The following is a 57,671-nucleotide window of genomic DNA, read 5'->3' on the forward strand; positions in this document are numbered from 1 at the left end:
CGCGCTCGAGCAGCGACTCGCTCTCCTCGAGCAACGCGCCAAGCAAGACGACGGTACTCGAGACGCCGTCGGGAATGGCTTCGCCGTCGACGTCCGTTTCGCCGGGTCGTTCGGGTCCGACGATCCGTCGAATCACGGGCGCGATCGGATGGGACAGCGGGAGAGCGTCGAGGATCGTCGCTCCGTCGCTACTGACCGTGTAGTCGTCGATCGCGGTCTGGCCCGGATCCGGGTCCTGCTGGGCGGCGAGCTGGTTGACGATCAGCGTGTCTCTCGGCGTCGGGCCGACAGTCGACTCGAGGGCGGTCGAAACGGCGCGTGCGGCGGCGATGTTGGCCTGCGGAAACTCGATTTCCGTTCCCGTCTCGGAATCGCGTCGGGTTGTCATCGAGAAGATACAGCCATCAATCGGATAAAAACCCTACGTCCGGCGTACTATTTATCCCATCACAATACATTTATGTGGGTACAGAGTGGTGTTCCGAATAGATGGCAACAACGCAATCGACGCAGCAGGCCGACCCACAGCGATCGGCACTCACCGGGTTCATCGAGCGCTTCGGCACCGAACGGTTCCTCGTCGCGTATTTCGTACTGATCTCGCTTTTCATTTACGCACCGGTTATCTCGCTGCTCGTGTTCTCGTTCAACACCGGCGGCGTCACGCCCCCCTACCAGGGCTTTACGCTCGAGTGGTACGCCAACCTGTTCGCCAACGAGTCGATGATCGAGTCGATCGTTCGATCGGTGCAGTTGGCACTGGTCGTGACGGTGATCACGACGGTCCTTGGGACCGCGGCCGCCCTGGCTTATCGCTACGAGTTCTGGGGCCGGAAGCTGTTTCTCTACCTGATCATCCTGGGCATCATCACGCCGGGGATCGCCTACAGCGTCGGCGCGGACCTCTTTCTCACCAACCTCCTCGGCCTCGAGCGGAGCGTCTGGTTGGCCCTGCCGGTCCACGTCGTCTGGACGCTCCCGTTCGCGGTGATCGTGTTACTCGCCGGGTTCCCGCCGAACCTCGCGGAGAACGAACAGTCCGCGCGGGTGCTGGGAGCCGACCGGCTCACGACGTTCCGCGAGATAATCCTGCCACAGATCACGCCGACCGTGCTCGGTGCGGCGGTGTTCGCCTTCACGCTGTCCTACAACGAGGCCGAACGTGGACTGCTCCTCATCGGCCGCGATCGGACGATGCCGATCGAGGTGTTCAGCATCGCGTCCGCAGAGCGCGTGACCCCCCAACTGTTCGCGCTCGGGACGCTGACGACCGTCTTCTCGACCGTGTTGCTGGCGGTCGCGGGCGTACTCGTCATCTACGGCTCCCGGCGGTCCTGACTCTCTCAAGCCGCGAAACCGGACAAGAGTTTGCTCTTTGGTGCCCGTTTATCCACTTCCGTGCCATACTCAGAGACATTTCTGTCACGATTAGGAGTGCCAGATTACGTTCGTATAGAAACGCTTTTGCCGGTCGCCTCCGAGGAAACGGGCGTAATGACTTCGACAGTATGCCTGACGTACGACTTCGACGCGGTATCGACCTGGCTCTGGTCCTACGACTCGTGGGATATGCCGACTCGCCACTCGCGAGGGGTGTACGGGGCCGAGGTCGGTGCGCCGCGGCTCCTCGACTTACACGACGAGTACGACGTACCCGCGACCTGGTTCGTGCCGGGCCACACCATCGATAGCTTCCCGGAGATCAGCGGCGAGATCTGGGACCGAGGGTACGATATCCAACACCACGGGTGGAGCCACACCGGGCCCGCGACCTACGAGACGAAAGAAGACGAGAAGGCGGACATCGAACGCGCGATCGAGTCGATGGTCGATCTCACCGGCCGGAAACCGACCGGCTACCGCTCCCCCGCGTGGGACTACTCGGAGAACACGCTCGACATCCTCGAGGAGGTCGGGATCGAGTGGGACTCGAGCAAGATGGCGTCGGACTTCGAGCCCCACTGGGTGTACGGCGACTGGAGCGCGCCCGAAGACGGCGCGTACGATCGGGGCGAGCCGACCGACATCGTCGAGCTCCCCGTCTCGTGGCAGCGCGACGACTGGCCGGCGCTGACGTTCACCTGGTCGCGTCCCCACCGGATGGGCTACGTCAGCGAGGACTCGCTGTTCCAGCGCTACTACGACCAGTTCGACTGGATGCACGAACACGTCGACGACGGCGTCTTCATCCTCACGCTCCACCCGCAGGTGATCGGTCAGGGCCACCGGCTCTCCCGGCTCGAGGAGCTCATCCAGCACATGCTGAGCAAGGACGACGTCGAGTTCAAGGAGATGGACGCGGTCGCGTCGGAGTTCCGCGAGTCGAACTGACCGCGATCAGAGGCGCTCGAGTAGCTCCCGTTTTTTCGACGCGAACTCCTCGTCGGTGAGCGCGCCGCGATCGCGGAGGTCGGCGAGTCGCTCGAGGGTCTCCAGCGGATCGGCCGCGGCGTCCTCGCCGGACGTCGCCGGCTCGCTCGAGGGCTCGTCGCCGGCCGCGATCCGCTCCCGAACGTGTGCGAGCGCGTCGGTACACGCCGCCTCGGAACTCTTCCCGACATCGACGTAGTACCGGTTCGAGCCGCGGACGACCAGCCGTCGGTTCCCGGCCGCAGTCTCGAGCGCGGCGTTAGTCAGGCTCGCGTAGGGGATCGACAGGAACTCGTGGTCGACCCCCTCCGGCCGCTGGACGACGACGATCAGCCCCTCGTCGGTGACCAGCGTCAGGAGGTCGACACCGGGGCTCACGACCTTTCGCGTCCGGGAGTCTTCCCGGGCGTCTCGGTCATCGGTATCGGTCTCGTAGTCGACGATTCGGCCCCTGAGAACGTGTCGGACGGCCGCGTCGCCCTCGAGGCGTTCGCCGATCGCGCCGTCGATATCGATCGTCCCGCGCGTCTCGTCGGCCGTTCGGGCCAGTAGCGACTCGAGGGGCGACGCCTCGCCGTCCGAACTGTCGTCGGTCGACATACCGACCCGTACGGGCCACCCCCATATCAACGCATTGCCGACCGCCGCCGTCGCCGTCGCGCGGGTCGACGGGATCTGACGGGCCGACCGTTCGGCCTCGAGGCGGTGACGGAGGGTCGGAGCAACGGGCCGGTCGGCGAACCGCTACTCGGCTTTGTACTCCGCGAACACGTCGATTACCTCCTCGACGTTGTCGTCGAGCGAGTAGAGTACGGGCTCGGTACAGCCCGTCTCGCAGTACGTCCCGACGCGCTCGACGCAGTCCTCCGGCGTGCCGGCGGCGACGATGTTCGTCACGACGTCGTCGGACACCAGCTCGCTCGCCTCCTCGATCGCCTCGGCGTCGGCCGGCCAGCCGCCGAGCCGCTCGGAGACCGCCTCGCCGAGGTCCTCGTCGATCCCGCAGGCCTTCCGGATGTGGGGCTGTTGGCCGATGTATTGGGTCGCGAGGTTGCGCGCGTTGTCGATCGCGACGTCAGCGTCCTCGTTCATCGAGACCGCGATGAGCTGTGGGCGGTCGATGTCGTCGAGCGACCCGCCCCGTCGCTCGGCCCCTTCCTCAAGCTTCGCCATCGCCTTCTCGTTGTGCTCCGGCGGGATGAGGTAGTTCATCATCACGCCGTCGACGATCCCCTCCCCGACGAGTTCGCCGCTCATCTCGTTCATCGTCAACCCCGTCGCGCCGATGAGGATCGGCACGGACCGGGCCTCGGCGTCCGACCGCACGAGGTCGAGTTCGATGTCCTCCACCGAGAGGGTCTGGCCCTCGTACGTGACGTTCTCGAGGTCGAGGAGCTTCCGGGTGACCGTACAGTACTCCCACATTCGACGGAGCGGCTGCTCCCGGTCGATACCGACCTTGCTGGCGAGCGGGTCCCACCACGCGCCGACGCCGAGCTTCGCTCGGCCGCCGGAGAGTTCGTCGAGCGTCGAGAACGTCTGGGCCATCAGCGCGACGTTCCGGGTGTAACAGTTCGTCACACCGGTGGCCAGATCGACCTCGTCGGTGACTTGCGTGTACGCGCCCAGAACCGACATGGCGTCCCGGACGAGCCGAGACTCACCCTGCCAGACCGAGTCGAACCCCGCGTCTTCGGCGTATTTCGCGTACCGGACTTCGTCGTTGATGTCCGGTCGCTCCCAGTTCCAGATCCCGAGTCGATCGAAAGTCGTCGTTGTCATAGTCGTATAGTCCTCCGGATTCGTGAACGGATGGAACAATATCCATCCGTTCGGCGAATCTTTGTGAAGCAAATTCTTGTTCCGGTGGTGATAAAAGCGTTTTCATTACAGCGATATCGGCCGACGGAGCAGCGGTGCGGGGCCGAAACCGATGCCGTGAAGGTATCGTTGTATTATATCAGAGCTATCGAAACATTCGTTTGTGTCAGTGGCCGAAGATAGGTTATACGGAAAGATTTTTGTAGAGTAATTCGAAATAGACGGACGTAAATGAAACTGCTTGGAGTAGACATCGGTGGGACGTTCACGGATGTCTACTTTGTCGACAACGAAACGGGCGAGCAGCGGATTCATAAGGTGAGCACGACGCCGGACGATCCGTCCGAGGGCGCGCTGACCGGTATCCGGGAGCTCTGTGCGATGACCGACACGGACCCCGGTGAGATCGACTACGTGCTCCACGGGACGACGATCGCGACGAACACCGTCCTCGAGTACGACGGCGTCGAGACGGGGATGATCACGACCGAAAACTACCGCGACATCACCCACATCGGACGCCACCAGCGGCCGCAGAACTACTCGATCCAGCAGTCCGTGCCGTGGCAGGACCGCCCGCTCGTGGAACGGCGATACAAGAAGACAGTCCCCGAGCGGATCGCGGCGGACGGCAGCGTCGAGCGGGAACTCGAGGAATCGGCCGTGGCCGACGCGGCGGCCGAGTTCCGGGAGGCGGGTGTCGACTCGATCGCGATCGCGTTCCTCTTCTCGTATCTCAACGACGCCCACGAGCGGCGGGCCAAGGAGATCGTCGAGGAGGTCCACCCGGACGCGTACGTCACTACGTCGAACGAGGTGTACCCCCAGTTCCGCGAGTTCGAGCGGTTCACGACGACCGCCATGAACGCGTTCGTCGGCCCGCCGGTGATCGAGTACGCGGCCCGGTTCGAGCGACAGCTCGCCGACCTCGGCGTCGACGCGGACCTCCACGTCATGCAGTCAAACGGCGGCATCGCGACCGAGGAGATGGTCAGACAGACGCCGGTGTCGCTGCTCCTGTCGGGCCCGGCAGCGGGGATCCTCGGCGCGAAGTGGCGCAGCGACGCGACGGTCCCCGACGACGAAGCGACCGACGTCATCACGCTGGACATGGGCGGGACCAGCGCCGACATCGGCATCGTCGCCGACGACGAGATCGTCGAAGCCAACGTCCGCGAAACCGAGATCGGGGGGTATCCGGTGATGATACCGATGATCGACATCGAGACGATCGGGGCCGGCGGCGGCAGCGTGGCCTACGTCGATCCGGGCGGCGCGTTCCGCGTCGGCCCCGAGTCCGCGGGCGCCGTTCCGGGCCCCGTCGCCTACGACCGGGGCGGCGAGGAGCCAACTGTGACCGACGCGCACGTCACCCTCGGGCGGATCAGAGACGAGTTCTTCCTCGGTGGCGAGCTGGGCCTCGAGACGGCGGCCCCACGAGAGGCGATCGAATCGGCGCTCGCGGACCCGCTCGGGATCGACCCGATCGAAGCGAGCCTTGGCGTCCTGGAGATCGTCAACACCAACATGGCGAACGCGATCCGCTCCAAGACGGTCCAGAAGGGACGCGATCCCGGACAGTTCACGCTCGTCGCGTTCGGCGGCGCGGGACCGCTGCACGCGGCGAGCATCGCGCGCGAACTCGACATTCCGCGGACGCTCGTCCCGTCGAACCCGGGCGTCCTGTCCGCGGTCGGCCTCTCGACGACCGACCTGCAGTACGACCGAATCACGACCGAGTTCTCGCTGCTCGAGGCGGTCGACCGCGACGCGCTCCGCGAGGAATACGCGGGGCTGACGGCCGCGGTCACCGACCAGCTCCGGGACGCGGACGTCGACGGCGATCGCATCGAGGTGGAGCTGTCGGCCGACTGTCGGTACGAGGGGCAGGGTTACGAGCTGAGCGTGCCGATCGGGACGGACGAGTCGGTCCCCGACCTCGAGGCGATCCGCGAGACGTTCGACGCGATGCACGAGGCCGAGTTCGGGCACAACTTCCCGGACAACGCCGTCGAACTCGTCAACCTTCGGGCGACCGCCCGCGGGCGGCTCCCCTCCTCGGAGCGGGTGCCGATCGGCGATCCCGACGCCGCGATCGACGACCTGGCCGTTGACACCCGAGACGTCTACTTCGGCGGCGACGGGGAGCCGACCGCGTACGCGACCCCCTTCGTCGAACGGCGTGCGCTCGGCGCGGGCCAGGAGCTGGCCGGACCGGCGATCATCGCCGAGACCGATTCGACGATCCTCGTCCCGCCCGACTTCACCGCTCGCGTCCTCGAGTACGGCGATATCGAACTACGAAACGACGCGGTACACCAGTGAGACCGATGTCCGACACAGACCGATCCGACCGATCCGTAACCGCACAGACCGCACCGCGCCTCGACGTCGACGACCCCCGGGAGGCGATCGACCCGATCACGCAGCGCGTGATCGCGGGGAGCCTCGAGAACATCTGCGACGAGATGGGCCACAAGCTCACCCGGACGAGCTACTCGAGTATCATCCGCGAGTCCGAGGACTTCGGCTGTGCCCTCCTCGACGAGCAGGGGCGACAGCTCTGTGAGACCGACAGCACGCCGCTCCAGATGGGACCGATACCGGCGTACGTTGGCGGGGTCATCGACCTCTTCGAGGACCGGGGCGAGGTATTCGAGCCCGGGGACGTGATCTTGCACAACGATCCGTACTACGGCGCGAGCCACGCTCCCGACTTCGGCGTCATCGTGCCGGTCTTCGACGACGGCGACCTGATGGGGTTCGCGGTGACGACGGCCCACCACCTGGACGTCGGTGCCGACAAGCCGGGGACCTGCATCATCGAGACGATCGACGCCTACAGCGAATCGATCCGGCTGGACGCGCTGAAGATCGTCGAAGGCGGCGAGCGAAACGAGACCGCCTGGCAGCTGATCGCCGACAACATCCGCGTCCCCGACATGGTGATGGGCGACATCGAGGCCCAGATCTCCGCGGCCCGCGCCGGCGCGCGCCGGCTGGAAGGGCTCTTCGCGGAACACGGGCGCGACACCGTCACGCTGGCCGGCCAGGCGATGATGGACTACTCCGAGGGGCGGCTCCGCGACGAGATCGCGGCGCTGCCCGACGGCACCTACTCCGCCGAGGGGTACATCGACGGCTATCTCGACTCATCGGATCCCGCCGAAAAGGACGTCTTCCTCGCCGTCGACCTCGAGATAGACGGCTCGGAGATACGCGTCGACCTGTCGCGGTGTGACGCCCAGCTCGATAACCGTCCGATCAATATGCCCCTCGAGGGGACCGTCGTCCCCGCGATCTTGCTCGTGATCCGCTCGACGTTGCTCGACACGGAATCCCACGAGTTCGTGCCACAGAACGACGGGATTACCCGTCCGGTCTCGGTCGACGCCCCCGAGGGGACGATCGCGAACCCGCGGTTCCCCGCGCCGACGATCGCCCGGTTCTGTCCGGGGAACCGACTCGCCGACCTGACCCTGAAGGCGCTCGCCGAGGTCGTCCCCGAGAGGACCTGTGCCGGCGTCGGCAATATCAAGATCAGCACCTTCAGCGGTGTCACGGACGACGAGTACTGGGTGTACATGGACATCTCCTCGGGGAGCTACGGCGCTCGGCCGACCGCCGACGGGCTCGACGCGGTGGACACGCTGTACGCCAACACTCGGAACAACCCCATCGAGGACATCGAGAGCCACTACCCGCTGCGGATCAGCCGCTACGAGCTCCGCGAGGACGGCGACGGGGCCGGCGAACACCGGGGCGGGATCGGGCCGGTCCGGGAGATAGAGTTTACCGACGATGGCCGCGTCTCGATCGAAGGCGACGGCACCACGTATCCTCCGTGGGGCGTCGGGGGCGGCCGCGACGGCTCGACGGGAGCCGTCACCCTCGACGCCGGGACCGACGGCGAGCGTTCGCTGGGCTCGAAGCTCGAGAACCGGTCGATGGACGCGGGCCAGCGGATCCGCCTCACCGGGCCCTGTGGCGGCGGCTGGGGCGATCCCGTCGACAGGGATCCCGCGGACGTCTGGGACGACGTCCGCGACGGGCTTCTCAGTCCCGACCGGGCCGAGCGCGTCTACGGCGTCGTCCTGGATTCGGACGGGACCGTCGACCGCGAGGCCACGACCGCCCGGCGCGAACGGCTGCGAAACGGTGACGGCGATGGCTGAGCTGGACGGCGGGGCCCGAGAGACGCACGGCATTCGAGACGAAAACGCGAACGAGAGACGATTCCCGTGACCATCCGAATCAAAGCGATCAATCCGAACACGACCGAAGCGATGACTGACAACATCGAGCGGGTCGGCGACGAGCACACGAGCGATGACACCGAGTTCGTCGCCGTGTCGCCCGACAGCGGCCCGATCAGTATCGAGTCCTACTACGACGATTACCTGGCCGTCCCCGGCGTCCTCGAGGAGATCAGGCGCGACGCCGACGAGTTCGACGCGTTCGTCAACGCCTGCTGGGGCGATCCCGGGATCGACGCGTGTCGGGAAGTGACCGATGCCCCGGTCGTCGGCATCGCCGAGAGTTCGATGTACGTCGCGAACATGCTCGGCGCGACGTTCTCGGTCGCGACGATCATCCCGCGGGCCCGCGACTTCATCGAGCGACGGGTGGAGACGACCGGCCTCGAGTCGCAGTGTGCCTCGGTCCGGTGTACCGATCTGACCGTCGTCGAGACGGAGGAAACCCGGGACGCGGCCGTCGACGCGCTGCTCGAGGCGAGCGAGCGCGCGATCGAGGAGGACGGCGCCGAAGTGATCTGTCTCGGCTGTGCCGGGATGGGCGGGCTCGACGGGGAACTCGAGGAGGCCCTTCCCGTTCCAGTCATCGACAGCGTGGCCGCGGCGGCCGTCCTCGCCGAGGGGGTCGTCCGCCTGGGGAAGACGACGAGCGACGTGCTGACCTACGGCTCCCCCGAGCCGAAAGCGATCGCAGGCTATCCGGATATCTTCCGAATCGGATCGACCGAGCCGTCCGCGGACGAATAGCTCCCGGGTCCACCGAGCGGCCTCGAGCGGGCGCTCCGGGATCGGGGCCCCGTTTCTGGCTCTCACAGCTCTTCGCCTTCGAGACGAGACGCCGATAGCCGCCCATTGGGAGGCGATCGCCTCGGTACTCACGTGTATTTCTTACTATTATATGGGTGTAAACCACAGATGCCGAAAATATATCGGTTGACTAGTTCGTCCTTATATCACGCTATATACTGACCGAGTGGCGCTTGCCGCCGGAATCGACTGCCGAACCCCGGCGGTCGCTGGCTCTCGAACCGGCCGGTCGGGAACGGGACAGCCGGGGAATATATTTATACCAGCGACATAATTGGCTACGTATGTCGCCCGAGACGGTAGACACTATCATAGCCGACGGAACAGTCGTGACGCCGACGGGAACGATCGACGCGGCGGTCGCGATCGACGGCGAGACGATCGCCGCCGTCGGCGCGGAGGAGTCGCTACCCGTCGCCGACCAGCGGATCGACGCGAGCGACAGGCTCGTGATGCCGGGCGTGATCGATCCCCACGTCCACGTCGGAGAGGATCCGTTCACGATCGACACGTACCAGACGGCAAGCGAGGCCGCCGCGCTCGGCGGGACGACGACGTTCGTCAACTTCGCCTGGGAAGGCTGGGACGGCGAGACGAGCATCTACGAACCCGAGACGACGCTCGTCGAAGGGATTCGAGCCCAGAAAGAAGCGGCCGCCGACGCCCTCGTCGACCACAGCTCCCACGGCGTGCTCGCCACCGAACGGGATGCGACGATCGAGCAACTCGAGCCGGCCCTCGAAGAGGGCGTGACATCGTTCAAGCTGTTTACCGCGTACGAACACGGCGTCTCCTACGGGTTCATGAATCAAGCGCTGCGGCGGATCGCCGAGCTAGACGCCGTCGGGATCTTCCACACGGAAGACGCCACGGTCTGTGACCAGCTGACCGAGCAGTTCCGAGCGGAGGGGAAAGGGGACCCCGAGTGGTATCCCCGGTCCCGGCCGGACTACGCCGAGGCGATGGCCGCCGACGACGTCGCGCGGATGGCCCAGGAGGCCGGCGCGAAGTACTACGGCCTCCACACCAGCTGCCGGAAGTCGGCGGAGGTTCTCGAGCGCTATCAGGACGACGGCAGTCAGATCCGCGCGGAGACCTGTACCCACTACACGGTCTACGACGACTCTGTCTTCGCGGAGCGCGGGAACCTGCCGATGATCGCGCCCCCGATCCGGAAGCCGGACGACGTCGACGCCATGTTCGAACACCTCCGCGGCGGGGCGCTCAGCGTCGTCTCGACCGACCACTGCGGCTACAAACGCGAGAGCAAGGAAGTCGAGAACTGGTGGGACAGCACGTTCGGCGCGAACGCGCTCCAGACGAGCCTGCCAGTCTTCCACGACGAGGCAGTACACGAGCGTGGATTCTCGTATCCGGCCCTTGTCCGCCTCATGTCGACCAATCCCGCACGGACGTTCGGGATGCCGGAGAAAGGGACGCTCGAGCCCGGGACCGACGCGGACGTGGTCGTGTTCGATCCCGCAGAGACCTACACGATCGACGCCGACGAGAACGGCTCCGAGGCCGACTTCTCGATCTACGAAGGGCGGGACGTGACCGGACGGGTCGAGCAGACGTTCGTCCGGGGCGAACTCGTTGCGGACGACGGCGAGATCGTCGCAGACCCCGGTCACGGGTCGTTCGTCGAGCGGGACCTGCCGGACTGGGAGCAGTAACACACCACGCGACGTTGGGGGCGAACCCGCCGATCAGCGGAGCCATTTTCCGTCGGGAAGCCGTCGCGAGACAGACGGAAGCAGCGGATCGAGGACGGCTGTCCGATAAGAGTACGAGATGACCAGCGAGTCCGTCACACGGCGACGGTCGCAGAGGGGTCGCCAGCCGGCTCGGTCAGTGACCGACCGTTTCGGTCTACCTATTGATGTGGATGGCGCGACCGGGACGCGGTCCGCAAGCGTTGCAGAGGACCGCGATTCGGAGCGCAGCAGAAGCGTGGTGTCAGGGGTCGGCGAGCGGGCCTCGGATCAGGGGGTATCGAAGACCTGTTCGACCGCGATATCGTCCGCCGAGAGCGCCAGCATGAGCTTGATCCGGGCCTTGTGTGCCGGCAGGTCGCCGCCGAAGAGCGCTCCGTGCGCTCGGAGCGTCCGGCCGCCGCCGCCGGTGCCGTAGACGGGGGCCACCGCACCGGCGTGACACCGCGAGGTGACGACGACCGGAACGCCGGCGTCGATCGTCGCCTCGATCGCGTCGCCGATTGCGGCGGTCGCGTTCCCGAGCCCGGTCCCTTCGACCACGAGCCCGTCGACGCCGGCGTCGACGGCCCGCTCGATCGCCGCCCCGTCGACGCCCGCGCCGGATTTCACCAGGGCGACATCCCGCTCGGCGTCCAGGACGGGAACGTCGGCCGAGCAGCTGCCGGGCTCGCGGTGGAACCGGACGCCCTCGCGCGCGACCGCCGCGACCGGCCCCTTGCCGGGAGAGCCGAACGTGCCGAGCTTGCGGGTGTGGGTCTTGGTCGCGTCGCGCGCGGCGTGTAGCTCCTCGTCGAAGGCGATATAGACCCCGTCGTTAACCCGGTCGTGGCTGGCGGCTCGAACGGCCGTGAGGAGGTTCGACGGACCGTCGGAACTGATCTCGTCGGGCCGTCGCTGGGCCCCGGTGAACACGACCGGCACGTCGAGATCGAGCGCGAGATCGAGGTAGTACGCCGACTCCTCCATGGTGTCCGTGCCGTGGGTCACGACGACGCCGTCGGCACCGCGCTCGGCGGCCCCGCGAGCGAATCGCCCCACGTCGGCGATCGCCGCCGGGTCCATATCGAAGCTCGGCCGTTGCGTGACCTGTTCGATCGAGAGCGTCGCGTACTCGTCGATCGTCGGCACAGCCGCGAGGAGTTCGTCGCCGTTCTTGCTGGGCGTCGCGCCGCCCTCGCCGTCGGTCGACGCGATGGTCCCACCGGTACTGAGCACCGTGATGTTCGCAACCATACCCGAGCGGTCGTGCTCCCGATACCTTAATATTCGGACTGAAAGACATGGCCGTCCCGGTGGCAGCGAGAGGAAGCCGGAAACGGGAGCGCGCCGGCCGCTTCCGGTACAGGTCGGTGGTCTCCGCCTCGTCGATCCCGTCCGCATCGCTGCCGACGCCGCACTCCCGCCGCTCGCGGTCCCGAGTTCGGTCTCAGATTTCGTGGAGCGAGAAGAAACTCTATATCAGTTGATAAAGACTCGTATCCAGCCCCTATTCCGCTATACTCTCGTTTTCAGATACTGTTCTATTTCTCTATATACTTGCTGCTGAAGGCGCTTTCCCACCCGTTCACAACAACTCCCATAAACTTATTTATATCCCGATTCCGGCCGGGGTTCGGATCATGTCGGGGTCAACGAAACCGTGATTCGACTCGACAACGAGCGGTATCGGCTGTACGTTGCGGTCGATCCAACTCCGAGTAGAGACGGGGTACAAAGCTTGCACGGGCCAGATCAAAGCGTATAGCTAGCCGTCTCCCGGACTAACGCGGAAGATTTGATGCCGGTGACAGAGTGTTTCTCGCCGATAGAGACGAGTCATTGAACCACATCGTCAGCGATACGGACCCGATTGCAGATACGAACGACGGGAAGATCGGAGCAGTGGCAAAAACATAATTGAAATGGTAAACAATGATAGTGATAACTATAGTTATGAGTTAGGAAGCGAGTGATAACTAAACTACTAATTAGTTGTTCAGATCATTCGCATTCCCGCGGACAACATCTCTGAACACGATCCACTGACCGATACCAGTGCTCGAACGACACTCGAGCCCGAAGAAGTGTCCGGATAGCGGACGGAGAACGAAACGGTCGACGTGTTTACTTGAAAAGTCATGGTGCCCGTGACCCATGCTAACAGGGGCGGTAATATCGGAGCGACTCGACAGCGTGGTGGCCGGGCGACGGTGAAGTTCGATATCGAGACACGACGATGCCCGTCGAGCGCATCACCTCACACCGTTCGTAGCGATCCCTCCTCGAGGTCGTAGTACAGCGAGACGGACCCGTTCGTCACGGTGGGCATACTCGAGGAGAGAGGCGGAGGAAGGCGACGGTTTCGGTTCCGTACGGATCCCGGCTTATTCCCGCGGCCACCGATAGTCTTTGATTTGTTCCCTCGGTCCTCCGCTCACAAGTAGGGTAACAGTTTTCCCCACCTCGAGTCCCTGGTGCGATCGATTCTCGGGTGGTCAGATTTCAATCGCGTTCTCGTCTCGATTATCGTGTTTGGCTATCAACAGACAGTTAGAGTGATGGACGGTCTTCCGTTCCTCGAAGCCACCGAGATTCACGTACCGACCACGTTCCCCGGCTCCGACGAGAAAACGCGTTAGAACCCGAAGTTACGCGTCCAGCACCTGCCGCAACACGTCAGGCGCGTCCTCGAGCGCCTCGTCTAAGTCGTCGACGTTCGGGCCACCACCCTGTGCGAAGTCCGGCGGGCCGCCGCCGCCGCCGCCGACCTTGGCGGCGAGTTCGCCGACGACGTCGCCGGCGTTGACGCCCACGTCGTCGGGCACCGCGACGACGAACTGGGCACCGCTCTGGCCGCTGCCCAGCACTGCGATCTTGCCCTCCTCGACGAGGGCGTTGGCGGTCGCGCGGAGTTCGCCCATATCGGCGTCGATCCGGTCGACGACGGCCGTCGTTTCGCCGACCTCGACTTCCTCGCCGCCGCCACCGCCGCCGGCGCGGGCTTCGGCGAGTTGTTCCGTGAGGTCTTCGATCTCCTTGCCTCGAGCCTTCCACTCGTCGAAGAACCGTTCGGCGGTCTCGGGCACGTCTTCGGGCGAGACATCGAGGATTTCAGCGGCTTCGTACAGCGCGTCTTCTTTGGTCTGGGTGGCCTCGATGGCGGCCTCGCCGGCGGCGAAGGTGATCCGTTCGACGCCGTCTTGCACTCGCTCGGTGTTCAGGACCTTGATCGCGCCGATATCGCCGGTGCGGGCGACGTGGGTGCCACCGCAGGCTTGGACATCCTCGTCGACGGTGATCAGGCGGATCTGCTCGCCCGGCGGGATGCCGCCCTGATAGAGGTCGAAGCCGTGTTCGGCCTCGGCGTCGTGGCGGTCGGGCCACTCTTGGGTGACCTGCGTGTTGTCCATCACGATTTCGTTCGCCCGTTGCTCGATCCGCTTGACGTCCTCGCGGGAGATCCGATCGTAGTGGCGAACGTCGATCCGCGAGGAGTCGACGCCCTTCTGGGCACCGGCCTGCCGGATGTGTTCGCCGAGTACCTGTCGTGCGGCGTGGATGACGATATGGGTCGCCGTGTGGTGGCGCATGAGCTGGCGGCGGCGACCGCCGTCGACCTGCCCGTTGACCAGTTCGCCCTTGCCGGGGTCCTCGTCGGTCCGGTGGAGGATCACGTCGTCCTCTATCTGGACATCGGTGACTTCGACGGTCGTATCGTCGGTCGAGAGCGTCCCCGTGTCGGCCGGCTGGCCGCCGCCCTCGGGGTAGAACATCGTCTGGTCCAAGACGACGTCGTAGCCGTCCTCGCGCTCGAAGACGTCGAGCACGACCGCCTCGAACTGGGTCCGCTCCTGATCGTCGTAGTAGAGTTTCTCCGTCTCCGGGAGATCCTCGAAGCGCTCGTCTTCCTCGTCCTCGACCTCGGCGACGGCCTCAGGCGTGTCGTGGCGCTTCGCGACGAGACTGTAGAAATCGTCGGGAATCTTGACGTCCGCGCCCGTCTCCTCGGCGATCTCGGCAACCATATCGGGCTGGATACCGTGGGAGTCGTAGAGTTCGATCAACTCCTCGGTGGGAATGGGCTCGCCTTTCTTCGCGTACTCCTCGGCCAGCGTCTCGACCCGGCGACCGCCCCGCTCGAGCGTCTCGCGATATTTCTCGACCTCGGTCCGGACGATGTCCCGGATCGTGTCGCGGTTCTCGTACTCCAAGCGCTCTGCCTGCATGTCGACGAGTTCGTCCAGCGGCGCGTCGACGCCGACGGTGTCACAGAGCCGCTTGGTGCGCCGGAGGACCATCCGCGCGAGGTAGCCGGTCCCGACGTTCGAGGGGACGATGCCGTCGCCGAGCATGTAGGCGAGGGTGCGGCAGTGGTCCGCGATGGCGTAGATGTCCTCGAGGGGTTCCATGAGGTCCTCGAGGTGGTCGGCGTCGACGTCGAGTTCGGCGGCGATCTCGCCGCGGGCGGTTGCCATATCCTCGGCCTCGTCGATGTCCATGTGGCCCGCGAGCTTGGCGGCGCGGTGGATCAGTTCCTCCTGGTCGTCGGTGTGGTCGAGGCCCGCGTTCTCCTTCAAGAAGGCGATCATGTCGGGGTAGACCGCCTCGTAGACGGTCGGCGTCCCTTGGGAGACCCACGTCCACCGCTCGAGCCCGTAGCCGGTGTCGACGATGTAGGTGTCCATCGGGCTGTAGCGGTTCCCGTCTTTCATCTCGTACTCGCCGTCGGGGTCTTGCTCCATGGACATGAAGACCAGCGTGGCGAGTTCGACGCCGCGGTAGATGACCTCGATGGCGGGGCCGGCGTTGCCGCCGCCGACCCACGGGTCCTCGATGTAGATGACCTCGTCGAGATCGACGCCCATGGAGTCGAAGAAGCCGTCGCAGAGTTCGACGGTGCGGTCCTTCCAGTAGACCTCGCCGTGGTAGGCGTACTCGTCTTCCTCGACGTCCTCGCGCGTGTTGAACGCGTGGTGGGCCATCATCTCGAAGGCCATCGTGTGCCGACCGGTCTTGCCGACGTTGTCGATGTCCTGCATCCGGATGCAGGGCTGAGAGACGGTCAGCGGGTTCGCCGGCGGCGGCGTCTCGCCGCTGGTGACAAGCGGTTGGAAGTCGTAGATCGACGCTTGGGTCAACAGCACGTCGTCGCGCCAGCGGTTCGCCGCGACCGGGTAGGGATCGATTCGCTCGTGGTCGTTGGCCTCGAAGTAAGAGAGAAAGGCCTCGCGCATCTCGGTCAGGCTGTACGAGTCGTCGAAGCCCGAGTTGTCGATGAAGCCGTACTCCTCGCAGGGCGGCTCACCGCAGGTCACCCGATCGTGGTCGCGCGTCCAGAAGTACGCGCCACACTCCGGGCACTCCTTGCGCTCGAACCCTTCCTCCTCGAAGTACTCGAGGCGGTATTCCTCCGCCAGTTCGCTCATTACGCGTCTATTGGCCCTGCAGCGCGTAAAACAGTTCCGCAACTGCCATCGGCGAAACCATCGTCGGACGCGACCGCGAGCGGGATGAACAGCGGTGATAGTGGCCCCGATGCGTATCCGCGGTCACGGCCACAGGTTCGTCGCCGCGCTCGAGATTCGTAACCGCACTCGAGTCGCTCGAGCCGAGCGCGGGCCGGCTACCGAGGTCCCAATTTGAATCCGGCGATACCGAGGGACGACTCAGTGTTCGATATCGGGGATACCGTTTTACCGTGGTGGAAGGTCACGCAATACAGAGACGTGAACGGCGACGGCACGAGCAACGCACCGGCGAACCCGCGACCGCGGACGGTCCTCTACGTGGCCGGCTCGGAGCGGACCGCAAGCGACGGCGCCGGAGAGCTCGAGGCCCACCCGTCGGGTCCGAAGCGGTCGGTCCACGCCGTCACCGCGGTCGAGCGAGTCCGGAGTTGGGCCCCGGAGGCCGACTGCGTGGTCTTCGCCGAGACGCCGACGACGGCGGCCGGCTCGACGCTGCTCGAGGTCGTCGACGCCTGCGGCGCGACGCCCGTGATCCTCTTTACCGAGTCGTCGTTCGCGCCGGCGGCCGCGCGGTCGACCGGGGGGATCGACGGCTACGTCCGCCGCGAGACCGACGACGCCGTCGCACACCTGATCGACGAGATCGAGTGGGTCTGCAGGGGCGAGAACGGGACGACTGCCGACGCCGAGACCGAAACCGAACCGACGAAAGACGGCGCGAACGACGTGATCGCGATGGGCGGCAAGCGAGCGGCATCGGTCGGCGATCCGGCCGACTCGAGCGACCCAGCGGCCCGGCTCCTCGAGGCGGCCCCCGAACTGGCGGCCTGTCGCGATCGCGACAGGCTCTTCGAACTGCTGGTCCAGAGTGCAGCCGACGCCCTCGAGCGCGAGGCCTGTTGGCTGTCGACGGTTCACTTCGGGGAATTCACACCGCGAGCGACCGCGCCGACGGTGTCGGACGCCGACCTCGAGGCGCTACCGCGTGAGGGACCGCTCGGCGATATCCTCCGAACGGGCAAGGCGCTGCAGATCGACGATCTCGCGGCCGACGACCGGCTGGCGGCCCCGCTCGAGGGGATCGCGTCGCTGTGCTGTGTTCCGGTCGGCGACGTGGGTATCCTCCAGGTCGCCGCCGAGGAGACGGCGGCATTCAACGAGGGCGACTGCGACCTACTCGCGACGTGGTGTCGCGCGGCCGCTGCAGTCCTCGAGCGGATCGACGCCGACGCGAACCGCGCCACGGCGCGCGAACGACTGCGCCGGGAGCGCGATCGGCTACAGACGGAACGGGATCGAGTAGCGAACGACCGGGACGAGATCGCCGCCGAGCGCGACCGGGTGGCAGCCGAACGCGACCGCATCCGGGCCCTGTTCGCGAACGTGCCGGAGCCGACAGTCCGGTACGAGATCGACGACGGACGGCCGATCGTCCGGACGGTCAACGACACCTTCGCCGCGGTCTTCGGCACCGATCCCGAGGCGATCGTCGGCGCGCCCGTCGACGAGGACACCGTCCCGCCGGGCCTCGAGACCCGGCGGGCGACCCTGCTCGAGTCGCTGCGAGCGGGCGAGCGCCGCCAGTTCGTCAGTCGCCGGGAGACCGTCGACGGCGTCCGCGAGTTCCTGCTGACGCTGGTGCCGGTCGAGACGGGCGCGGGCGGAGCCGCGGCGGCCGGCGAAGACGGGGCGGCGCAACCGCCCGATCACAACCCCGAGGGACTGATCGTCTACAGCGACGTGACCGAGGCGAACCGCCGGGAGCGGGAGGCCGCCGCCGCCGAAGCGCGCCTCGAGACGATCGCGGACCTGGTCGACGAGGACGTGCGAACGCCGCTGAACGTCGCCCGCGGCTACCTCGAGTTGGCCGCCGAAACCGGCGATCAGGAGCACTTCGCGGAGGTCGACGACGCACAGGAGCGGCTCCGCGAACTCGTCGATCAACTGGTTGCGATCGCCCGGCGGGACGACGTACTCGTCGAGACCGAACCCGTCGCCGTCCACGACGTCGCGCGGCGGGCGTGGGTCGCCGTCGACACCGGCGACGCGCGGCTCGTCACTCGGGCGGCGAACGATCGCGTGCTCGAGGCGGACAAAGCGCGGCTGCGAGAGTTGTTCGAACACCTGCTGCAGGCTGTCGTCGAGGACGCAGGGAGCGATGATTTCGGCACCGGACCCGGTGCGAACGACGCGGGCGGCGACGCCCCGATCGTCACCGTCGGCGCGACCGACGACGGCTTCTACGTCGCCCGGCACAGCACCGACGGCGACGCCGCGACCGACGACGACGGGCTCGAGACGAACCCCGTCCCCGGCCGATTGGCCGCGGCCGACGGCACCGGGTTCGGGCTCGGCACCGTCGAGCGCATCGCCGACGCGCACGGCTGGAGCGTCGGGGTCGCCGAGGACGACGATCGCGTCGCGTTCGCCTTCCGCGGCGTCGGCGATGGGGACGAAACTGATGCGGTGAAAAGCGACCGGTAGCCGTCAGTTGTCTTCGTCGAGCGCAAGCGACGCCAACATCGCCTCGAGTTGCAGGCGTTCGTTCGCGCCCTCGGTGATCCGGAAGTCCACCTCGCCGAGTCGCTCGAGCAGTCGCACCGTCGCCTGCTCGGGGATGTCGAACTCCCACGCGGAGCGGTGGAGCTGATCGATAACGTCGCCGCCGGCGAGGCCGCGCTCGGTCAGCAGGTCCTCCAGGGCGGCGCGGGCGGCGGTGAAGTCGCCCTCGATGGCGTGGTCGACCATCGCCTCGACTTCCTCGGGGCGGGCGGTCGCGGTGATCGCGAAGACGGTCTCCTCGTCGACGGTTTCGCCCATCACCGCGGCGGCCTGCAAGGCGTTGATCGCCTTCCGCATGTCGCCGTCGGCGGCGTAGATGAGGGCGTCGACGCCGTCGTCGGTGACCGCGATGTCCTGATCGGCAGCGATCTCGCGGACCTGCGCCTCGATGGCGTCGTCGGTCAGTTCGGTAAAGCGGAAGACCGCACAGCGAGACTGGATGGGATCGATGATCTGGCTCGAGTAGTTACACGAGAGGATAAAGCGCGTGTTGTTAGAGAACTGCTCCATCGTCCGACGCAGCGCGGATTGGGCATCAGACGTGAGGGCGTCGGCCTCGTCCAAGAAGATGATGCGGTGGTCGTAGCCGCCGAACGAAGAGCGCGCGAAGTCCTTGATCCGATCGCGGACGACGTCGATCCCGCGCTGGTCGGAGGCGTTCAGCTCGAGGAAGTTCTCGCGCCAGTCGTCGTCGTAGACCTCGCGGGCGATCGCCTGCGCGGCCGTGGTGTTGTGCATGACCGTCGGCACGTCACCGGCGACGTAGTTTCGCGTTCCAGGTACTGTGAGGTCGTAGACGCGTTGTTCACTCTGTACTTGCTCGACGTTCGTCACCCGATCAAAGTAGAGCGTTCCGCGGGAGAGTCGATCGAGTTCGACGATCCGTTCGACAACCGCCATCGAACACATCTCGCCAGCGACCTCGAGGATTCGGTCGGCAACGGTTTCGAACCGCGGCAGCGACGCGAGATCGTGATCGCCGTTTTCGATGAGATTTCGGACCTCCGTACCAAGCAGTTCTGTGCCCTCCGCGATTCGGTTATCCGAAACGCCGAGCGCGTCGATTGCGTTTCGCAGCGACTCCTGAACGGAACGGATATCCGGCGTAGCGGACCGTGCCTCGAGCGTGGCGAGTAACTCACCCGCTCGACTCGCAGTCGGGGAGCGGCGTCCGTTCGCATATTCGAGCAGTCGGTCAGTCCGAATTTCCGTCGCAGATTCGACCTCTTTTCGCATCTCGAGCGGCTCCAGCGCATCACGCTCGCTGACCCACGTCGTCGGAACGGCACTCACCGATCGAATAGCAGAGCGTACCTGCTCGATATCTTGCTCGACCTGCTGTGCCGCCTCGAGTCGATCGGACGCCGCCTCGAGAACCCGATCGATGTCCTCGAGCGCGGCTTCTCGACCGGGGTTGTCGGGGTTCAGGGTGTCGGTCACCAGCGGTTCTTTCTGCAGCGCGAGCGTTCGACAGAGATCGTCGATAGCCGCCTGCGCGGGCATGGTATCGTGATTCGGATTTCCGGTGCCCGCAGTCGCGTTGGCGAGCCGCTCTCGTTTGTGATCGATAGTGAATCCGACGGCGTCTTCGAATTTCGAGAGCGCCGAGATGCCTGATATGTACAGCGCGTGGTATTCCCGTTTCGGTCCGGAGCCGTTCGTTGCCGTCTTCTCAACGCGTTTCCGGCGCGTTGGAACGCCGAACGAGGCGAGCAGATACGAACAGAGCGTAATTACCGACTCGTCTTTCTGCGTCAGTTCGATCGTCCCTTGATCCGCGACGTGCGCTTCGGAATCGAAGACCGCCCGCAGGAACGCCGTTCGAACGTCGTCCGAAGCGTGAACGAGGATCGAACCGGCGGTTGAGTCCGCCGAATCGTCGAAAACATCGAAGCAGGACTCGAGGAAGTGATGAAGGGACTTCGTCCGGAGTTCGACGTACGGCACGTCTTTCTGCACGCCCCGGGTCGTTTCGACACCGAACAGTTTCCGTGCGGTACGTTCGAACGCCTCACGGAGCGCATCGTCCGTATTATAGAACTTGATTCGGCCGTTATCGATCCGCGCTTCGCTGATTGTGAGTCCGACGAAACGCGCCAGTTCCGGCGTGAGTTCCCACGGCGGCGTGATCGGACTGGACCGTTTGTTGTACGGCGTGACGTACTGTACGGCTTCGACGTTGGCTCGAAGCTCGGATTCTGAAACATCGAGCGACCGGAGATACGCAAGCGAACAGGTTACCGACGGCTCCTCGAGATCAATCGAGACGTCTCGTGCGTAATTCTGCGCTGTCTGACGAGTGATATCGTATTCGGCGGCGATCTCGGCGACCGAATAGCCTCGTCGACGGCAACCAATAACTGTCTTCTTCTGTCCGACGTAATTCTCTTCGGCTGGAATTTCGTACCGCTCGGCGAACGATTCCGAGACGGTGACGAACGTTCTGTCGCCGTCCATCGACGAGAGCCAGTCGAGCGATGCGGATGTGTCGTCAGCAGCGAGTGGCGTTTCCAGTGGCCGCGCGAGACGTTCGTCGCCGGACAGCGTTCCGGCCTCCTGCCACTCGAGGCCCGTCTCGTCGGCCACGAGAAGTTTGTGTTCCGGCGTGACCGTGAACTCGTTTCCGTCTCGCGTTGTAATCGAGACGAGATCGGTCGCTTCCTTCGAGAAGACGTGCGACGGGGAGACGTATTCGAACGAACCGTCGTTGTCGTACGTCAGGATCTCGAGGTCGTCGTCCGGCGTTCCGAATCCGTCGACATCACCGACGACGGTGGAGATCGGAGCGACACCATCGTTCGTCAGCACCGGTGTCTCCCCAGTGACACACTTCCCCGTCCCGGCCGGTCCCGCGAACATGAGATGGGGGAGATCGTCCTGCTCGACGTACCGTTGGAGCCGCGGAACGATGTCCTCGTGGCCCTTGATCTCGTCGAGGCGCTCCGGTCGATACTTCTCGATCCAGACTTCGGTCTTCCCGGGTGTGGGCTCCGCCGCCTCGGCGTCGGCCTCGCTCATACTGGCCGAAGGTGCGGCCGGAAGATAAATCGCCCGAAGGTCGCTCCCCGACAGAGCGGCCGCGGGTTCGGTCCCGTCGCGAACGGATCACGCACCCTGACGGTTTCTGCACCGGAAGTCGTGGTGGCGGCTTTTACACCCTGCTCGAGGAAGGACTAGCTGCAATGGTTGCAAATATCACACGATCGCGGATCGCTGTCGCGGCACTGGTCATCCTCCTGATCTGTGGGACCGTCCCGGCGACGGTGGCGGCACAGACTGACGGGCAGACCGGTGGCACGGTCGTCGTCGAGGAGGGCGAAACGGTCGACAGCCTCGAGGCGTTCGGCGGGAGCGTCATCGTCCGCGGCACCGTCACCGGCGACGTCAGCGCGGTCGGGGGCGACGTGCGGATCGAAACCACGGGCGAGGTTGGCGGCGACCTCGAGGCCGCCGGCGGGAGCGTGACCATCGCCGGCAGCGTCGACGGCGACGTGGAGATCGGTGCGGGGAGTCTCACGATCACCGAATCGGGCACCGTCGGCGACAGTTTGATGGCCGGCGTCGGAAGCGCGACGATCGACGGCACGATCGAGGGCGACGCCGAAATCGGTGCCGAGACGATCCGGCTGGGCGAGAGCGCGTCGATCGCGGGCGATCTGCGCTACGACGGCGACCTCGAGGGCAACACCGACGCAGTCGCGGGCGAGATCGAAGAGGACGCCTCGCTCGGCGTCGACGTCGCGCCGACGATCCAACCGTTCGCGTCGTGGTTGTTCGCGGCCTACGTCCTCGCGGTGAACCTGCTGATCGGGGCCGTGTTGCTTGCGCTGTTCCCGCGGTTCTCCGACGGCGTCGCCGACCGCGTCGCGTCGGGGCCGCTCCGCTCGGGACTGGTCGGACTGGGTGTCCTGATCGGGGTTCCCGTGCTCTTGGTCGCGCTCGCGATCACCGTCGTCGGCATTCCGCTGTCGCTGATCGGCGGCTTCGCGTTCGGCCTGTTGCTCTGGATCGGCGTCATCTACGGTCGCTTCGCCATCGCCGCGTGGCTCCTCTCGCTGGTCGGCCTGGGCAACCGCTGGCTCGCGCTCGTCGTCGGGCTGGTCGCCGGTGCCCTCCTCGGTCGGCTCCCGATACCGATCGTCGGCGACGCGATCAACCTGCTCGTCCTCCTGCTCGGCCTCGGCGCGCTCGCTCGCGGGCTGGTCGGCCACTGGCGGGCCGCCCGAAATCGCGAGCAGGACAGACCCGTCGGTCCCGGTCCGGACGAACGGACCGCAGACTGAGAGGGGCCGCGATCCTCGAGCGATGCGCTCAAGGCCGCGCTCGCGCAAGGCGAGGTATGCACGTCACCGTCGACGTCAAGGGCGAGGACACCTACGAACTCGATCTCGAGGCGGTGGCGGGAGCCGCGGCCGCCGGCGCTGACACCGCTGGCGGGGTCGGCGACGCCGATGGCGACGATACCAGCGGTCCCGACGGCGCGACGCCGACCTACGCGGACCTGCTGCGCGAAGTCGACCTGAGCCCCCACGAGGTCAGTGTCCTCGTCGACGGTCGTCCGGTCCCCGAGGACCAGCCCGTCGAGAGCGACCACGTGACGGTGCTCCGGCTGATCAAGGGCGGGTGAGACCGGCGAGTCACGCGGCGATACGACCGCGTCGCGAATTTGTTCGCGTTTCGTATCCGAACCGGCTCGAGATCCCTCTCTGCTGTACGTACCGTTCGTTGGGAGACGGGAGAACACAGTGGTATTCTCGGATCGCGGTGATCCGAGACGAAACGAGAACGGCGACTGCAGGCCGATCGTATCGCCGTCCGACGCCCGCAGTTAGTCGTCGTCGGAGGCGGCCGAGCCGGTCGGCGTGGTCGATCGATCCTCCTCGTGTAAGAAGACCGCCCGACGGCTGCCGAAGACCCAGATCATGACGCCGACGGCGATCAGCGTGATGATCGCGAAGGGACCGCCGGCGATGATCGCGGCCTGTTGTAACGCGGTGGTGCCGCCGGCGACCATCAACAGCGAGGCCAGCGTCCCCATGAGAACGCTCCAGATGACCCGGTTGATCGTCGACGGCTTCTCCTTGCCGCCGGTGGTGAGCATCCCCAGCGCGAGCGTCGAGGAGTCCGCCGACGTCACGAAAAAGGTCGTCACCAGCACCAGGAAGAGCGCGGTGAGCAACTGGCCGGCCGGCAGCGCTTCGAACAGCGGGTAGCCGGCGACGGCCTCCTCGAAGCCCCACGCCTCGAGCGTGCCGAGGATGTCGGCCTGCCCGCTCGATTGCAGGAAGATCGAGGTCCCGCCCATCGTCGCGAACCACGGGATCGTGATGGCCGTCGAGGCGACGACGCCGGTGGCGGCGACCTGCCGGACGGTTCGCCCGCGGGAAATGCGGGCGATGAAGAGGCCGACGAACGGAGCCCACGAGAACCACCACGCCCAGTAGAAGACGGTCCACGCGCCGACGAAGCCGGCGTCGGCACCCTGTCCGCCGGTCTCGCTCGCGCCCATGAAGAAGCTCATCGAGATGAACTCGTTGACGTACGCCCCCAGCGCTTGGGTGCCGACGGTCATGATGTACACCGTCGGCCCGAGGATGAACGCCGCGACCGTCAGGACGACAAACAGCCCCATGTTGAAGTACGAAATGCGGCGGATCCCTTTCTCGACGCCGAGCGCGACCGAGATCGTAAAGGCCACCGTCAGCCCCGTGATCACGAGCACCGTGCCGGCGTCGCCGAAGGAGACCCCGGCGGCGTACTCGAGGCCGACGAGGAACTGATTGCCGACCAGTCCGAGCGTCGTCGCGATGCCGCCGATCGTGGCGAAGACGGCGAGGATGTCAACGAGTTTCGCCCACGGGCTGTCGAGGTTGTCGAACCCGATGATCGGGCCGATGATCGTCGAGATGCGCAGCGGCGCGTCCCGGCGGTAGGCGAAGTAGGCGATCGGGATCGCCACGATCACGTAGGCCGACCACGCCGAGAGCCCCCAGTGGAAGAACGTGTACTGGAGCGCGCTGACGGCGGCACCCGTCGACTCGGCTTCGACACCCGAAAACGGCGAGGGCGTCGAGTAGTGGAAGATCGCCTCCGCCGGCCCCCAGAAAACGATACCGGCGGCGATCCCCGCGGAGTACAACATCGCGAAGTACCCGAGGAAGCTGAACTCGGGCTCTTCGTCGTCCTTTCCCAGCTTGATATTGCCCCACGGGCCGAAGATGAGGTACAACACGAACGCCACGAGGGCGAACATCGACACGAGATACGCCCAGCCGAAACTCGTCCACAGGAACTCGTTTGTCCCCTCCATGATCTCGAGCGTTCGACTCTCCCGGAAGAGAAACGCCACGACGACTAACGCGGCGACGACGAAGCCGACCCCGAAGACGACGGGATCGAGCTCGTCGAGAAAGGTACGGATCGGTCCGGTTTCGTCGGTCGTGCGGTCGGTCTCGCTCATGAGGGATCACGCGCCTGTGGCGTTCCAACGGCGGTCGTGATCGATTCAGTCATACTCGCTGACGGGCAGACGACCGCACCGTCGCCCCGTGACGGCACCGATTCCGCGTCGTGCCTTTCCATGATGACATGCACCACGGGGTAAGATAACAAGTGTATCAATCAACGTTTATCTTAATAATCGGTGCCGCTTTTATACCCAGGACCGAACACGTTAGCGCGCCGGACGGTGTCGGTGCCGAAACGAGATCCGGCAGCGAGCGCGCTCGAGCCAGACGGGTCTGCCGGCATGTCGTACGCCTCGAGTAAGGCCGTGGCCGACTCGTCCCACTGCGAGGTCTCCCGGCCGCCCGAATCGGAGCACTCCGCGCCGGGTTCGTCCTGTCGCGTTACTCCTCGAGAAGCGTCGTTTCGACCAGTTGGCCGGTCCCGCGACGGATGCGCCCGCCGACGGCCGTCGGTGAGATGCCGAGGCGTTCGGCGAGTTCCTCCAGCGACGTGTCGCGGGGCTCCTCGAAGTAGCCCTCCTCGTGGGCGGTCACCAGCGCGGCGCGCTGTTCGTCGGTCACCTCGGGGGCCGTCGCACCGGTCCACTCGTCCTGTCGGAACATCCGTTGAAGATCGAAGGCGATGTCCGTGTCCTCACAGCACTCGCAGAGTTCGGCGAGGGCTTCCCGATCGGGGAGATGGAGGCGATTGGTCCAGCCCCGGTCGTTGCTCTCCGCTTTCAACAGCAACCCGCCGAGTTCGGTCGTCATCGGCGAGATCAACATGGTGTCCGCAGCGTGCTGGAGCCGATAGATGCGCGTCGAGCCGAGGTCGTCGACGAGCATCCAGTCCACGACCGTGTGGTCGCGCTCGAGGACATCCTCGAAGGTGTCGTCTGCGCCCTCGACAAGGTAGAAGAACAGTCCCGTCTCCGGGTCCGTCGTGGAGTGGGGTACGACCTCGATGGAGGCGTCCGGGCAATCGCGAATCGTCGGCGTCAACGCGAGATCCGGGTGGGCGATATCGAGGATTGCGATCAGACTCACGGGTTGTCACATCGGCTCTTTGGAGCGCGGTTCGGTTCGCAGATCGACTCGTGAACGATGGTTCGTTTCCTGATTGTCAATTGATCGGACGTGTCCAGCCCCCATACTGATAGATAGTACCACGCACGATCACTTAATCGTTACTTCGGGCGCAAAACGATGAGCGAAACCTGTTCCGGTTCACCAAGCGTCGACGGAAGGGCTGCCGAGCCGCCGGTGAAAGCCCAGTCGCTTTGCCGGTCGACGCGGTACACGGCGTATGGCCGAACCCGCCCTCGATAGGGCCCTGCCGAACGTCGGTCCGGGACCGAATCGACTGACGCTTGCGGATCTGACGGCACCGGTCGAGCCGGCGGACCCGGCGGTGGCCGTCTCCGATGTGGGGGCCGCCGTCTCCGACGGGCTGGCGGTCACCGCGGCCGACCGCGACCGGACGGTGCTCGACCGACTCGTGATCGACGCGTTGTTAGCCCGCGCCGACCGACGCACCTGACGAATGTTCGTCCGCACAGCCACCCCCGACGACGCACTCGAGGTCCGGCGCATCCTCGACGCGGCCATGCTCGAGCCCGGCGATGTCGAGGCCCGGATCGCGGCGGGAAACGTCTTCGTCGCCGGCGACGACCGCGGCGGAACGACCGACGCGAGCCGCGAACGGGTGCTGGGGACGGCCGTGCTCGAGTCCCGCGAGGGGCCGGGGGCACACGTCTCGGCGATCGGTGTTCGCCGCCGACACCGCGGGCGCGGCATCGGACGGGCGCTGATCGACCGCGCCCTCGAGCGAGAAGGACGGCTGACGGCGCGGTTCGACGACGGCGTCCGCCCGTTCTACGAGCGGGTCGGCTTTTCGATCGAGCCGATCGACGAGCAGCGACACCGCGGCGTCAAGCGCAGTCTCGAGACCGAGTCCGACTAAGACCCGTCGCCTGCCAGCGGTGCTTTCTCCCGACCGAACGTGGTAGACACCGCCGCATGGCACTCAAAGGGTTACTCAGCGGCAATCCGTCGCGAAACGCCACGCTCTACCTCGGGATCGGGGTCATTTCGCTGGCCAAGGCGATCGCGGTCCGTAACGACCGAAACCGATTCCGCCGAGAGCTCACCGACGCCGCCATGTTCATCGGCGTCGGCCTCGCGTTGCGTCGGTACAGTCAGCTCAAGGCCGAGAAACGGCAGGAAATCGAATCGCAGGTCCCCGACTGGGCGATCGATCTCGCGACTTCCGAACAGGCCCAGCGGAGCGTCCGAAGCCTCGCGAAACAGCGGATGGGACGGCAGTCCGAACCGGAGCCGAGCCTGAAAGATCGGGCCCAGCGCGCGCTCTTGAGTCGCTAATCACGGTTCGGCCGACGACTCGAGCGGTCCTTAGATTCTCACGCGGATATCGGCTCGAGATCGGCCGTGAAATGCCGTAGCTCTCGGTTGTCGGGTTCGGACGCGATCTCGAGTCCGGCGACCGTCTCGCGGTTCTCGAGGACGGTCGCGGCGGTTTCAGCGACGTGTTCGAAGTGTTCGGTGTGATAGGTCCGGCGCGGGACCGCGAGTCGGACCAGTTCGGGTCGATCCGTCTCGGGGAACGCGAAACTCCCGAGTTCGACCCCGCGGACGCCGCCTTCTCGATACAGTTCACAGACCAGCGCCTGTCCCGGGAACTCGTCGGCCGGGAGATGCGGGAGCGCGGCGCTCGCGTCGAGATAGACGGCGTGGCCGCCGGGCGGCGTGTAAATCGGTACGCCGGCATCCTCGAGCAGTGCGGCAAACTCCCGGACGCCGTCGAGGCGGTCGGCCACGTACGCCTCCTCGACGGCCTCGCGGAGGCCGACGGCCAGCGCGGCGACGTCCCGCCCGGACATCCCGCCGTAGGTCGGAAACCCCTCGTAGAGGATCGCTCGCTGCTTGCACCGCTCGAACAGCGCCTCGTCGTCGGTCGCGACGAAGCCGCCCGCGTTGGCCAGTCCGTCTTTCTTGCCGCTCATGACGATGGCGTCGGCGGAGGAGAGCTGTTCGCGGACGATTTCGTCGATATCGGCCCCGGCGAACTCCGCTTCGCGCCGCCGGACGAAGCCGGCGTTCTCAGCGAACCGGCAGGCGTCGATGACGAACGTTGCGTCGATTTCGTCGGCAAAGTCCCGAACACGACGGGTGTTTTCGACGCTGACCGGCTGACCTGCCGTCGAGTTGTTCGTGATCGTCAGAATCACCAGCGGCACGCGCTCAGCGCCCACCTCGTCGACGACCGAGCGGGCGCGCTCGAGCGAGAAGTTCCCCTTGAACGGATCGTCCGACTCGAGGTCGTGAGCCCCCTCGGCGGGGCAGTCGATCGGGTCGGCACCCTGATTCGCGACGTGGGCGCGAGTCGTATCGAAGTGGGTGTTGTTGAGCGCGACGTCGCCCTCGGAGAGCAGCGTTCCGTAGAGGATGTTCTCCGCGCCCCGGCCCTGATGGGTCGGGACGACGCGCGAGAACCCCATCACGTCCCGGACTGCCGACTCGAGGTCGTCGAAGCTCTTCGAGCCGGCATAGGACTCGTCACCGCCCATTATCGCCGCCCACTGGGCGTCGCTCATCGCACCGGTACCGCTGTCGGTCAGGAGATCGACGAAGACGTCCTCGGCGTCGAGATCGAAGACGTTGTATCCGGCCTCGGCGAGCGCCCGTTCGCGCCGGTCTCGAGCGGGGAGGTGGATCCGTTCGGCTACTTTCGTCTTGTATGCGACCATACCAACCCAACGCCGTCGCGCGTGTTCAGTCTAATTGAGAGTTCGTGTGCATCGATGGGTCGAAGCGTCCGTTTCGAACCGGATCGGCGCATCGACGGGCAACCGTCGCGGCGGCCCGTTGCGCGACCGACCGGCCCCAGCGTTTCCGCGCTCGAGCGACTCGAATACCAGCCGAGACGTCCGTGATCAGGACCCGTCCGCGCCGGTGCGACCGAAGGCGTCGGTCCCGACTCGCGTCGTCGTCGGCTCGGGACCGACGAGTTCCAGTTCGTCCGTCGTCCCGTAGGACAGCGTGAGCGACCGGTCGGACGCGGAATCGTCGCTCCGGGCGGCGTCTCGAGTATCCGTCTCCGCGGCGCTTCGAGTGTCAGCCACCGGGCCGCTGTCGCCCTCGTCCACAGCAGTCGAGGCATCGGAATCGGTCGGAGTCGGTGCTTCGGTCTCGAGTCGCAATTGGGACTCGAGCGGCGCTTCGGTCTCGTCGGCAGCGGCCGTCTCGTCGGACCCGACCACGCGCTCAGCAACCGCGTTGAGTTCGGCGGCCGTCGACTCGACGAGGCCCTCGTCCTCGCGGGCAGCGACTGTCGGCTCGGCGACGACGGCCGCCTCGAACTCCTCGAATCCGGACGGGGCGTCCCCGTCGGTCGAATCGACCGGCGCGTCGGTCACGCCGTCGTCGGGGCCCCGGTCTGCGGGATCAGTCGCTCGAGAGTCAGTGGCGTGGTCTGCGAGGTCGGCGAACAGTTCGGCCGCGGTGGTGTCGTCCACATCGTCGTCGGACTGCGTCCGACTGCTCGAGGCGCGTAGCGCCTCGCTGATTTCGTCGTCGGTGGTAGGGTCGTGTGCGCCGCCGTCTGTGGCGAGTTCGTCGAGCGAGTCGACGCCGAATTCGGCCAGGACCGCGTCGGGATCGGGATCGATCTCTTCGAACACGTCCGTGCCCGGCTGCTCTGTGCTCATAGCGACGACTCCCATCTCGTCCCCCTTCGTTACGACCCCCGTTATCGAGATTTCGAGCGGCTAGTCAACGGCTAAAACAGTGTCTCGATCGCGAGAACGTTGCACGAAATCGGCCGACGGAATCGGTTCGGTCCCGACTCGAGGCGCGTGCCCTAGAACAGGTCCTGAGTCAGTTCGAGGGTCTCCTCACGGTCGTCCCAGTTGACGAAGAGGGCGACGCTGGTCGCGCTCGTGATGATGTCCTGCAGGTGGATGCGGGCCTCGGCGAGGGGGTTGACGATCTCGCTGATGATTCCCGGCTGGTTGGGGAGTTCGCCGCCGGTGACGCGGATGACGGCGATCGGCGAGTCGACGGTGACCGAGGAGAGTTCGTCGCGGGCGATGACCTCGCGATGGAGGATGTTCTCGGCGCGTTCGGCTTCTTCCTCGTCGATGTAGAACGTGATGGTGTCCATCCCGCTGGCGACGGCGTCGACGTTGACGTCGCTCTCGTGGAGCGCCTCCGAGAGGTGATGGAAGATGCCGGGCTCGTTTCGGATCGCCCGACCGGCGACAGTCAGGCAGGCGAGCGGCCGCTCGCGCAGGTCGACGAGGTTCTTGAACTCGCCCTCGATGCTCGTCCCGCCCGAGAGCAGGTCGCCGTGCTGGTAGTGGACGACGCGGACGTCCAAGTTGCCCTCCTTGTAGGAAAGCGCGGAGGGCGCGACGACCTCGGCCCCGCGGAACGAGAGGTTCCGGAGCTCGTCGACCGAGATCTCGCCGACGTTTCGCGCCCCCTCGACGACGTGTGGGTCGCCGGTCATGACGCCCTCGACGTCGGTCACGATGACGACCTCGTCGGCGTCCATGTACTTGCCCATCATGACCGCCGTGGTGTCACTGCCACCGCGGCCGAGCGTCGTGATCGAGCCGTCCGGCCCCTCCGCGAGGAAGCCGGTGATGACTGGGACCGTCCCGTCGAGATCCGCCGCGACGTCAGCGGCGCGTTTCTTGGTCTCCTCAACGTTGACCTCGCCGTACTCGTCGGTGACCACGGGCCACCGATCGCTGCCGGGCTCGAGGAAGATCGCGTCGATGCCGCGGGCCGACAGCGCGGCCTTGAGCATGCGAACGGAGGTCCGCTCGCCCATGCTGACGATCTGGGCGCGGTCGGCCTCGTCGGTCTCGAAGGAGATCTCGTCGAGCAGTTCGTCGGTGGTCGATCCCATCGCGCTGGCGACGACCGCGATCTCGTGGCCGTCCTCAACGGCCGCGGCGATCGAATCCGCGGCGCGGTTGATCCGATCCCCGCTGCCGAGACTGGTCCCGCCGAACTTGGCTACGACGCGCATGCCGACACCTCACTGGCCGCGTGCGTTACGGTGGTATGACTCATACTCGGTCCGTTACCAGAGCGTGCAGATAACTGTGTCCCATCGGTCGCATTTTTATCCACCTCGAGCGAGCGCGAGTCCGCCCGACCGGGCCGGCGATCGGTCCCGGTCGAATCGCCGCCGACGGCAATCCGCGACGGGATTTATGTTCGTGCGCCGCATTACCATACGTCGATGAACGTACGGGACGCACTCGAGGCCGATGCCGACGCGCTCGCGTCGATCGCCGACTCCCCGACGGACGTGATGCGGAATCTCGTCCACGACCGGACGGTGCGCGTCGCGGAGGACGGGAGCCACGATCCGAACGCGGACGTCTCGGGATCGCAGTACGACGGCTCCGATCCGGAGGACCTGCTCGGCTTCATCAGCTTCGACGCGCGCGAGGACACCGTCCACGTCACCCAACTCGACGGCACGAGCGAGGCCTGCAAACGGCTGCTGGCCGAACCCGTCCGATTCGCCGAACGTGAGTCGATGGCCGTCGAAGTGTTGGCGTCACAGGACGCCGACCCCATCGAGACCGCCGCCGAAGACCTCGGCTTCGACCGACGCGGCCGAGGCCCGCGATTCAACGGCTCGCCGACGACGCGGTTCCGCCTCGAGCCCTGACGCCATGGCTGCGATCGTACCGGCGGATAGAACGGAATCGACAGCGGAGCGCTTACTGCACATCTGAGCTCGAGGCGCTGTTCAGGGAGGAGACGGCGACGGCACCGAGGACGAGATCCAGCGCGGCCAAGACGGCGAGGGCCGGCACCAGCGTGTTCCAGAGCCCGCCGAAGCTCGACACCTCGATGACGGTCATCACGTCCTGTCCGAACATCAGCGCGCGGGCGGCGTCGACGCCGTAGGTGATCGGGTTGAGCGCGGCGACGGTCTGGACCCAGCCCGGGAGGATCTCGAGGGGGAGAAAGGCACTGGAGAGGAACAGCAGGGGGAACTGCAGCAGGTTCACCGCGATGATGGTCGACTCCTGATCGCGCGTGAGCAGCGCCACCACGTTCGAGAGCGCGGTGAACCAGACCGAGAACACGATCGCGACGGCGACGATGCCGAGCGCGCCGGGAACGCCCGTGGCGATGTACTCGTCGAGCGACGCGCCCGTGTCGAGAGCGAGGAGGACGTAGCCGAGGACGAGGATAATCGTGACTTGGACGACGATGCGGAGGACCTCCGAGAGGGACTTCCCGAGGAACACCGCCCCGCGGTGCATCGGCGAGACGAGCACCTTTTCGAACATGCCGTTTTCGATGTCCTCGACGAGGCCGATCCCGGAGGTCGTCGCGGCGATGAGCGCCGTCTGGATCACGATCGCGGGGACGAGATAGGTCACGTAGCTCGCCTCCGTGCCGAGGCTCTGACTGACCGCGCCCGCGGTGATCTGTCCGAACACTTCCGTAAAGAGCACGAGGAAGATGATCGGATTCAGCAGCGAGACGGTCATCACGAACGGGTTGCGGGTGGTCTTCAGCACCCAGCGCTTCAGGTTGATCCACGTATCGCCGACGAAGCCGTTCCCGCTGGTCTTCCGGCCGGTCTCCGCCTCGGCGCTCATCGGTCCACCTCCGCGGCCGCGGTTCGATCCTCGGCGGCCGCCTCCTCATCGTCGAGACCGTCGCCCGTGATCGCGAGGAAGACGTCGTCGAGCGTCGGATCGCGGACGTTGAAGCCGGTGACGGGGATCTCCGCCTCTTTCAGCGCGACGAGCAGGTCCGTGCCGCGCCGTCTGGCCGCCGTCGACCGGACGCTGAGCCCCTCGTCGGTGACCTCGATTGGCGCATCGTCGAAGACGTCCGCGTCGACCGCGGCCCGGCGAGCGCGCTCGAGGGTCGCATCGTCGGGGTCTGCGATCTCGATCTCGAGGACGGCACCGCCGACGCGGGCCTTGAGCTCCGACGGCGAGCCCGAGGCGACTATCGACCCGTCCCGGATGACGCCGATCCGGTCGCAGAGCTGATCGGCCTCCTCCAAGTACTGCGTGGTCAGAAAGACCGTCGTCCCGCGGTCGTTGATGCGCTCGAAGTAGTCCCAGAGCCGGTTGCGGGCCTTCGGGTCGAGTCCGGTCGTCGGCTCGTCGAGGAAGACGATGGGCGGCTCGTGGACCAGCGCGGTCGCGACGTCGAGGCGTTTCTGCATCCCGCCGGAGAAGTCCTTCGCCTGTTTGTTCGCGACGTCGGCGAGATCGACGAGTTCGAGGAGGTCGTCGATCCGATCGCCGCGGTCGCCGGCCGAGACGCCGTAGGCCTCGCAGGCGAAGCGGATGTTCTCGCGGGCCGTGAGTTCGGGATCGATACTGGTCTCTTGGGCCATGTAACCGATCGATTCGCGGACCGAGCGCGGATCGGCCTCGACGTCGAACCCGTTGACGGTGACGGTTCCCCCGGTCGGTTTCAACAGCGTCACGAGGACCTTGATGGTCGTCGTCTTCCCGGCCCCGTTCGCGCCAAGAAAGCCGAAGAACTCCCCCTCGGGAATCTCGAGCGTGAGGTCGCTGACGGCCTCTGTTCCGTCGGCATAGGTAAGTTCGACGTGTTGGGCATCGATCGCGTTCACGGGTATTCAAACGGATCCATAACGCATATAGCTTGTGAATGAATATTCATTCATAATGGATGCACCCGATCCGTTCCAATCGGCACCGGACGAGACGCACACGGAGATCATGCACGCGACCTACGCCGCGCTGCGGAAACACGGGTACGCCGACCTGACGATACAGCGCATCGGCGCGGAGTTTCCCAAGAGCAAATCGCTGATCTACCAGCATTACGACGGGAAAGACGAGTTGCTCGTCGCCTTCCTTGAATTCTTACTCGAGCGACTCGAGGCCGACGTGCCGACCGACGGGTTCAGCGACGCCCGCGAGCACCTACAGGAACTCCTCGATCACTCCCTCCCGGAATCGCCCGAGTCGGACCACACCGAGTTCATGAGCACGGTCACGGAACTTCGGGCGCAGGCCGCCCACGACGACGCCTATCGGGAGCAGTTCACCAGAACGGACGACTTCTTCCGCGAGCACATCGCCGATATCGTCCGCCGGGGGATCGAGCAGGGCGTCTTCCGAGACGTCAATCCGGAGCAAACCGCGGCGTTCATCGCGACGACGATCTACGGCGCACAGAACCAGCGGGCCACGACGAACAGCGACGACCCGATCCTCGCGGCTCGACGCGAACTCGAGGAGTACGTTCGCATTCGGCTGTCGGCGGCTGAGAGCGAAACGTAAGCGGGGCTTTCAACGTCGCTACGCTGCGGTACGTAACTAGACTCGAGCGAACCGACGAACGGACGACAACGGCTTAACTGAATTTCTGGACGGTCACGTCGAGCGTGTCCAGATCGACGATCGGCGCGAAGCCGGCGTCGGGATCGATGTTGACGCTCTTCTGGAAGTCGGTCTGGGCCTGCCAGCAGCCGGAGTTGATCGCGAGCACGTCGTGGTACTTGCCGAAGCCGAGTTTGTGGACGTGGCCCGTATGGAAGATGTCGGGCACTTCGTCGATGATCAGGTAGTCCTTTTCTTCGGGTGCGAGCCGGGTGTGGCCCCCGAACTGGGGCGCGACGTGGCGCTTCTTGAGGAGGTGGTACATCGCCTTGTGCGGGTCGTCGTAGCTGGCTTTGTCCTCGGGCAGTTCCGCGATGACCTCGTCCAGCGACACGCCGTGATACATCAGCACGGAGACGCCCTCAACGGTCACCATCGACGGGTTGCTCACGATCTGTGGGTCGTGGGCGGACATGATCTCTCGGAGCTCCTCGTCGAAGCCGGGCTGGGGTTCGGCGAGCCGGACCGCGTCGTGGTTGCCCGGAATCATGACGATCTCGATGTCGCCGGGGATCTTCTTCAGATGCTCGCTGAACGCCTCGTACTGCTCGTAGATGTCGACGATATCGAGCTCCTCGTCCTGGTCGGGATAGACGCCGACGCCCTCGACCATATCGCCCGCGAGCAGTAGGTACTCGACGTGTTGGGCCTCCGGCGTGTGAAGCCAGTCGGCGAAGGCGTTCCACGCGTCGGCCATGAACTCCTGACTGCCGACGTGGACGTCGCTGATCAGCGCCGCCTGCACGTGGCGGTCCGCCGTCGACGGCTCGTGGGTCCGCGGAACGTCCGGGAAATGCATCGAGTCGACGAACGCGATCCCCGAATCGTCCGCCAGCGTTCCCTCCATCGCCAACACCTCGTCACAGAGCAGTTCCTCGACGAGGTCGGCGTAGTCCCTGTCTTTCATCACCAGCCACGGGAAGGTCCCGGTCGCGTCCTCGAGTTCGACCAGCCAGTGGCCGCTGGCCGTCGAGCGGATATCGTTGACCAGCCCGACCATCGCGACCTCGCTGCCGCCCGGCATACTCTGGATAGCCGTCGCCGGGCGGTGGTTGATCCGACCGCGCAGTTTCGATCCGAGTCGCTCGAGTCGGTCGCGAAAGACGGAGACGAAGTCGCTGTACTCGCCGGTTCCCGTACTCTGACCGGTCATGTCGCCGACGATCTCGAGGGACCGTTGGGCCGGATCTGCGGACCGGTTCGCCGACGGAGACCCCCCCGTTTCGACTGGAGATGGGTCGGCCGGTTCGCTCCCGCGGGCCCCGTCGGTTCCAGTCGAAACGGAGGGGGTGGCCGACGGGTCCGCGGGCGACGGCTCGGTCGTGGCGGCGGATCCGGCGTCGGCACCGGCATCGGTACTGGCTCCGACCGGGCCGCCCGCGCCGTCCGCTGAGAGGACGGCTTCTACGTGCTCGGTGCGGACCACGAGCGCGTCGTCGGGAATGTCCTCGAGCACGCGCTCGAGGGCCGCGCCGGGGTCCGCCGCCGACGCGAGCCGCGTCACCGCCTCGCGTTCGGCGTTGTACCCGCGGCTCGTGAGTTCGCCGACGATCCGAGCGGGGGCCTCGAGTGGCACACTCCTCGCATTCGCGAGGGAGGCCAAAAGGGTAGCGACTCGCCGTCTCAGGCGGGTGTTTGTCGGCCGTTAGCGTGGGGAATTCGGCAGCGACTGGTGAGGGCAACTGCCAGCAGTTGCATCTCCTCGGCAGCAGTAGCGGGGCGTCTGGTTCCCGCGTGCGACTCGCCCGCGAGGGCGTGTTCGTCGGAAGCTTAATGCCTCGGTCCGCGAAATCGACTGCCGATGGACGGTCCCGACGGCGAACGGAACGGGAAGCGGTCCGATACTCGCGAGGAGCACTCCGAATCGGCTCCGTTTTCCGCGGATTCCCCTGCTGATCGCGATTCAGAGGCCACCGATCGCCAACCGAAGCCGGGTGCTCGAGCGCGGGCCGAGCGCGAGGAGCGGGTCACGATCGACGACGACGGCGTCGTTCGCTGGCTGCTCGAGACCGACGACTGGACGGTCACTGTGGGTCGCGACATCGCGACGTGTCTTGCCATCGTGGCCGTCAGCAGCCTCCTTCTGTTCGGTATCAGCGGCGTCTGGCCGGCCTTCGTCGCCGTCGAAAGTGGGAGCATGGAGCCGAACATCGCGCAGGGAGACCTCGTCTTTATCGCCGACGATGACCGGTTCGTGGGGGACAGTGCCGTCGCGGGAACCGGCGTGGTCACGTTCCAGAGCGGGCAGGCGACCGATCACGAGAAGTTCGCCAATCCCGGCGACGTGATCGTCTTCATGCCGAACGGCGATCCGACCGAGACGCCGACGATCCACCGCGCCCACTTCTGGGTCGAGGCGGGCGAAAACTGGATCGAGACGGAGGCAAATCCAGAGTTCACGAACGGCGCGACCTGCAACGAGATCGTCTCGTGTCCGGCACCGCACGACGGCTTCATTACGAAAGGCGACGCCAACGCCGGCTACGACCAACTGCCGCGGTCGGGCGCGGACACGACGGTCGTCAGCGCGGACTGGATCACCGGGAAAGCGATGGCTCGAGTCCCGTGGATCGGCGGACTCACGTTAGCGGTCGGCTCGGTGCAGTCGCTGACCGGCGTCGGCTCGATCGCTATCCTCGCCGGTACAGCAGTCGTCGCGCTCGCGCTGTTCGCGATGGCCGCCGAAAAGCGCAAGCCATGACGGCCGCGAGAGAACGGGACGGGCGGTCCCCGACCTCAGGCCCATCCGAACAGAAAGTTGATTGTCGGGCCTCGCAAAACGGGTGACGATGAGCGGTTCTAACTCCGGGGATCCCCCGGACGAGCCCGGCGACACCGATCGCGAGCAACGGGATCGAAGCGCCGGCACGTCACAGCCACCGCCCGCCGCCGAGGAACCGTCGCGGAACGATCCACCCGCCGCCACCGCTTCCGAAGCCGACGCTGACGGCGTCACGATCGAGGACGACGGCGTTCTCCGCTGGTTTCTCCACACCGACGACGAGACCGTGGTGATGGCTCGAGACGTACTGAGCAGCGTCGCCATCGTCGCGGCCGTCGGGCTCTTGCTGTTTGCGGTCAGCGGCATCTGGCCGCCGCTGGTCGCCGTCGAGAGCGGGAGCATGGAGCCGAACATGCACAAAGGTGATCTCATCTTCGTCGTCGACGATGACCGATTCGTCGGTGACAATCCCGCCGCCGGAACCGGCGTCGTTACGCTTGAAAACGGTCAAGAGAGCGGCCACGAGAAGTTCGGCAATCCCGGAGACGTGATCGTCTATCAACCGAACGGTGATCCATCGGAGATTCCAGTGATCCACCGCGCTCACTTCTGGGTCGAAGAGGACGAAAACTGGGTCGAAACGAAAGCCAGCGAGGAAATTGTCGGCGACGCGACCTGTACGGAAATCGCGACCTGCCCCGCAGAGCACGCCGGCTTCGTCACGAAAGGTGACGCCAACGACGGCTACGATCAGTACGGGAACGGGATCAGCGACATCGTCAAACCCGAGTGGGTCACCGGCAAGGCGATGTACCGAATCCCGTGGCTCGGCAACGTCCGCCTGACGTTCGACAAACTCCTCGGCGGGATGCTCGTCCCCACGTCGCCCTCGAGTCAGTCGCTACAGGACCCGACAGCCGCGACGGTGACGCCGGCCGGTGCCGACGCTCCCGGCTTCGGGGGAGACGGTGACCTCGCCGTCGCCGCCGGCCTCGCCAGTGTCGGAGCCGGCGCTGCGGTTGCGGTCGGCCGATCACGTCGCTAGTTCGGCTTCCCAGCGGGACGACTCGTTTTGTCCGGTCCGTTCTTGTCGTCTGTCACGGTTCGTCGTCGCATTCGGTGTCGTCGTCCTTGCCATCATCTCGGTCGTGTTCCCTAGTCGTTCGGATGTGGCGAGCCAATGGAGCACTCTCGAGTGGAAGGAAGGGGGTTGCTGCACAACGCTGGTGAGAAGTGTCACCGGCTCAGTCGAAACGGGCTAGCGAGCAGTCACGATAACTGAGACACGAAAGGCAGACAACAAACGGCGGACACAGCAGCCAAGAAGCGTCGGAGACGTGTTTCAGTTCTCGAACCGGGCCTGAACGAACGGCTGAACGTCGTCGATGTCGCTCAGGCGGGAGTCGGAAAGGAGGACGGCCTCCGTCTCTTCGAGTGGAACGGAGAGGCTGATTTCCTTGGTTCGGCCGTATCGCCCCTTCGAGACGACGACGGCGTTGACGATTCCGAGCATGTCGAGTTCGCTGATAAGGTCGGTGACCCGCCGCTGGGTCAATACGTCCGCATCGATTTCCTCGCAGAGGCGCTTGTAGATGTTGAACACCTCGCCCGTGTTGATGCTGTGGACGCCGTTTTTCTCGAGGAGGATGATCGCGAAGAGGACGAGTTTCGACTGCGTGGGCAGGGTGCGGACGACCTCGACGACGCGGTCGAGTTCGATCTTATCCTGGGCCTGCCGGACGTGTTCCTCGACGATCGTCTCGGCTTGGGACCGCTCTGCCAGTTCGCCCGCGGTCCGCAACAGGTCCAACGCGCGTCGCGCGTCGCCGTGTTCCTGCGCGGCGAAGGCCGCACACAGCGGGATCACGTCGTCGGAGAGCGCGTTGCCCTTGAACGCGACCTCCGATCGGTGTTTGAGGATGTCCCGCAGCTGATTCGCGTCGTAGGGCGGGAAGACGATCTCCTCTTCGCCCAGCGAGGACTTGACGCGGGGATCGAGGAAGTCGGTGAACTTCAGGTCGTTCGAGATACCGATGATCGACACCCGCGAGTTCTCGAGTTCGGAGTTCATCCGCGAGAGGTTATAGAGCGTGTCGTCGCCGCTTTTCTCGACGAGTTTGTCGATCTCGTCCAACATGATGACGACGACCCGCTCGTCGTAGTCGACGGCGTCGAAGAAGACACTGTAGACCCGATCTGTCGGCCACCCGGTCATCGGTACTTCTTCGAAGGAGTCCTTGTCGGCCTCGAGTTCATCGATCCGGTCTTCGACCTCGGATCGGCTCCCGAACGGCGTCGATTCGAGGGGATGATCCGGCGGGAGCGGGGCCGAATCCGACGTCGTCTCGTCGCGATCGAGCGGCCCGGTATCCGCCAGTTCGGGATCTGCCGCGGGCGGCGAATCTGGCGGCTGCCCCGACTCGTTGGAGGACCCCTCTGTTTCGAGTGGAAGATCGCCCGACTGAGTATCGATATCGCTGCTATCGTCTCCAGCCGAAAGATCGGTCTCCGAGACCGTCGTCTCGGTCTCTGCTCGCGTCTCCTCGCTCGAGACGAAATCGAAGGGGTCCGACGCCGTTTCCTCGCCAGTTCGATCGCTCGAGTCGGCCGCGTCAGCACGTCGGCGTTTCGCGTCGGCGTCGTACGCCTCGAGGGCGTCGAGCACCGACTCGAGGTCCGCGATTCGGTCGTCGATGCGCTCTTTGTTCTTGTCGATGAACTTGTTCGCGAGCTGTGCGAGGACCCGATACTGGGTGTCGGTGACCTCGCAGTTGATGTACTCGACGTCACACGGGACGCTGTACTTCTGGGAGGTGCTCTCGAGTTCCTTGCTGACGAACTTCGCGCTGGCGGTCTTGCCGGTTCCCGTTTTCCCGTAGATGAGAATGTTCGACGGCGTTTCGCCGCGGAGCGCGGCGACGAGAATCGTCGCCATCTTGTTGATCTGATCGCTCCGATGGGGGAGTTCGTGTGGCGTATAGGACGGGCGGAGGACTTCCTTGTTCTCGAAGATCGGTTCCCCGCTGAGAAGGTCGTCGAATAACCCTTGATTCGACTCTTCGTCGCCGAGATCCGCGTTCTCGAAATCCGTCGAGAACCCGCTCGTTCCATCGACCTCGACCTCGTCTGAGCCAGTGGTCTCTGAGTTATCGTCTGACATCCGTCATGCAGCACCCCCTTATTTCGAGTGGAACGCCGGACCGGGGAGCAGGAATATCGCGGTATGATGGCCTCCGTGGGATGATCCACCGTTCCAGATACCCGATTCGGGTCCAGTTGATGCAAACGAAACAGAGGAAAACCACGCTAATAAAGCCTTCCCTTCCCCCCTCGTTCCGGTCGACTGAACCGTTTCGCCGCCACGTCTATCGGTCGCTGAAAGTCACGTCCGGTGTTCGATCGCAACGCTGCCGAACGATATCGTTTGAAGATAATTATAATTGAACGTGCGTGTGAGCGACAGGAGGGTGTGTACGAGCGATAGGAGGATGTTCTCGCTCGAGACGAAACGGGACCGGTCACGATGAAGATCAGGATGCGTGTCGATCCGCCGCTGTTCTCGTCAACTCCCGGTCGTGGTGACGACCGAAACGGTGTCCCATTGGGGATCGTTTCGAGTCGACGGGATTCATGTGCGAAGGTCGTATCAGGATTCGACCCACTGGTTGACCGGTGGCTTCGACTCCGCCTCTATTCAGGCGATCTGTGAGTCGATGGAGAGGTGACTCATTCGGGAGGTCATATCGGATTCACGCTATGAATTCCATAAGATATCAGGTATGTTTGTGCGAGGAGACGGAGAACGATCTTGGAAATCGAATCGGAGTGTGTTCCGTGCTAACAGATGACTCTTGGAGGGGAAAGCCCCCCACCCCTTTGTTTCGAGTGGAACGAGACAAAGGGTGGGGGAGGGGGAGAACGGGCATTTAGGACGGGAAGCTTTATTTGGATAGGCTAGAAACAGTATCCGCAGAACTAGCAGACCGAATAATTCTACTAGAGTTGTTTTTGTTGTTGCTAGTTCCTGCTAGAATCGGTTCTCATCGTTCCACGAGTTACTAGATTAGCTTCTGGGTTACTAGAACCATCTCTTTCAACCGATTCGTCCGTCTCATCCCCCTGAACGGCGGCTCGAGTCGAACGGAGGGTGGGAAATCCCTCCACTCACTCCCGATCAATCCGTTCGACCGGCCACGGCCTCGACAGTCTCCAGTTGAAACGAAGGGGTGGGGGATTCGAGATCGTCTCCGGAGTACTAGAATGATATTCATTCTCAGTCCCCTTTCCCTATTGCTGGCCGAGTAACTATCACAATTCGCACTCTTCTCGAGTGAGAGCGGAGGTATCGTTCTTCGGCGACGAGTATCCCGATTATCGAAACTCGATTCGTCTCTGCGGAAACTATCTGGGGTACTAACAACTCTCTTCCATCGAATTGTCTACATGTCTGACGTAGGCTTAAGTGAGTTCAGTTTGTAGTACGCGCAACTGCACCCCGCGGTGCTGGAGGCCCCCACGATGGGACTGTTCACAGAACTCAAAGATAGTATCTCTCGGGCTACGGATCGCCTGTTTTCGGAACAGGAGCCCAAACGAATCGGTATCTACGGTCCGCCGAACGCCGGCAAGACGACGCTCGCGAACCGAATCGCGCGTGACTGGACTGGTGACGCGGTCGGCGCGGAGAGCCACGTCCCCCACGAGACGCGTCGCGCACGCAGGAAAGAAAACGTCGAGATCGAACGCGACGGCAAGACGGTAACCATCGACATCGTCGACACGCCCGGCGTGACGACGAAGGTCGACTACGAGGAGTTCACCGACGAGATGGACGAGGAAGACGCCATCCGTCGCTCCCGCGAAGCGACCGAAGGCGTCGCCGAGGCGATGCATTGGCTGCGCGAGGACGTCGACGGCGTCATCTACGTCCTAGACAGCGCGGAGGACCCGATCACACAGGTCAATACGATGCTGATCGGCATCGTCGAGTCTCGGGATCTCCCCGTTCTGATCTTCGCGAACAAGACCGACCTCGACGACTCGAGCGTCAAACGGATCGAGGACGCGTTCCCGCAACACAAGACCGTCCCCCTATCGGCCAAAGAGGGGGACAACATGGACGAAGTCTACGACAATATCGCGGAGTACTTCGGGTGACCACCGATGCCAAAAGCAACTAACGCGGACGACTCCGATGCCCCCGACGGCGTCCAGATCGACCTGATCAGCGGCGAACGGATGGCCGGCATGGCAACGATGGAGAAGATCAGGATGATCTTAGACGGCGTCCACGACGGCAACATCGTCATCTTAGAGGAAGGGCTCACCCCCGACGAGGAAAGCCGGCTCATCGAGGTCACGATGGCCGAGATCAGCCCCGACGAGTTCAACGGGATCGAGATCGAGACCTACCCGAAATCCGAGACCCGCGACTCGTCGCTGCTCGGTCGCATCATGGGGGGTGACGAGACGGAAGCGAAGCTGACGGTAATCGGCCCGGCGAATCAGATCGAGACGCTCCACAAGGACGAAACGCTCATCAGCGCGCTCGTGTCCCGTAACTAATGCCACATCAGTGTACGAACTGCGGCCGAACGTTCGCCGACGGCTCCAAGGAGATGCTGTCGGGCTGTCCCGACTGCGGCGGGAACAAGTTCCAGTTCGCGCCGACCACAACGGCCGCAGCCGAATCGTCCGCCGGAACCGCTGCCGATACCGACGACTCGGGATCGGCCGGGACCGCGAGTGCCGCGGCACAATCTTCGACCGCCGAGTCGGACGGCGTCGCGACGCGAGCCGCGGAGACGGTTCGCGACTGGGTGTCGTCCGATTCCGCGGACGAACCGACGGCCGACGCCGCCGAGCGATCGCGCTCGGACGACTCGACCGCGACGTCGGCAGCCGCACCGAACCAGTCGTGGCCCTCGAGCGAGGACGCCGCCGCTCCGGAGTCGGACACCTCGCCGGACGGCGAGTTCGACGAGTGGCCCGAGACGGCCCGGCGGCCCGAGGATCGATCCGGCTCGCCGGACGAGACGGCCGCCGACGCGCCGACTGAGGCGACGACCGACGATCGAACGCGGTCCGACGACGACTGGCCCGACCAACCCTCGAGCGGGCCGACGACGACGATGGCGGACGACGAGAACTCGGCACAGGCAGATGCCCGGAGCACGGTCGTCCCCTCGGACGACCTCCCCTCCCACTCCGAGACGCCCGGTCGTGAGTCCGATCCGTCCAGTCGAAACGGAGCCGACCGCGATCCTGCAGCCGGGAGCGCCGTCGATGCACACGCCGAAGCCGAGACCGAAGCCGCAGTCGACACCGGTGTCGACGACCAGCCCCCGGACCACGGGCGCGTCGTCAGCGAACCGAGCGGACAGCGCCCGTCGATCGAGGAACTCCGGGCGGAGCTCAACGAGCAGTTCGAGAGCATCAAGATCGTTCGGCCGGGACAGTACGAACTCAACCTGATGGAACTCTACAACCGCGACGAGTACATCATCTCTCTGCAGGAAGACGGACGGTACGTGATCGACGTGCCGGATTCGTGGCACGCCGACGACGACGGCGAGGACTGAATAGCCGGTCCGCGTCTCGCTCGTCACCTGTCCCCCGTTTACCGTCTGTGACTCGCTCGCTGCTTGTCCGGTTCTTAGCGGTCGCCAGCATCCTCGCGAATACCTCGAGAAAACACCGGAGCGTTTCGACTGCGCTTCTCAGATGATCAATCGGGACAATCTCTCTCCGCAAACGTTTCTTTCCATACGAAATGACGGCCAGTTTGCATCGTCGGCTCCCCACTTCCGAGACTCGCTCGAGCACTCGAGTGCACACGAAGACAGCGCTCTCGTGGCAAACGGAGAGCGGGTACACCGAGCGGAGACAGATGGATTTAAGCGACGCGGAGACGACCCCACGCACATGAGTACCGCAACCAAGGTCGTTCTCACCACGGTCGCCGCATCGGCGCTGCTGTCGATTCTGCTCGTCTTCCAGAACGCACTCGCCTGATGTTCGAGGCGCGAGCGCTCTCGGACCGAGTCGAGGCCGTCCGCGAGGCTCGGGTCCCCGACGGACAGGTCCTCGACTGCGAGCGTGACTTCGAGACGCTGAACCCGGCGCTCGCCGAGGATCTCGGCCTCCTCGTCGACGCACTCGAGCCGGCGAGCTATCCCGCCGAGTGGCTCCCCGACGACGCCCCGACGCTGCTCGCCCGCTATGCCAGTTCGGATCTCACGATCGGGATGCCGGGCGACGGCAGTGTCGTCTGGACCCGACAGACCGAGCCGCCGGTCGTGCTGGTCAAACCGCGCGTCGAGGGGTCGCCGGAGGCCTTCGTCGACTTTCTGCTCGCCGAGGCGCTCGTCCAGGCCGACCTCGACCTCCCCGAACACTTCATCGGCTTCTTCGAGGAGTCGTACCGCGATCTCGACCGGGCGGTCGACCTCGACCCAACCGGCACCTATCAGGTCGCCGCGGCGCTGTACGACGGGTGGGTCGGACTCCAGACCCGCGAGGTCTTCGCGGACTGGCACGACGACCATCCCGAACTCGCCGACGCGTGGCAGGACGCGGGGACGCGACTCGAGGACCGCGTCTCGGGACTCCCGCGTGCAGTCGCGCGCGGTGACACCGAGTTCGCGGACGCGACGGAACTCGCCTGTGCCGCGATCAAACACGCGATCGAACTGCCGGCTCCCTTCGCCGCGCTCGACACCGACGCCTATCTCGATCACGGCCCGGAGTACGCGATCCAGTGGGCCGAGAAAACGTTCGACTCGCTCGAGGACGCGTAGGCCGCCTCGTCCCAACTTGCCCTTCAACTGTTCTCACAGCTGTCCGCTCTCGAGTCGCTCCATCCTCGAGATCACAGTCTCGTATGCCACTGAAAACGGAAAACTGCGCTGCCGACCGGGTCAGAATTCGGCGTCGACGCTACCGTCTTCATCGAGGTCGATGATCCCGTCGAATAGGTCGCGGAACTCGTCGACGACTGCCTCGTCGTGGGGCTCTTCCGAGAGGTGGAAGAGGCCGACCGCGTCGTGGTCCGCAAGCAGTTCGAGAACCCGCTCGACGGCCTCGAGGGCCCGGTCGTCGCCGGCGTAGTAGGCGAGTTCGGTGACGGAGTCGATGCTGATGCGGAGTTTGCCGTCGTGGTCGTCGAGGAAGCCGTCGATGTGTTCGACGATGCCGTCGATGTCGTCGGGGGCGGCGACGTAGTGGACGGTATCCGAAGAGCGCCGCGAGTAGCCGCGTTCGATGCTGAGCGTGTCCAAGATTTCGGCACACTCCTCGTCGACGTCGTAGTACTCGAGTTTCTGTTTGACTTCGCGGGCGGTCGTTCGCGTGGAGACGACGAGGAAGCTGTCGGTATCGGTCTTAAAGAAATCGGTGTCGATGCGGTCGGTTTCACCGGTGCTCGGGTGTAAGAGGAGCACGCCGGTCCCGCCTGGTATCGTGTCCGGGGTGCCGTCTATTTCAAGCGTGTAATCCATAGTGGCGTGAACAACTTTGGGAACTCCCTTAAGCGTGCGGATGTCCGTTCCGACGGACGCGGCTGACGGTCGTCGTGGGAACTCCGGAAAGGGGAGGAAGGGTCTGAAAAACTGGCGAGGGGTGGGACAGCGGACTCACCGAGCGTGACACGAAATCCGGATGCCCTCGGATTTCGGGTAGCGACGACCCTTCACCATCTAGTTTTTAGGCTAACCTAAAGTATCTGTCGGTGGTTCCCCGTCGAGTGAGAACGGTGGCCAGCGACTCGAGCGGTCGAGTAACGCGGCCGATGGGAACGCGTTTAGGCCCGCGGAGCCCATAGTTTCCGTATGAGCGTACGCGAGGAGTTCGACGACTGGGCGGCGAGCGGTCGCGACAGAGGAATGGAGGAACGCCACTGGCACACCGCAAAGCACGCGCTCGCGCGGCTGCCGGTTGAGTCCGGCGACACTGTGCTCGATCTCGGCTGCGGAAGCGGCTACGCCGGCCGAGCGCTCCGGGACACCAAGGGTGCCGGCCGGATCTACGGCCTCGACGGCTCGCCGGAGATGGCCCGCAACGCCGCGGGCTACACGGATGACCCGAACGTCGGCTACCTCGTCGGCGACTTCGACGAGTTGCCGTTCGAAGACGACTCGATCGACCACATCTGGAGCATGGAGGCGTTCTATTACGCCGCGGATCCCCACCACACGCTCGAGGAGATCGCCCGCGTCCTCCGACCCGGCGGCACGTTCTACTGCGCGGTCAATTATTACGAGGAAAACGTCCACTCCCACGAGTGGCAGGAGTTCATCGCGATCGAGATGACCCGCTGGGACCGCCAGCAGTACCGCGAGGCCTTCCGCGACGCGGGGCTGGCCGTCGCCGAGCAGGACAACATTCCCGACCGAGAGATCACCATCCCCAGCGAGGCCGAGTTCCCCACCGAGGACTGGGACACCCGCGCGGACATGGTCGAACGCTACCGCGAGTTCGGGACGTTGCTCACCGTCGGCGTCGCTCCCTGAATTTTCGTCGCTCCACCACTCGCTTTCCTGTCTTTCGGTACCAGTCCGCTACTGGCGACTGTCATAGCAGCACAAACCCCCTGGTTTCCACTCGAGCCATCGATCCGTCGGGTACAGGCCGTAACGAGTCCGGTGGTTCGAGTCGAAACGGTCCTCGGTCACACGTGACCGGGAGTCACTCGAGCTGTCGTCTCGATCCCGCGGTCGATCGATCGCGTTAGTCGTCCCGTTCGCCGGCGGGAATCGTCACCTCGAGCCAGTTCTCCTCGGGCGGGAGCGGGCAGTCGAAGGTCTCGCTGTAGGCACAGAACGGGGAGTACGCGAGGTTGAAGTCGACGACGATCTCGTCGCCGTCCGCGAGGTCGTCCGTGGGCTCGAGTTCCATGTACCGGCCGCCCTGGTAGGTCTGTTGGCCCGTCGTCTTGTCGCGGAACGGGACGAACAGCGGCTGCTCGTTCGGGCTCTCCTGCTGGTAGGCCGCCAGCTCGAACGTGCCGTCTTCCAGGTCCTCGCTTTCGCGCTCGAGGTCGAACTCCAGCGTCGCGACGCGGAGGTAGCGCATCTCGCGGCCCGCGGTGGTGTCGATCGGGACGACCTCGGGCTCTTCGTGGACCCGCGCCGTCGCGGTCACGCGGTAGGTCGGGTCCGGCTCGAAGTAGTCGAGCCCCTCGAAGTCCGCGCGCTCTTCGGGCGGGATCGGCGACTGGGGATGGTCGGCGAAGAACTCGTCTTTCTCGGCGCGTTTCGACTCGAGTTCGTCGCGCCAGCGGTCGACATCGATGGAATCGCTCATACCCGGCATACTCGACCGAGTGGGGAAGGGGTTGCGCTTCAGGCTCGAGCAGTCGGCGTACCGCGACAAAACAGGGTGTGTGATCGGTGGCTCGTTCTCGCCGGGTGATCGGGCGGCCGTTGCTCGGCCGTTAGTCCTCGATCGTGAGGATACCGTTTCGGGCCGAGACGGCGCTGGCCTCCGGCGGGAGTTCGAACTCGAACTGGTCGCCGTCCGCAATGATGATCGCGGTCGACCCGACGACGTCGACCGAGATGTCCGCGGCCGAGGTGCCGAAATCGACTCCGATGGTACTGCCGTCATCGTATTCGAACGTGCGAACGACGACGTCTCGGTCGACGTTCTCGAGAGAGTGAGGGACCTTCACACGCGACCTAGGGACTCAGCTAAGTAAAGCATCACGCTGGCAGCAACCTGTCGGGCCGATCGAGCGGACGGACAGTCAGGGCGACAGGTGCAGTTCCGACCGGGATCGGCGACTCGCCTCGAGCGGTGGGGTGCAACCGCCGTCGTACAATCGGCCCCGACGTTTATCTCGGATGCCGCGGCCACTCCAGTCCGTCAACGCTATGACTGACCGACGATGAGTACTGGCAGCATGACGGACTGGCGGACGGTGTTCGGCCACACCCAGCCCTACGACCCGCAGGTCGACGGTATCGAGACGGCCATCGACGCCGGGCGAGAGGGCGGCTACACCGTCATCGAAGGGGCCTGTGGCACCGGGAAGACGATGATCGCGCTCACCGCGGGGATCGACCTCGTGCGCGACCCGGACACCGACTACGAGCGCGTGCTCGTGCTGACGAGCGTCAAACAGCAGCTCCGCCAGTTCGAAACGGACCTCGAGACGATCAACGATAATCTGCCCGCCGACTGGGACCCGGTTTCGGGACTCACGCTCGTCGGGAAGGCCGACGTCTGTCCGTACAACCGTGAGAACGCGGCGGGGATCGACGACGGCAACGTCTACGACCGCTGTGAGACCCTGCGGGATCGCACCCGCGATCTCACCGGCGAGGGCGGCGACACGACGGCGAAGAACTTGGCCGCCCGCGCCCGGAGCCAGCAGATCGGGCTGGCCGACAGCGGCAGCCGGTCGAAGAACACGTTCCTCGAGACCGCGGGCGAACCCACGCCGTACCCGCCGGACCTGCCGGAGTACGGCGAGGGCGGCCCCGTCGGGGCCGAAACCGAGTACTGTCCGTTCTACGCGCAGTACCTCGAGGATCTGCCCGAAGAGGAGGAAAACGGCTCGGTCGCGGAGGCGGTTCCCTACGATTTCACCGACGCGGGGATGGTCACGCCCGAGGAACTGGTCGCTCGCTCGGTCAAACACGGCACCTGTCCGCATTCGGTGATGGGGGCCGCCCTCGGCGAGGTCGAGGTCGTGATCGGCAACTACTACCACGCGTTCGATCCTCGAACGGTCGGCTCCTTTACCGGCGCACTACTGGACGAGTCGACGTTCGTCGTCTGCGACGAGGCACACATGTTAGAGCCCCGCGTGCGCGATCTGGTCAGCGAAGGGGTCGCCGACCGCACCCTCCGGGACGCCGAGACCGAACTCTCGCGGGTCATCCAGCCGGTCAAATTCGAGCGCGAGGGTCGGCAGGCCGAAGGCGGCTCGAAGACCGCCGACGCTGACCTCGTCCGCGGGGAACTGAACGATAGCGACGTCACCTTCGAGGAACTCAATCGGACCCTCGAATTCGTCCAGGATCTCCGCGAGGAACTCGACCGGCGGGTCACCACACACCTCGACCGGAACTATCGGGGCTGGCAGTCGAATTTGAACGATCTCCGTGACGAGGAGATCCCGCTGCGCGATCCGGGTGAGCCCGCCGAAGACGAACTCACGGAGTGGGCGAAGAACGCGGGACACGGCGACGCGGAGTGGGTCCGCGCCGAGGCCGTCGGCGCGGTCGTCGAGCGGGTCTTGAACGAGGCCGAAGACGAGGACCGGACCCGCGCCGCGCCCGCCGTCGGCCGCGTGCTCGGCGAGTGGTACCGCCGCGGTCACACCGACTACTTCCGGGAGATCGAACTCGAGCGGACGTGGGACGACACCGAGCCACCCGATTCGTGGCGGCGGGCCTACAACGCCCGACTCGCCCTGCACAACTGCGTGCCAAGCGACGCGATCGGCGACCGGCTCGGGATGTTCGGCGGCGGGATTCTGATGAGCGCGACCCTCGAGCCGATGGACGCCTTCACCGAGGTGACCGGGCTCCAGTACCTCGCACGCGAGGAAGACCGGCCGGTCGTCGAGCGCCGATACGGGCTCCACTTCCCCGCGGAGAACCGCGAGAGCTTCGCCGTCGCCGCGCCGAAGTTCACCTATGACAACCGCGGCGCTCGAGACGAAGACACGCAGACGAGACGGTCCTACGCGAACGCGATCGAGAAGATCGCGGGGCTCCCCGGGAACGTCCTCGTCGGGATGCCGAGTTACGCCGAAGCCGAGTGGGTCGCTGGCGAACTCGAGGCCCGCGTCGATAAGCCGGTCCTGCTCGACGCCGCCAGCGACGACGAAACGACCCAGTCGCTCAAAGACGAGTTCTTCGACGGCGACGGGAAAGTGCTTGTCACGAGTCTGCGGGGCACGCTAACCGAGGGAGTCGACTACAGCGGCGACCGCCTCGCCGCGGCCGTCGTCTGCGGCGTTCCGATCGTCAACACCTCGAGCCCGCGGACGAAGGCGGTTCGCCGGGCCTACGACGACGAGTTCGGCGACGGCTTCACCTACGCGCTGACGGTCCCCGCGGTGCGGAAGGCTCGGCAGGCGATCGGCCGCGTTATCCGCAGTCCCGAGGATGTCGGCGTTCGCGTCCTCCTCGACGAGCGCTACGCCCGCGATAGCTGGGACTCCGTTCGGCCGTACCTGCCCGAGGACAGCGAGTTCCAGCCGGTCAGCCCCGACATGCTCGACGTAGGTCTCGAGCGGTTCCGCTCGCGGCTCGCCTCGCAGTAGTGGGCATCGAACCGCGAGCCGGGTTTCGGGGCCGGATACAGCCGTCTCGAACCGGGGGCTTCAAGCGGGGCCGGCTGGGAATCTATCCTGGTAACTGTGTCCGGACTGCTCCCGTCAGCTCTCGGCATCGCTCCGCTGGTCGCCGATGTCGGCGGCCTCGAGGTGACGCCCCAGATGCTGGTCGTGTTCGGAATCATTGTCATCGCACTGGTGCTGTTCATTACCGAGTGGCTGCCCATCGACGTGACCGCCATCCTGATTATGGTCCTGTTGATGGTGCTCGGGGCCGACGGCGTGGTGAACCTCACCGAGATTTCGACGGGCGAAGGGACCTCGGGGTTTTCGAACTCGGCGACGATCACCGTCCTCGCGATGCTCATTCTCAGTTCGGGAATCAGCCAGACCGGCGTCGTCCAGATCATCGGCCGCAAGATGTCCGCGTTCGCGGGCGAGGATCTCGACAAACAACTGCTCGCGACGATCGGCGTCAGCGGCCCGATCTCCGGCTTTATCAACAACACGCCGGTCGTTGCTATCCTTGTCCCCGTCATTTCCGATATCGCCCACAAGGGGAAGACCTCTCCCTCGAAGCTCCTGATCCCGCTCTCCTACGCCTCGATGTTCGGCGGGATGCTCACCCTCATCGGCACCTCGACGAACATCCTCGCGAGCGATGTCTCCGCGCGCCTGCTCGATCACCCGTTCTCGATGTTCGAGTTCACCAAGCTCGGAATCATCGTGCTGATCGTCGGCAGCGTCTATCTCATGACCATCGGCCACCGACTGCTGCCCGAGCGCGTCCCCGTCGAGGAGGACTACGTACAGGAGTATGCGATCGAGGAGTACCTGACCGAGGTCGTCGTCAACGACGACTCGCCGATCGTCGGCACGACTGTCGCGGACGCCATCGATCACGTCGAGTTCGACGCCGACATCATCCAGGTCGTCCGCGACGACGCGGAGTTCATCGAACCGATCGGTCAGAAGACGATCCGGGCCGGCGACCTGCTCCGACTGCGCGCCGACCGCGACACCGTCCAGCAGTTCGTCGACCGGGAGACGCTCACCCTCTCGGGCAGTCCCGAGACCGCCGACGACTTAGAGCCCGACGAAGTACCGGAGCGGACCCTCGTCGAAGTGGTCGTCCCCCGCGGCTCGTTCCTCGTCGGCGAGTCCCTCGAGACGTCGACGTTCCGCCAGCGCTACGACGCGACCGTGCTGGCCTTCCGCAGCCGGGGTGAGACGGTCCGCGAGGACATGGACGAGCGCCGCATTCGCGTCGGCGACACGCTGCTGGTGCAGGCGGCACCCGATAGCATCGACCGCCTCTCGCAGAACGACGACTTCATCGTCGCACACGAACCCGAAGAGCCGGACTACCGGACCGAAAAGATTCCCCACGCGACGGCGATCATGGCCGGCGTCATCGGCTTCGTCGCCGTCCCGTGGGGGGCGGTCGGCGCGGCCCTCGCCGGTGCGACCGGGATCGCCGGGTTCGAGGCGATGTCGGCGCTCTCCTTACCGATCCTCGTGACCGCGCTCGCGGGGGTCGTCGCGATGGTCGCGACGGGCGTTCTCAAGCCGACCGAGATCTACGACGCCGTCGAGTGGGACGTGATCTTCCTGCTGGCCGGCATCATCCCCCTCGGCATGGCCCTCGAACAGACCGGCGGCGCGGACCTGCTCGGCACGCTCGTCGCCGCGACGGGGGCCTATCTGCCGGCGATCGGCGTCCTCTGGGTGTTCTACCTCGCGACGGGACTCATCACGGGCGTGATCTCCAACAACGCGAGCGTCGTGTTGATGCTCCCGGTGGCCGTCGAGACCGCCGATCAGATCGGTGCAAATCCCTTTGCGTTCGTGCTCGCGGTGACGTTCGCGGCCTCGACCGCGTTCCTCACGCCCGTCGGCTACCAGACGAATTTGTTCGTCTACGGCCCCGGCGGCTACAAATTCATGGACTTCGTCCGCGTCGGCGCGCCGCTGCAGTTGCTGCTCTCCGTCGTGACCGTCCTCGGAATCGCCTTCTTCTGGGGGCTGACGCCCTAATCGTCCGCCGCTGTGCCGTCTTCGATGGACAGGACTTGATCGATCGGTTCCTCGAGCGACGGTTCAGCCTCGTCGCCTCGCTCGAGGGCTTCGGCGAGTTCCCGTTTGCGCTGTCGTCGCTCGGTGTCGTGGGCTTTCTTCGTCCGACCGGCCTTCGTATGTGACATTAGGTATCATGCACCGTGGCACAATATAGCTCTTCCCCCTGTTTCTGCCCGTCCCCGGAGTCAGCGGGAGCCGGTCGCCCGATACGGGCGGAGTGCGGCCGCGTTCGGCACGACGCGGACGAGCGCTGACGCCGGCTCGTAGGCGACGCGGTCGGTCGGCGATTTGGCCGCGACGAGCTTCCAGAAGCCCGGCGAGTGAAACTGCAGGCGACACAGCCCCCGCTCGTCCGTTCGGACGGATTTCGTTTCGGTCGAGACGATCGCTCCCTCGACCGGCCGTCGCCGGTTATCGCGGACGCGAACGGTGATTTCGGTCCCGACCGCGATCTCCCTCTGCTCAACGGCGAGCCGGAGCTGCCGAGTGGTTTGCATGCGAGTATATAGCACGCCCGAGGCGGAAAAGCGATCACCTGCGAGTTCCGGCGAGCCGCGGCGGCCTCGAGACGGTTCACTGCCGAGCAACGACGTGTGCGTCCTCGGGTGCGAACCCGACCGTCAGTTCGTCGCGTTCGGGGACCGTCGGCCGCTGGAGGACGATGTCGGTGCCGTTCCACCGGCCGTTGACCCGGACGGTCTCGCCGAGGAACTCGCTGGTCTCGACGCGCACCGTCAGCCGGTTTCGCTCGGCGGACCGCGAGAGCGCACCCGGGCGCACGCAGACGGTGACCCGGTCGGTTCCCTCGGGGACCGTCGGCAGCGTGAACGTCTCGCCATCGACATCGACCCGCGAGTACTCGCCGTCGCCGCCGCACACCTCGCCCTCGAAGACGTTGTTGTCGCCGACGAACTCGGCGACGAACCGCGTCGCGGGCTCGCGATAGACCTCCTGCGGTCGGCCAACCTGCTCGACCCCGCCGTCGTTCATGACCGCGAGCCGGTCCGAGATCGCCAACGCCTCGGCCTGATCGTGCGTGACGTAGACCGTCGTGATCTCGAGGGTCGATTGAATTCGCTTTACCTGCCGGCGTAGCGACTCCCGGAGCTGGGCGTCGAGCGCGCTCATCGGCTCGTCGAGCAAGAGCAGGTCCGGAGCCGGGGCGAGCGCTCGAGCGAGCGCCACCCGTTGGCGCTGGCCGCCCGAGAGCTGCTCGGGGCTGCGCTCGCCCATCCCCTCGAGATCGACTAACTCGAGCAGGTTGGCGACGCGCTCGTCGACCGTTACCCCGTCCGGCGGCTCCCGGAACTGGAGCCCGTAGCCGACGTTTTCGGCGACGCTCATGTGCGGAAACAGCGCGTAACTCTGGAAGACCACGCCGACGTCCCGCTGCTCGGGTGGCACGCCGGTCATCTCCCGGCTATCGAAGCGGACCGCGCCGTCGGTCGGCTCCTCGAAGCCGGCGACGGTCCGCAGCGTCGTCGTCTTCCCGCAGCCGGACGGCCCGACGAGGGTGAAAAACTCCCCGTCGCGCACGGTGAGATCGACGCCCTCGAGGGCGACCGTGTCGCCGTAGGCCTTCGAGACGCCCTCGAGGCGAAGCTCGGTCATCGCTCGAACCTCCCGCCGACGCGGTCGACGACGACGAAACTCGCGGCCGTGACGGCCAACAGTACGGTCCCCATGGCGATGGCGGGGCCGGAGCGGCGACCGAGGTAGCGCTCGACGGCGACGGGCATGGTGTAGGACTGGCCCCCGCCCGCCAAAATCACCGTCGAAGAGAACTCGCCGATCGAGATGGCGAAGGCGAAGGCCGCGCCGGCGACGATGCCACTGGCCACCAACGGGAGTTCCACGTCCCGGAGCGCGCGATACCGGGTGGCTCCGAGCGCGCGTGCGGACTCGACCATCGCCGGGTCCAGATTCGACAGCAGCGGCGAGACGTTCCGTGTGACGAAGGGGTAGGCCGCGACGGCGTGGGCAAAGACGATCGCGACCGCGCCGGTCACCTGAAACCGCCAGCCGCCGGGCAGCGGGATGCCGAAGACCAGTCCCCGCAGGAGGCCGATTCCGAAGACGACGCCGCTGACCGCCAGCGGCAACATCGCCAGCGTGTCGACGATCGCACCGCCGCGGCCGGCACGCACCGTCACCACCGAGACGACCACGCCCATCGGCACGGCGACGGCCAGCGTCGCGACCCCGAAGACGAGCGAGTTCCGGATCGCGACCCACGGCAGGGTCTGGTAGTCGGCCCCCTCGAGTTGCCGCTCGAGCAGGAACGCGTAGTGCCGACCCGTGAGCCCGCTCCCGTCGGTGACGCTGCCCGCGACGAGACTCGCCAGCGGCCCGACGAAGACGACGACGGCGACGAGCCCGTAGCCCAGAATCGCCACCCGGCGCGGCGAGAGCGCTGTCCGGAGATCCGGAAACAGCGGTTCTCTGTCGGGCTCGCCGGCTCCCCGGGCCAGCCCGGATTGGGCGGACTCGTACCGGAGGTAGGCGTAGGTCAGGGCCAGCGAGAGGAGCGTCTCGAGGACCGTGAGCGTCGCGGCCTCGGCGTAGGCGAGCCGGCGGACACGGTCGTAGATCCAGACCTCGACGGTCGCGAGCTGCAGCCCGCCCAGCGCGAGCACGATGGGGAAGGTCATGAAGGTGAAAATGAACGTCAACAGCGCGCCGGTCAGTATCGCCGGTAGGAGCTGTGGGACGATCACGTCCCGAAACGCGCGGCGCGGGCTCGCCCCGAGGCTGCGGGCGGTTTCGACGGTCCGAGCGTCGACGGACTCCCACGCGGCGACGGTGACTCGCGCCACCAGCGGCGCGTTGTAGAAGGCGTGGGCGACGATGACGACGGCAAGTGGGTTCCACTCGATGAAGGGGTACGGCCCCACCCCGCCGACGCCGAGTAATCCATTGAGCGTTCCCGTGCGACCGAACATCGCGTAGAAGCCGACCGCGACCATGATCCCCGGCAACACGAAGGGGAGGATCGTCAGCGACCGCAGCGTTTGCCGCCCGCGGAACTCGTAGTTCGCGAGAATATACGCCGCCGGTAGGCCGAGCGCGACGCTCGCGACCGTCGACAGCGCGGCCTGATAGGCCGTAAAGCCGAACAGCCCCGTCCGTATTCCCGGCGTCTCGAGGCCCGGCACCGGAACCGGAAGCGGGACACCGGGAAGCGGATACTCGAGCGAGACCGACACCGAGACGGCCGCGAGCCAGCCGGCGACCGACGCGAGGTGGTGCCGGACCGAAAGCGGCTCCGCGAAGACGTCCGCGAGCGCCCCGAAATAAAACGGATCGGTGAGAACCTCGCGGACGAACGCCAGCGTCGCTCCGCCGTCGTCGACGACGGCGTTAACGAAGACGACGCCGACCGGGACATAGAGCATGACGGCGAGGACGGCGGCCGTTGCGAGCGCGGTCAGCGACAGGGCGCGGCGCTCGAGCCAGCGGCGAGCGGTGGCGGACCCTCGTCGAAGCCGGACGAGCCGGCCGGATCGATCCGAGTGGCCCACGGCCCTATCGGCCGGCGAACTCGCGGGCCCAGTCGTCGACCCAGCCGTCGAGGTTACCCCGGAGCCGGTCGTAGCCGATCGTCACCGCCTCCGTCGGGGTGTGGGCGTACTGATCGAATTCCTCGTCGAGGTCGACGTACTCCTCGTCGACGGCCGGGAACTGGACGTTGCGCTGGGCGATGACGGCTTGGGCGTCGTTCGAGAGGGCGAAGTCGAGGAACTCGTAGGCGAGGTCGAGTTCGCTCGCCCCCTCGAAGATTCCCATGCCTTCGGGGTTGGCGTAGGCCTGCCCGTCGGGGAACGCGACCTGATGGCGGCTCATCTCGTAGTCGTACTCGTTCGCGAACACCTGATCGGTCGAATAGGAGATGACCATCGACCGCTCACCGTTCATGTAGGCCCCGTTGTACGACTCCTGCCAGTCCTCGAGGATGCGAACGCCGTTCGCCTCGAGCTCGCGCCAGTAGTCGAGGTAGCCGTCCTCGCCGTAGGCGTCGATCGTCCACAGCAGGAACGCCTGTCCCGTGTCCGAGCCCTGCGCGTTCTGGGCGAGCAGCGCGTCTTCGTAGGCCGGCTCGGTCAGGTCGTCGAGCGTCTCGGGTTCGTCGACGAGTTCCTCGTCGTAGACGGGGCTGACGTAGCCCGTGTCGTAGGCGAGGACGCGCCCGTGGGGGTCGCCCATGTCGAGCCCGTCCCGAATGCGCTCGGCGTTGTCGATCCGATCGACGTTGAGTTCCCGGAGGAGGCCGCCGTCTTCGAGATTATCGTCGACCCGGACGAGGTCGTCGAGGTTAGCCCCGAGATAGACGTCGGCATCGATCTCGGCGTTCTGTTGGCTGCGATCGATGTAGTCGTTGATGCCGTTCTCCGGGACGGTCCACGTCAGTTCGGCGTCGGGGTAGGCCTCCTCGAAGGCGTCCTTGAGCCACGGTCCAGCCGGATTCTCCCCGTTGACCATCGAATCGTACGTCGCGACCTGAACCTCGCCCTCGAGGTCCGGGTTCTCCGGCTCGGGATCGCCGGTTCCGTCGTCGTCCTCCGAACCGTCCCCGTCGCGAGTCAGACAGCCAGCGACGCCGGCGATAGCGCTTCCGCCGACCGCGCCGACGAACGTGCGTCGTCTCATTACGCGGTGGTTGTACCGGGTGGTCTTAAGGCCCCTGATCGACGCCGTTCCGTTCGGTCGCCGTCGATCGAGCCGAA

Annotated in this window: 46 protein-coding genes (1 of these 46 only partly in view); 23 read left to right on the forward strand and 23 right to left on the reverse strand. The window is 65.5% G+C overall.

Translation table 11 applies throughout. The annotated features are described in order from the left end of the window. On the reverse strand, positions 1–388 hold the 5' end (the start) of the coding sequence (locus C489_RS14270) for a TCP-1/cpn60 chaperonin family protein (RefSeq protein ID WP_006432013.1). 1,391 nt of this gene lie to the left of the window's left edge; only the first 388 of its 1,779 coding nucleotides appear in the window; the start codon lies at positions 386–388; its stop codon lies off the left edge, out of view. Between the two features lie 101 nt (positions 389–489). Between C489_RS14270 and C489_RS14275 the strand changes: the two genes are divergently transcribed. After that, complete coding sequence (locus tag C489_RS14275; RefSeq protein ID WP_006432014.1) at positions 490–1,338, forward strand: ABC transporter permease; 849 nt, start codon at positions 490–492, stop codon at positions 1,336–1,338. A gap of 231 nt (positions 1,339–1,569) precedes the next feature. Continuing rightward, positions 1,570–2,331, forward strand: coding sequence for a polysaccharide deacetylase family protein (locus C489_RS14280; RefSeq protein ID WP_049890902.1), 762 nt, complete (start codon positions 1,570–1,572; stop codon positions 2,329–2,331). Positions 2,332–2,337: 6 nt separating this feature from the next. Here C489_RS14280 and C489_RS14285 read toward each other — a convergent pair whose 3' ends face one another. Continuing rightward, complete coding sequence (locus C489_RS14285) at positions 2,338–2,970, reverse strand: SHOCT domain-containing protein (RefSeq protein WP_006432016.1); 633 nt, start codon at positions 2,968–2,970, stop codon at positions 2,338–2,340. 144 nt (positions 2,971–3,114) lie between these two features. Continuing rightward, on the reverse strand, positions 3,115–4,191 hold the full coding sequence (locus C489_RS14290) for an LLM class flavin-dependent oxidoreductase (RefSeq protein WP_006432017.1): 1,077 nt from the start codon (positions 4,189–4,191) through the stop codon (positions 3,115–3,117). Between the two features lie 231 nt (positions 4,192–4,422). Between C489_RS14290 and C489_RS14295 the strand changes: the two genes are divergently transcribed. The 4 genes from C489_RS14295 (at position 4,423) to C489_RS14310 (ending at position 10,930) form a co-directional block, all read left to right on the forward strand. Continuing rightward, the gene (locus C489_RS14295) at positions 4,423–6,516 is read left to right on the forward strand and encodes a hydantoinase/oxoprolinase family protein (RefSeq protein ID WP_006432018.1); all 2,094 of its coding nucleotides are present in this window, start codon (positions 4,423–4,425) and stop codon (positions 6,514–6,516) included. Between the two features lie 5 nt (positions 6,517–6,521). Next, positions 6,522–8,366, forward strand: coding sequence for a hydantoinase B/oxoprolinase family protein (locus C489_RS14300; protein WP_006432019.1), 1,845 nt, complete (start codon positions 6,522–6,524; stop codon positions 8,364–8,366). Between the two features lie 66 nt (positions 8,367–8,432). Next, positions 8,433–9,194 (forward strand): aspartate/glutamate racemase family protein, encoded by a 762-nt coding sequence (locus tag C489_RS14305; RefSeq protein WP_006432020.1) that lies wholly within the window; start codon positions 8,433–8,435, stop codon positions 9,192–9,194. A 344-nt stretch (positions 9,195–9,538) separates the two neighbouring features. Beyond that, the gene (locus C489_RS14310) at positions 9,539–10,930 is read left to right on the forward strand and encodes a dihydroorotase (protein ID WP_006432021.1); all 1,392 of its coding nucleotides are present in this window, start codon (positions 9,539–9,541) and stop codon (positions 10,928–10,930) included. Between the two features lie 309 nt (positions 10,931–11,239). On the opposite strand, the gene C489_RS14315 is transcribed toward C489_RS14310, so the two are convergent. Further along, positions 11,240–12,205 (reverse strand): asparaginase, encoded by a 966-nt coding sequence (locus tag C489_RS14315; RefSeq protein WP_006432022.1) that lies wholly within the window; start codon positions 12,203–12,205, stop codon positions 11,240–11,242. A gap of 1,394 nt (positions 12,206–13,599) precedes the next feature. After that, on the reverse strand, positions 13,600–16,377 hold the full coding sequence (alaS, locus tag C489_RS14320; protein ID WP_006432023.1) for an alanine--tRNA ligase: 2,778 nt from the start codon (positions 16,375–16,377) through the stop codon (positions 13,600–13,602). A 300-nt stretch (positions 16,378–16,677) separates the two neighbouring features. Between alaS and C489_RS14325 the strand changes: the two genes are divergently transcribed. Continuing rightward, complete coding sequence (locus C489_RS14325) at positions 16,678–18,903, forward strand: GAF domain-containing protein (protein WP_049890892.1); 2,226 nt, start codon at positions 16,678–16,680, stop codon at positions 18,901–18,903. Between the two features lie 3 nt (positions 18,904–18,906). Here the strand turns inward: C489_RS14325 and C489_RS14330 are convergent, their stop codons facing one another. Then, positions 18,907–21,999: a replication factor C small subunit gene (locus tag C489_RS14330; protein ID WP_006432025.1), complete on the reverse strand. Its 3,093-nt coding sequence runs from the start codon at positions 21,997–21,999 to the stop codon at positions 18,907–18,909. A 164-nt stretch (positions 22,000–22,163) separates the two neighbouring features. Here C489_RS14330 and C489_RS14335 point away from each other — a divergent pair, with 164 nt between their 5' ends. Together C489_RS14335 and samp2 are read left to right on the forward strand one after the other, a co-directional pair. Further along, positions 22,164–23,264, forward strand: coding sequence for a hypothetical protein (locus tag C489_RS14335; protein WP_006432026.1), 1,101 nt, complete (start codon positions 22,164–22,166; stop codon positions 23,262–23,264). Positions 23,265–23,320: 56 nt separating this feature from the next. Then, positions 23,321–23,608 carry a ubiquitin-like small modifier protein SAMP2 gene (samp2, locus tag C489_RS14340; protein WP_006432027.1) on the forward strand — a complete coding sequence of 96 codons (288 nt, stop codon included), beginning with the start codon at positions 23,321–23,323 and terminating at the stop codon, positions 23,606–23,608. Between the two features lie 201 nt (positions 23,609–23,809). On the opposite strand, the gene C489_RS14345 is transcribed toward samp2, so the two are convergent. After that, positions 23,810–25,441: a BCCT family transporter gene (locus tag C489_RS14345; protein WP_006432028.1), complete on the reverse strand. Its 1,632-nt coding sequence runs from the start codon at positions 25,439–25,441 to the stop codon at positions 23,810–23,812. 388 nt (positions 25,442–25,829) lie between these two features. Then, positions 25,830–26,474, reverse strand: a complete 645-nt coding sequence (locus tag C489_RS14350) for a helix-turn-helix domain-containing protein (RefSeq protein ID WP_006432029.1) — start codon at positions 26,472–26,474, stop codon at positions 25,830–25,832. 259 nt (positions 26,475–26,733) lie between these two features. Between C489_RS14350 and C489_RS14355 the strand changes: the two genes are divergently transcribed. Genes C489_RS14355 through C489_RS14365 form a run of 3 tightly spaced genes read left to right on the forward strand, consistent with a single transcriptional unit; the run spans position 26,734 to position 27,809 of the window. Further along, positions 26,734–26,967, forward strand: a complete 234-nt coding sequence (locus tag C489_RS14355; RefSeq protein WP_006432030.1) for a hypothetical protein — start codon at positions 26,734–26,736, stop codon at positions 26,965–26,967. Between the two features lie 3 nt (positions 26,968–26,970). Next, positions 26,971–27,390 (forward strand): GNAT family N-acetyltransferase, encoded by a 420-nt coding sequence (locus C489_RS14360; RefSeq protein ID WP_006432032.1) that lies wholly within the window; start codon positions 26,971–26,973, stop codon positions 27,388–27,390. Between the two features lie 56 nt (positions 27,391–27,446). Further along, entirely contained in the window at positions 27,447–27,809 is a 363-nt protein-coding gene (locus tag C489_RS14365; protein ID WP_006432033.1) for a hypothetical protein, read from the forward strand. A gap of 38 nt (positions 27,810–27,847) precedes the next feature. Here the strand turns inward: C489_RS14365 and C489_RS14370 are convergent, their stop codons facing one another. The 3 genes from C489_RS14370 to C489_RS14380 form a co-directional block, all read right to left on the reverse strand. Continuing rightward, a complete protein-coding gene (locus tag C489_RS14370; protein ID WP_006432034.1) occupies positions 27,848–29,194 on the reverse strand; it encodes a tryptophanase in 1,347 nt (448 codons plus the stop codon). 186 nt (positions 29,195–29,380) lie between these two features. Further along, positions 29,381–30,154, reverse strand: a complete 774-nt coding sequence (locus tag C489_RS14375; RefSeq protein ID WP_049890905.1) for a hypothetical protein — start codon at positions 30,152–30,154, stop codon at positions 29,381–29,383. A 152-nt stretch (positions 30,155–30,306) separates the two neighbouring features. After that, positions 30,307–31,485, reverse strand: a complete 1,179-nt coding sequence (locus tag C489_RS14380; RefSeq protein WP_006432036.1) for an aspartate kinase — start codon at positions 31,483–31,485, stop codon at positions 30,307–30,309. Positions 31,486–31,701: 216 nt separating this feature from the next. Here C489_RS14380 and C489_RS14385 point away from each other — a divergent pair, with 216 nt between their 5' ends. Then, a complete protein-coding gene (locus C489_RS14385; protein ID WP_006432037.1) occupies positions 31,702–32,139 on the forward strand; it encodes a hypothetical protein in 438 nt (145 codons plus the stop codon). A 52-nt stretch (positions 32,140–32,191) separates the two neighbouring features. Here C489_RS14385 and C489_RS14390 read toward each other — a convergent pair whose 3' ends face one another. Then, positions 32,192–33,085: an ABC transporter permease gene (locus tag C489_RS14390; protein WP_006432038.1), complete on the reverse strand. Its 894-nt coding sequence runs from the start codon at positions 33,083–33,085 to the stop codon at positions 32,192–32,194. After that, entirely contained in the window at positions 33,082–34,083 is a 1,002-nt protein-coding gene (locus C489_RS14395; RefSeq protein WP_006432039.1) for an ABC transporter ATP-binding protein, read from the reverse strand. The genes C489_RS14390 and C489_RS14395 overlap by 4 nt, the downstream gene beginning before the upstream one ends. A 55-nt stretch (positions 34,084–34,138) precedes the next feature. On the opposite strand from C489_RS14395, the gene C489_RS14400 reads away from it, so the two are divergent. Beyond that, positions 34,139–34,759 carry a TetR/AcrR family transcriptional regulator gene (locus C489_RS14400; protein WP_006432040.1) on the forward strand — a complete coding sequence of 207 codons (621 nt, stop codon included), beginning with the start codon at positions 34,139–34,141 and terminating at the stop codon, positions 34,757–34,759. A gap of 73 nt (positions 34,760–34,832) precedes the next feature. Here C489_RS14400 and C489_RS14405 read toward each other — a convergent pair whose 3' ends face one another. Continuing rightward, entirely contained in the window at positions 34,833–36,434 is a 1,602-nt protein-coding gene (locus tag C489_RS14405; protein WP_006432041.1) for a DNA-directed DNA polymerase II small subunit, read from the reverse strand. A 225-nt stretch (positions 36,435–36,659) separates the two neighbouring features. Between C489_RS14405 and C489_RS14410 the strand changes: the two genes are divergently transcribed. Together C489_RS14410 and C489_RS14415 are read left to right on the forward strand one after the other, a co-directional pair. Then, positions 36,660–37,559: a S24/S26 family peptidase gene (locus C489_RS14410; RefSeq protein WP_006432042.1), complete on the forward strand. Its 900-nt coding sequence runs from the start codon at positions 36,660–36,662 to the stop codon at positions 37,557–37,559. A gap of 88 nt (positions 37,560–37,647) precedes the next feature. Next, positions 37,648–38,625, forward strand: coding sequence for a S24/S26 family peptidase (locus C489_RS14415; RefSeq protein ID WP_006432043.1), 978 nt, complete (start codon positions 37,648–37,650; stop codon positions 38,623–38,625). Between the two features lie 297 nt (positions 38,626–38,922). On the opposite strand, the gene C489_RS14420 is transcribed toward C489_RS14415, so the two are convergent. After that, entirely contained in the window at positions 38,923–40,740 is a 1,818-nt protein-coding gene (locus tag C489_RS14420) for a Cdc6/Cdc18 family protein (protein ID WP_006432044.1), read from the reverse strand. 1,358 nt (positions 40,741–42,098) lie between these two features. On the opposite strand from C489_RS14420, the gene C489_RS14425 reads away from it, so the two are divergent. The 4 genes from C489_RS14425 (at position 42,099) to C489_RS14440 (ending at position 45,379) form a co-directional block, all read left to right on the forward strand. Then, a complete protein-coding gene (locus C489_RS14425) occupies positions 42,099–42,737 on the forward strand; it encodes an Era-like GTP-binding protein (protein ID WP_006432045.1) in 639 nt (212 codons plus the stop codon). Between the two features lie 6 nt (positions 42,738–42,743). Continuing rightward, positions 42,744–43,145: a DUF2073 domain-containing protein gene (locus C489_RS14430; protein WP_006185008.1), complete on the forward strand. Its 402-nt coding sequence runs from the start codon at positions 42,744–42,746 to the stop codon at positions 43,143–43,145. Then, positions 43,145–44,161 (forward strand): OapC/ArvC family zinc-ribbon domain-containing protein, encoded by a 1,017-nt coding sequence (locus C489_RS14435; RefSeq protein WP_006432046.1) that lies wholly within the window; start codon positions 43,145–43,147, stop codon positions 44,159–44,161. The genes C489_RS14430 and C489_RS14435 overlap by 1 nt, the downstream gene beginning before the upstream one ends. Before the next feature lie 432 nt (positions 44,162–44,593). Next, complete coding sequence (locus tag C489_RS14440) at positions 44,594–45,379, forward strand: DUF7089 family protein (protein ID WP_006432048.1); 786 nt, start codon at positions 44,594–44,596, stop codon at positions 45,377–45,379. 120 nt (positions 45,380–45,499) lie between these two features. Here the strand turns inward: C489_RS14440 and C489_RS14445 are convergent, their stop codons facing one another. Continuing rightward, positions 45,500–46,078, reverse strand: coding sequence for a DUF7090 family protein (locus tag C489_RS14445; RefSeq protein ID WP_006432049.1), 579 nt, complete (start codon positions 46,076–46,078; stop codon positions 45,500–45,502). Between the two features lie 330 nt (positions 46,079–46,408). Here C489_RS14445 and C489_RS14450 point away from each other — a divergent pair, with 330 nt between their 5' ends. Further along, positions 46,409–47,089 carry a class I SAM-dependent methyltransferase gene (locus C489_RS14450; protein ID WP_006432050.1) on the forward strand — a complete coding sequence of 227 codons (681 nt, stop codon included), beginning with the start codon at positions 46,409–46,411 and terminating at the stop codon, positions 47,087–47,089. Between the two features lie 217 nt (positions 47,090–47,306). On the opposite strand, the gene C489_RS14455 is transcribed toward C489_RS14450, so the two are convergent. Together C489_RS14455 and C489_RS14460 are read right to left on the reverse strand one after the other, a co-directional pair. Then, complete coding sequence (locus tag C489_RS14455; protein ID WP_006432051.1) at positions 47,307–47,882, reverse strand: DUF1684 domain-containing protein; 576 nt, start codon at positions 47,880–47,882, stop codon at positions 47,307–47,309. Between the two features lie 130 nt (positions 47,883–48,012). Then, on the reverse strand, positions 48,013–48,249 hold the full coding sequence (locus tag C489_RS14460; protein ID WP_006432052.1) for a DUF7127 family protein: 237 nt from the start codon (positions 48,247–48,249) through the stop codon (positions 48,013–48,015). Positions 48,250–48,480: 231 nt separating this feature from the next. Here C489_RS14460 and C489_RS14465 point away from each other — a divergent pair, with 231 nt between their 5' ends. Together C489_RS14465 and C489_RS14470 are read left to right on the forward strand one after the other, a co-directional pair. Then, positions 48,481–50,856: an ATP-dependent DNA helicase gene (locus tag C489_RS14465; RefSeq protein ID WP_006432053.1), complete on the forward strand. Its 2,376-nt coding sequence runs from the start codon at positions 48,481–48,483 to the stop codon at positions 50,854–50,856. Between the two features lie 174 nt (positions 50,857–51,030). Next, positions 51,031–52,905: an SLC13 family permease gene (locus tag C489_RS14470; RefSeq protein WP_049890907.1), complete on the forward strand. Its 1,875-nt coding sequence runs from the start codon at positions 51,031–51,033 to the stop codon at positions 52,903–52,905. On the opposite strand, the gene C489_RS22225 is transcribed toward C489_RS14470, so the two are convergent. From C489_RS22225 to C489_RS14490, 5 genes are all read right to left on the reverse strand, one after another. Beyond that, positions 52,902–53,072 (reverse strand): hypothetical protein, encoded by a 171-nt coding sequence (locus C489_RS22225; RefSeq protein WP_006432055.1) that lies wholly within the window; start codon positions 53,070–53,072, stop codon positions 52,902–52,904. The two genes, C489_RS14470 and C489_RS22225, sit on opposite strands and share 4 nt — an antisense overlap. Positions 53,073–53,132: 60 nt before the next feature. After that, positions 53,133–53,444 carry a hypothetical protein gene (locus C489_RS14475; protein ID WP_006432056.1) on the reverse strand — a complete coding sequence of 104 codons (312 nt, stop codon included), beginning with the start codon at positions 53,442–53,444 and terminating at the stop codon, positions 53,133–53,135. Between the two features lie 76 nt (positions 53,445–53,520). Then, positions 53,521–54,558, reverse strand: a complete 1,038-nt coding sequence (locus C489_RS14480) for an ABC transporter ATP-binding protein (RefSeq protein ID WP_006432057.1) — start codon at positions 54,556–54,558, stop codon at positions 53,521–53,523. Then, positions 54,555–56,468: an ABC transporter permease gene (locus C489_RS14485; RefSeq protein WP_006432058.1), complete on the reverse strand. Its 1,914-nt coding sequence runs from the start codon at positions 56,466–56,468 to the stop codon at positions 54,555–54,557. The genes C489_RS14480 and C489_RS14485 overlap by 4 nt, the downstream gene beginning before the upstream one ends. Positions 56,469–56,472: 4 nt before the next feature. After that, the gene (locus C489_RS14490; RefSeq protein ID WP_006432059.1) at positions 56,473–57,594 is read right to left on the reverse strand and encodes a thiamine ABC transporter substrate-binding protein; all 1,122 of its coding nucleotides are present in this window, start codon (positions 57,592–57,594) and stop codon (positions 56,473–56,475) included. Between the last annotated feature and the right edge of the window lie 77 nt (positions 57,595–57,671).

Source organism: Natrinema versiforme JCM 10478, assembly GCF_000337195.1.
Lineage (GTDB): Archaea > Halobacteriota > Halobacteria > Halobacteriales > Natrialbaceae > Natrinema > Natrinema versiforme.

What these genes read in the sequence shown, in the direction of transcription:
- C489_RS14275 (WP_006432014.1), top strand. Translation starts at nt 490, where the DNA reads ATGGCAACAACGCAATCGACGCAGCAGGCCGACCCACAGCGATCGGCA.
- C489_RS14280 (WP_049890902.1), top strand. Translation starts at nt 1,570, where the DNA reads ATGCCGACTCGCCACTCGCGAGGGGTGTACGGGGCCGAGGTCGGTGCG.
- C489_RS14285 (WP_006432016.1), bottom strand. Translation starts at nt 2,970, where the DNA reads ATGTCGACCGACGACAGTTCGGACGGCGAGGCGTCGCCCCTCGAGTCG.
- C489_RS14295 (WP_006432018.1), top strand. Translation starts at nt 4,423, where the DNA reads ATGAAACTGCTTGGAGTAGACATCGGTGGGACGTTCACGGATGTCTAC.
- C489_RS14300 (WP_006432019.1), top strand. Translation starts at nt 6,522, where the DNA reads ATGTCCGACACAGACCGATCCGACCGATCCGTAACCGCACAGACCGCA.
- C489_RS14310 (WP_006432021.1), top strand. Translation starts at nt 9,539, where the DNA reads ATGTCGCCCGAGACGGTAGACACTATCATAGCCGACGGAACAGTCGTG.
- C489_RS14315 (WP_006432022.1), bottom strand. Translation starts at nt 12,205, where the DNA reads ATGGTTGCGAACATCACGGTGCTCAGTACCGGTGGGACCATCGCGTCG.
- alaS (WP_006432023.1), bottom strand. Translation starts at nt 16,377, where the DNA reads ATGAGCGAACTGGCGGAGGAATACCGCCTCGAGTACTTCGAGGAGGAA.
- C489_RS14330 (WP_006432025.1), bottom strand. Translation starts at nt 21,999, where the DNA reads ATGAGCGAGGCCGACGCCGAGGCGGCGGAGCCCACACCCGGGAAGACC.
- C489_RS14335 (WP_006432026.1), top strand. Translation starts at nt 22,164, where the DNA reads ATGGTTGCAAATATCACACGATCGCGGATCGCTGTCGCGGCACTGGTC.
- samp2 (WP_006432027.1), top strand. Translation starts at nt 23,321, where the DNA reads ATGCACGTCACCGTCGACGTCAAGGGCGAGGACACCTACGAACTCGAT.
- C489_RS14345 (WP_006432028.1), bottom strand. Translation starts at nt 25,441, where the DNA reads ATGAGCGAGACCGACCGCACGACCGACGAAACCGGACCGATCCGTACC.
- C489_RS14355 (WP_006432030.1), top strand. Translation starts at nt 26,734, where the DNA reads ATGGCCGAACCCGCCCTCGATAGGGCCCTGCCGAACGTCGGTCCGGGA.
- C489_RS14360 (WP_006432032.1), top strand. Translation starts at nt 26,971, where the DNA reads ATGTTCGTCCGCACAGCCACCCCCGACGACGCACTCGAGGTCCGGCGC.
- C489_RS14365 (WP_006432033.1), top strand. Translation starts at nt 27,447, where the DNA reads ATGGCACTCAAAGGGTTACTCAGCGGCAATCCGTCGCGAAACGCCACG.
- C489_RS14370 (WP_006432034.1), bottom strand. Translation starts at nt 29,194, where the DNA reads ATGGTCGCATACAAGACGAAAGTAGCCGAACGGATCCACCTCCCCGCT.
- C489_RS14375 (WP_049890905.1), bottom strand. Translation starts at nt 30,154, where the DNA reads ATGAGCACAGAGCAGCCGGGCACGGACGTGTTCGAAGAGATCGATCCC.
- C489_RS14380 (WP_006432036.1), bottom strand. Translation starts at nt 31,485, where the DNA reads ATGCGCGTCGTAGCCAAGTTCGGCGGGACCAGTCTCGGCAGCGGGGAT.
- C489_RS14385 (WP_006432037.1), top strand. Translation starts at nt 31,702, where the DNA reads ATGAACGTACGGGACGCACTCGAGGCCGATGCCGACGCGCTCGCGTCG.
- C489_RS14390 (WP_006432038.1), bottom strand. Translation starts at nt 33,085, where the DNA reads ATGAGCGCCGAGGCGGAGACCGGCCGGAAGACCAGCGGGAACGGCTTC.
- C489_RS14400 (WP_006432040.1), top strand. Translation starts at nt 34,139, where the DNA reads ATGGATGCACCCGATCCGTTCCAATCGGCACCGGACGAGACGCACACG.
- C489_RS14410 (WP_006432042.1), top strand. Translation starts at nt 36,660, where the DNA reads ATGGACGGTCCCGACGGCGAACGGAACGGGAAGCGGTCCGATACTCGC.
- C489_RS14415 (WP_006432043.1), top strand. Translation starts at nt 37,648, where the DNA reads ATGAGCGGTTCTAACTCCGGGGATCCCCCGGACGAGCCCGGCGACACC.
- C489_RS14420 (WP_006432044.1), bottom strand. Translation starts at nt 40,740, where the DNA reads ATGTCAGACGATAACTCAGAGACCACTGGCTCAGACGAGGTCGAGGTC.
- C489_RS14425 (WP_006432045.1), top strand. Translation starts at nt 42,099, where the DNA reads ATGGGACTGTTCACAGAACTCAAAGATAGTATCTCTCGGGCTACGGAT.
- C489_RS14430 (WP_006185008.1), top strand. Translation starts at nt 42,744, where the DNA reads ATGCCAAAAGCAACTAACGCGGACGACTCCGATGCCCCCGACGGCGTC.
- C489_RS14435 (WP_006432046.1), top strand. Translation starts at nt 43,145, where the DNA reads ATGCCACATCAGTGTACGAACTGCGGCCGAACGTTCGCCGACGGCTCC.
- C489_RS14440 (WP_006432048.1), top strand. Translation starts at nt 44,594, where the DNA reads ATGTTCGAGGCGCGAGCGCTCTCGGACCGAGTCGAGGCCGTCCGCGAG.
- C489_RS14445 (WP_006432049.1), bottom strand. Translation starts at nt 46,078, where the DNA reads ATGGATTACACGCTTGAAATAGACGGCACCCCGGACACGATACCAGGC.
- C489_RS14450 (WP_006432050.1), top strand. Translation starts at nt 46,409, where the DNA reads ATGAGCGTACGCGAGGAGTTCGACGACTGGGCGGCGAGCGGTCGCGAC.
- C489_RS14455 (WP_006432051.1), bottom strand. Translation starts at nt 47,882, where the DNA reads ATGAGCGATTCCATCGATGTCGACCGCTGGCGCGACGAACTCGAGTCG.
- C489_RS14465 (WP_006432053.1), top strand. Translation starts at nt 48,481, where the DNA reads ATGACGGACTGGCGGACGGTGTTCGGCCACACCCAGCCCTACGACCCG.
- C489_RS14470 (WP_049890907.1), top strand. Translation starts at nt 51,031, where the DNA reads ATGCTGGTCGTGTTCGGAATCATTGTCATCGCACTGGTGCTGTTCATT.
- C489_RS22225 (WP_006432055.1), bottom strand. Translation starts at nt 53,072, where the DNA reads ATGTCACATACGAAGGCCGGTCGGACGAAGAAAGCCCACGACACCGAG.
- C489_RS14475 (WP_006432056.1), bottom strand. Translation starts at nt 53,444, where the DNA reads ATGCAAACCACTCGGCAGCTCCGGCTCGCCGTTGAGCAGAGGGAGATC.
- C489_RS14480 (WP_006432057.1), bottom strand. Translation starts at nt 54,558, where the DNA reads ATGACCGAGCTTCGCCTCGAGGGCGTCTCGAAGGCCTACGGCGACACG.
- C489_RS14490 (WP_006432059.1), bottom strand. Translation starts at nt 57,594, where the DNA reads ATGAGACGACGCACGTTCGTCGGCGCGGTCGGCGGAAGCGCTATCGCC.